This window comes from Pseudomonas sp. ENNP23, from assembly GCF_001728945.1.
Lineage (GTDB): Bacteria > Pseudomonadota > Gammaproteobacteria > Pseudomonadales > Pseudomonadaceae > Metapseudomonas > Metapseudomonas otitidis.
The window spans coordinates 1-52,375 of sequence record NZ_LYSP01000031.1 but is presented as its reverse complement, the minus strand read 5'-3'; the positions used below and the strand labels follow the sequence as shown (position 1 = coordinate 52,375).

Sequence of the window (52,375 nt, the reverse complement as noted above, 5' to 3'; positions counted from 1 at the left end):
GGCAGTGATCTTCGCGATCCTCGCCGGCGGCCAGCTGTTTGGTTTCACCGGCGTGCTGCTGGCGCTGCCCGTGGCGGCGGTGATCATGGTTTTGCTGCGCCATGCGCATGATTTCTATAAACTTTCGGATCTTTACGGAGAGACCGGCAGCGGTTCCGACGAACCCAGCGATACGGCATGAAACCCATCCAGCTTCCCCTTGGCGTGCGCCTGCGTGACGACGCGACCTTCGCCAACTATTACCCTGGCGCCAACGCCGCGGCCCTCGGCTATGTCGAGCGCCTTTGCGAGCCCGATGCCGGGTGGACCGAGAGCCTGATCTACCTGTGGGGTGCGGAGGGTGTCGGACGCAGTCATCTGCAGCAGGCGGCCTGCCTGCGCTTCGAGCAGCGTGGCGAGCAGGCGGTGTACCTGCCCCTGGCGGACCTGGTGCAGTACGGCACGGCGATCCTCGACAACCTGGAGCAGTGCGAGCTGGTCTGCCTGGATGACCTGGATGCCGTCGCCGGGCGCGCCGACTGGGAAGAGGCGCTGTTCCACCTGTTCAACCGCCTGCGCGATGCAGGCCGCAAGCTGCTGCTGGCCGCCAACACCGCGCCACGTGAGCTGCGCATCGCCCTGCCGGACCTGAAGTCGCGCCTGACCCTGGCGCTGATCTTTCAGCTCCACGCCCTCTCCGACGAAGACAAGCTGCGTGCCCTGCAGTTGCGGGCCTCGCGCCGTGGCCTGCACCTGACCGAGGAAGTCGGCCGTTTCATCATGACCCGCGGCTCGCGCAACATGAGCGTGCTGTTCGACATCCTCGAACGCCTGGACCAGGCCTCTCTCCAGGCGCAGCGCAAGCTGACCATCCCCTTCCTCAAGGAAACCCTGGGCTGGTAACGACGAAGCGCCCCGTAGGGCGCTTCGCTCGACTCACCGTTCCCGACCTCAGCTTTCCCCGGCCAGCTTGCGGTTGTGCTGGAACTTCCAGCGCGTGTACAGCAATGCCGCGCAGAACAGCACCACGCTGAGCACCACCATCAGCCAGCCAAACACCATGCGCTTGGGATCGGCTGCGGCCAGTACACCCTGGATGAAGTAGAGGTTGATCACGAAGCAGGCCCAGGCGTGGGCGCGGGCGTTGCCGAGGAGCATCCCGGGTGCCAGCAGCACCAGGGGCAGCAGCTCGATGCTGAGCACCACCCAATAGCGGGCACCGTTCAGGTCCGCGTACACCAGGGTCCACACGGTCAGCAGCAGGATCAGGCCGAGGAAGCTGGCCAGGCTCAGGGCGCGGCTGATGGCCAGGCGCGGGGCGAGCCAGTCCAGCTCCGGGAGTTTCTTGGGTGTTCTAGCCACGTCCGTTCTCCAGTCGCAGAGCCGTTTGTGCCAGGCGCTGGCCCAGGGCGCGGCAGAGGGCGCTCTCCTGCTCATCCAGACCGCGCTTGCCGTCGGCGCCGGCGTAGTGGCTGGCGCCGTAGGGGGTGCCGCCGCCGGTGGTGCTGAGCAGGGCGGGTTCGCTGTAGGGAATGCCGGTGATGAGCATGCCGTGGTGCAGCAGGGGCAGCAGCATGGACAGCAGGGTGCTCTCCTGGCCGCCGTGCAGGCTGGCGGTGGAGGTGAAGACGGCGGCCGGCTTGCCCACCAGTTCGCCACTGAGCCAGAGGCTGCTGGTGCCGTCGATGAAGTACTTCAGCGGTGCCGCCATGTTGCCGAAACGGGTCGGGCTACCCAGGGCCAGCCCGGCGCAGCCCTTGAGGTCGTCGAGGGTGGCGTACGGGGCGCCTTCGGCGGGGATGTCCGGCGCGCTGGCCTCGCAGTCGGCGGACACCGCTGGCACGGTGCGCAGGCGCGCTTCCAGCCCGGCGAGTTCGACGCCACGGGCGATCTGGCGGGCCATGCGCTCGGTGGCGCCGTGGCGGCTGTAGTAGAGGACGAGGACGTAGGGCGTGCTCAAGGCAGGATCTCCAGTACCTTCTCCGGCGGGCGACCCACCACGGCCTTGTCACCTACCACCAGGATGGGCCGCTCGATCAGGCGCGGGTGCTGGCTCATGGCGTCGATCAACTGGTCGTCGCTGAGCCCGGTGTCGGCCAGCCCCAGGCTCTGGTATTCCTCCTCGCCGGTGCGCAGCAACTGGCGGGCGCCTATGCCCAGGCGCGCCAGCAGGGTCTTCAGCTCGGCCGGACTGGGCGGGGTTTCGAGGTAGCGCACCACGGTCGGGGTGAGGCCGCGGGCCTCCAGCAGCTCCAGCGCACCACGGGATTTCGAGCAGCGTGGATTGTGATACAGGGTCATTTCGGTCATGGCGGGGGTCGCAAGGCCTTGAGTGAGGCGGCTATTCTAACCGCGTCCGCGTGCGGGCCTGAACCGTGCATATGGTTTCGGGCAGCGGACACGGCACCTCAGTCAACGAAGGAGAAGGAATGCGCCAGCGGATCAGAGACATCGAGGAGTTCTGGCGTTTCCTGCTGCAGCGCTTCATCAGCGACAACGGTTTCAACAGCGCGGCGGCCCTGACCTACACCAGCCTGTTCGCCGTGGTGCCGATCATGACGGTGACCTTCACCATGCTCTCGGTGATCCCTGCCTTCCAGGGCATGGGCGAGCAGATCCAGCGGTTCATCTTCCACAACTTCGTGCCCAGTACCGGCGAGGCCGTGCAGGAGTACCTGCAGGGCTTCACGCTGCAGGCGCGGCACCTGACCTGGGTGGGTGTGGGGCTGCTGGCAATCACCGCCTTCACCATGCTGGTGACCATCGAGAAGGCCTTCAACACCATCTGGCGCGTGCGCCAGCGGCGCCGGGGCATGGCCAGCTTCCTGCTCTACTGGGCGGTGCTGAGCCTGGGGCCGCTGCTGCTGGGCGCAGGCTTCGCGGTCAGCACCTACATCACTTCCCTGGCGCTGCTGTCCAGCCTCAACGAGATCGCCGGTACCCGCGCGCTGCTGGGGTTCACCCCGCTGCTGTTCAACGTGGCGGCCTTTACCCTGCTCTATGCGGCGGTGCCCAACGTCCGCGTGCCCCTGCGCCATGCCGTGGTGGGGGGAGCGTTCACGGCCTTGTTATTCGAGTTGGCGAAGGCCTTGTTCGGCCTGTATGTCAGCCTCTTTCCCGGCTATCAATTGATCTACGGTGCGTTTGCCACGGTTCCGCTGTTCCTGTTGTGGGTCTATGTCTCGTGGGTGATCGTGCTGTTCGGTGCGGAGCTGGTGTGCAACCTGGGCCATTCGCGCCACTGGCGTCGCCAGGCCTTGCCGCGCCTGCTGGTGGTGCTGGGCATCCTGCGGGTCATGCATGACCGCCAGCAGCGCGGCCTGCCGGCCCGCCGCCTGGATGCGCAGCGCGCCGGTTGGCTGCTGCCGGAGGATGAGTGGCTGGAGCTGATGGACTTCCTTGAGGCCCAGCATCTGGCGTGCCCTGTGGCGGCGGGGGCCTGGGTACTGTGCAGGGACCTTTCCAACTACAGCCTGCACCAGTTGCTCAACCACTGCCCCTGGCCGTTGCCGAAACCGGCGCAGTTGCCGGCTCACCTGGACGAACCCTGGTATCCGGCGTTGAAGGTCGCGCTTGAGCGACTGCAGGAGGATCAGCAGGCATTGTTCGACAAGAGCCTGGCCAGTTGGCTGCGGCCGGTCGAGGAGTGACAAAAAAGGTCAGTTACCTATGGGGTGTCCGTTTCGTGGCGCTTGGTATCTGGCGTGTAACCGTGGGGCATTCCTGCATTCCGGGGCGACTGGCACGTTTCTGGCAAACACCTGCTCAACATGCCATTACCCTGCCAGCAGGCGGGCCGCAAGGACTGAATTACTTCTATGAGCAAGGGCAGATCGAAGGTCGTCCACCTACATGAGCGTGATCCGGAAGAGGCCCTCGAGCGCCTTAACCGCATCACCGGGCTGCGTTTCACCCGCTGGCCGGAGTCGCTGGTGCCGCCCAGGGCATCGGACGACACGTTGCCAGCCCGGCGAGATGAGTCTTCGCCGCACACGAGTGATGCTGCGCGCGCCTGACTGGGGCGCTGGCCCAATGAAAAAACCCGCTTTGGCGGGTTTTTTCGTTTTCGAGGTGTTGTCAGGCCAGGGCTTGGTGACTGTCGCTGACGACCTGTTCGACGGCCTGCACGAACAGCTCTTCGACCAGCAGGCTCTGGCAGGGTACGGCCGATTTCAGGCGCACCTGCATGTCCTCAATGCGCTGCCGGGCGGGCAGGCGGGCGATGCCGGAAAGCAGGATCTTGCCGTGAGCGTTGACCTTGCCATGGTCGACCATGATTTCCCGGCGGGCTTCGCCATCGCGGTAGCTCACCAGCAGCGATACCGGCAGGCTGGCCAGTCCGGGCAGTTGCAGCCAGGCGGCGACGTTGAATTCGGCCACGCGACCCTCGTAGGGGGTCACTACGAAATGCGCGCCTTCGACGATTCGGGAGGGAACGGGGCCGATCAGTTTGTCGAGGTTCTGAGACATCGTTGGGATTCCTGTCTTCGGGCAGGGCGACGGACGATAGGCCGCTAATTATAGGAATCGATGAGCGGGGAAACTGTGCGCTTGAGCGGCGCGCGGCGTGACTCGGCTCGCAGTTTGGCCGATCAGGCAAGTTTCAGCGGGTGGCGGGCCACCAGGGGTGTCGCCAGGTTCGAGGCAGGCAGCGGCAGCATGGCCTGGCTGTTGACGTTGGCGAGCTGGAGCCAGAGCTGTTCGCCTTCGACGAACTGGTCCTGGGGCAGCCACAGGCCGTGGTGCCAGCCGTTACCGGGGGCCGGGGTGCTTTGCAGGACGCCCGGGTGGGTCTGGGCGTTGGGGGCGCGTCTCAGCCAGACGGGGCGGGGCAGTCCCTTGAGGTAGCGCAGCCCGATGTGCAGGCCCTCGCGGTTGCCATGGCGCCAGCGCACCAGGGCCAGGGTTGGGGTGCCACTGTTGAGCAGCAGTACCAGTTGGCCGACTGCCAGTTGCGGTGCCTGGTTTGGCAGGCAGAGCAGGCGTGCGCCGCCGGCGCTGGCGTCCTGCATGCGGGCTTCGATGGCCCCGGGGCGCTGGGCCAGCAGGTGGGCGTGGATGGCCGCCAGGCCGGCGATCAGGGTGCAGGCCGCTTCGTTCTCGGTACGCGCGTGGCGCCGTTGCTGGCGGCCCAGCCAGTTGGCACTGACGCGCTCCAGCAGATCGTGCTCGACCGGGCTCTGCAGGGGGGCGGGCTCATACAGGGCCACCAGCAGTGGGCCCAGTTCGAGCCTGCGCAATTGGGCGGATGGGGCGCGGGCGGGCTGGTCCAGTGGCAGGTAGGGTTGCGGGAGGCCGAGGTCGACGACCGGGCCCTCGGACTCGTCCTCACCGTCCCAGGGCAGCAGCCTGGCGAGACCGGCCAGGGGCGCGAGTGCGCCGAACAGCAATGGGCACTCGCCGTCGGTGAGGTGGAACGGGTTGCTCAGGGCCAACAGCAGGACCTGTTGGTAGAGGCCGCGCAGGGTGTCGGCCGGAGTCGGGCGGAAGGCGGCGGCGACCGGTTCGTCCAGGCAGCCCTGGTGTTCGCCTATCCAGTACAGCAGGTGGCTGTCACGCCAGAGGCCGCCGGGTGGCTCCTGGTACTGCTGGTAGTGGCGCATCAGCGTCTGCGCGGTGAAGTGTTGGGCCATGTAAAGGCACCAGGCCAGGTGCGGAAGCGAGGGCTGGCGGCCCTGGAGGATCTGCAGGAGGAGGCGCTTGAAGCCGGCGGCCAGTTCGGCGCAGTAGCGCAGGAACAGCGGCGGCGGAGGGCGCGACTCGATGAAATCGGTGGCGTAGTGGCGGTATTCCTCGCTGAAGCTTTGCAGCGCCCGCTGCCTTTCGAGTAAGGTCACCGCACTTCGATTGAGGCGGAACAGTTGTCCCAGGGCCTGTTGCAGGCCGGTCTCCAGGGGCAGCAGTCGGGCGTTGGCCAGCGCGGGGTTGAGCCCCATGAGGCAACTGCCGTCCTCGTCGACGATGTCCGGTACCTCGAGGCGCAGGGCATCCAACGTCATATCAACCCCGCAGGTACGAGGATCGACGAGATGGGATCACGACTCCAGGCTGTTTTCGGGGCGCTCATCGTTTCGGGGGCCGCTCTGTTGCTGGGAGGCTGTTCTGAGGATCTGGGCCTCGATCAGCATGGGCAGAAGGTAACGAGTGAGCGCTTCGAAAACCAGTGGCTGGTCATCAATTACTGGGCGGAGTGGTGCGCGTCGTGCCGGACGGAAATCCCCGAGCTGAACGCGCTGGCGGAACAGATGAAGGGGCAGGGCGTACAGGTCATGGGGGTGAACTTCGATGGCTTGCAGGGCGCCGAGCTGGAGAAGGCGAGCCGCCAGATGGGCATCGGCTTCACCGTGCTGGCCCAGGATCCTTCCGAGCGCTTCAAGTTGCCGCGCAGCGAGGCGTTGCCGGTGACCTACATCCTCGATGCCCGTGGCCAGGTGCGCGAGCGCCTGCTGGGCGAGCAGACCGCGAAGGGCTTGAGCGAGCGGCTGGCCGGCCTGCGGCAGGAGAAACCGTGATGGCGAGAATCTGCATGCATGGCTACGTCAGCGGCAAGGTGCAGGGTGTCTATTACCGCCAATCCACCCAGGAAGAGGCCGACCGGCTGGACCTGGATGGCTGGGTGCGCAACCTCGAGGATGGCCGCGTAGAGGTGCTGTTCGAGGGGGAAGAGGCCGCCGTTCGTGAGTTGGCGGCCTGGCTGGAGCAGGGCCCCGAGGAGGCGCGCGTCAGCGCCGTGGAGCTGGAGGTTCACTCTCTGCAGGGGATCGCGGGTTTCGTGGTCCGTCGCTGAATCGGCGTGGCCGTCGCGTTGTGACGGCCTATTCGCCTTCACCCGGGTCAGCCACCAGGCGACCGGCATCCTTCATCAGCGCCTTGAGGAATTCCTGCTGGAGTTCCGGATCATTGCGCGTCAGTTCGATCAGGCTCTGTTCCAGTTCGCTGGCTTCCTCTTCCAGACCCAGTTCGGAGAGGCGCTTGACGCGGTGGACCCATTGGGACACTTCGTCGTCTTCCAGGTCTTCGTAGACCAGCGCGTGGGCTTCCTTCAGCTTGCCGCGCAGGTCCCGGCTGACCATCAGGGTGGTTTCGGCGCGGGCGCCGTCCTGCGGGTCTTCGACGCTCAATAGCAGCTTGCCGACGCGGCTGATGTCCTGATCGGCGAAGGGACCATCCAGCAGGTTGAGGCGCAGCACGCCATGGCGGTCGGTGAGCAGCTCGCTGGTCTGCTTGCCGGCGGTGACCATCACCGGCCGTTCCGACCAGGGCAGGCTGGAATACTCGACGCGCTTGTCGCGCTGTTCTTCGTCGATGCTGGCCAGGTTCTGCTCCGAGCGCCCGTTGGACTCGACGTTCATGAACGGGTTGAGCCCGGCGAAACCGTAGCTGATCCAGTCCTTGGTGGCGGTGTCGGGCAGGCTGCCCAGCAGGGCGACGTTGAGGACGTTGGCGCCCACACCGGCCACCACCGCGACGGCCCCGAGCGGGATCTCGTAGATCTCGCGCCAGGGCTGGTAGGGCGTGTAGCGGTCATAGCGGCGGGTGACCTCGAACTCTGTGACTTCGAAGGTCTTCTGGTCATAGACCCGCACGCGGCGTTGCGGCAGTTCGAGGACACGGGGTTCGCCAGCGTCGACCTGCAGGGCGTGGTTGAGCAGCTTGCGTTCGACACGCTCCTCATGTTCGCTGCGTTGGGGCAGGTGGTTGGCGCAGCCGCCGAGGAACAGGGAGCTGCACAAGGCAGCTCCCAGGAGGCGGGTGGTACGACGCTTGGACATGTCTTCTCGATCAGCGGTTGAGGCGGGCCTTGATGAAGGCCAGCACGTCGTCGACGGCAACGGGCTGGCTCTCGGTCTCGCGGCGGTTCTTGTATTCCAGGTTGCCGTCGGCCAGGCCGCGCTCGCTGACGACGACGCGGTGAGGGATGCCGATCAGCTCCATGTCGGCGAACTTCACGCCGGGGCTGGTCTTCTTGTCGCGGTCGTCCAGCAGCACGTCGATGCCGGCAGCGGTGAGGTCCGCGTACAGCTTGTCGGTGGCTTCCTTGACGGCGGGGGTCTCGTACTTGAGCGGAACCAGAGCTACCTGGAAGGGCGCCAGGGCGTCCGGCCAGAGGATGCCGCGGTCATCGTTGTTCTGCTCGATGGCGGCGGCCACCACGCGGGAAACGCCGATGCCGTAGCAACCCATGATCAGGGTGACCGGCTTGCCGCTCTCGCCCAGTACGCTGAGGTTCATGGCCTCGCTGTACTTGGTGCCGAGCTGGAAGATGTGGCCGACTTCGATGCCGCGCTTGATCACCAGGGTGCCCTTGCCGTCGGGGCTCGGGTCGCCGGCGACGACGTTGCGCAGATCGGCGACTTCGGGCAGCGGCAGGTCGCGCTCCCAGTTGACGCCGAAGTAGTGCTTGTCATCGATGTTGGCGCCGATGACGAAGTCGCTCATCAGGGCCACGGAGCGGTCGACGATGCAGGGGATGGGCAGGTTCAGCGGGCCGAGGGAGCCAGCACCGGCGCCGATGGCGGCACGCAGTTCTTCTTCGCTGGCGAAGACCAGCGGGCTGGCGACCAGGGGCTGGTTGGCAGCCTTGATCTCGTTCAGCTCGTGGTCGCCACGGACGATCAGCGCCACCAGGGTGCCTTCCTCGGCGCCGTGGACCACCAGGGTCTTGATGGTCTTCTCGATCGGCAGGCCGAACTTCTCCACCAGAGCGGCGATGGTCTTGGTGTCGGGGGTGTCGACCAGGCGCAGCTCCTCGCGGGGGGCTTGGCGCTCCTTCTCGCGCGGTACGGCTTCGGCTTTCTCGATGTTGGCGGCGTAGTCGGAGCTGTCGCTGAAGACGATGTCGTCTTCACCGGAATCGGCCAGCACGTGGAATTCGTGGGAGCCGCTACCGCCGATGGAACCGTTGTCGGCCTGCACGGGGCGGAAGTCGAGGCCCAGGCGGGTGAAGACCTTGCAGTAGGCGCCGTACATGACGTCGTAGGTGTCCTGCAGGGAAGCCTGGGAGTCGTGGAAGGAGTAAGCGTCCTTCATGATGAATTCGCGGCCACGCATCAGGCCGAAGCGCGGACGGATCTCGTCACGGAACTTGGTCTGGATCTGATACATGTTGATGGGCAGCTGCTTGTAGCTGTTCAGCTCGTTGCGGGCGAGGTCGGTGATGACTTCTTCGTGGGTCGGGCCGACGCAGAACTCGCGACCATGGCGGTCCTTCAGGCGCAACAGCTCGGGGCCGTACTGCTCCCAGCGACCGGACTCCTGCCACAGCTCGCCGGGCTGGATGGCGGGCATCAGCACTTCCAGCGCGCCGGCGGCATTCATCTCTTCGCGGACGATGGTCTCCGCCTTGCGGAGTACCCGCAGGCCCATCGGCAACCAGGTGTAGAGGCCCGACGCCAGCTTGCGGATCATGCCGGCACGCAGCAGCAACTGGTGGCTGATCACCACGGCATCGGCGGGAGTTTCCTTGAGGGTGGAAAGCAGGTACTGACTGGTACGCATGTTTGGCCGTTTCGTCGGTTGCGATGGGTTTGAGTGGCTGGGCATTGTACGGCGCTCATCGGGGCGCGTACAGGTTGCGGGCCCAACCGCGAGAGGAGGGTGGTGATGTCTTCATTGAGTGCCCAGCAGGTGCAGGCGCTGATCCGGGAAGGGGTGCCGATGGCGGCGGATATCGACCTGCAGATCGACCACCTCGACACCCACCGTGCCTTGGCACGGGTGCCCTTCCAGCCTCGCCTGGTCCGCCCGGGCGGCACCCTGTCCGGCCCGACCATCATGGCGCTGGCCGATGCGGCGATGTATGCGGTGGTGCTGGGCAGCCTGGGGAGGGTGGAGATGGCGGTCACCAGCAACCTCAATATCAACTTCCTGGCGAAACCCAAGCCGGTTGACCTGCTGGCCGATGCTCGCATCCTGCGTTTGAGCAGGCGTCAGGCAGTGTGCGAGGTTGCGCTGTATTCGGTAGGGGCGGAGGAGGAGATGGTGGCCCATGTAACGGGCACCTATGCGCTGCCGATATGAATGACGGGACCGCGGAAAGGAAAAAGCCCGGCTAGGCCGGGCTTTTTCGTGTCGCGTACCGAAGAACCCTGTATTACAGGATGCTCAGCGGGTACTCGACGATCAGGCGAACATCTTCCAGATCATTTGACGCACCGAAGGAGCTGTCGCTGCGAACGGTTGCTTGACGAACGCGGAAGGACAGGTCCTTCGCTGCGCCATCTTGCACGACGTATTTGGCTTCGAAGTTGCGCTCCCAGCGGCCAGCGTCGCTATCGGTGATGCTGCGGTCATCGGCGCGAATAGTGGCATTGTCGCTGGTTACGTAGCGGGCCATGAAGGTGAGGCCGGGCACGCCAAAGGATGCCATGTCGATATCGTAACGAGCCTGCCAAGAGGTTTCGTCTTCAGCGTTGAAGTCTTTCACCTGGATGGAGTTAGCAAGGTAGATGGTGCCGCCGCCGTCTGCGCCATAGTCGTACCCGGTATCGCCATTACTACGCTGGTGTGCAATGGTGAACTTGTGGGCGCCCATTGTGTAAGAAGCCGCCAGGCTCCAGATGGTGTTATCGAGGCTGGAATCGTAGGTTTTCTTGTCGTAGTCAGTCTTGTAGATATTGAAGTCAAAGCCGAGAGACTGCTCGTCAGCCAGCGGAACAGTCAGGTTCACGTTGGCGTACTTCTTCTTGAATGTGTCTTCCAGGTCAGAAGCAAACAGCGAGGTGCTCAGTTGCTCAGTGATGGCATAAGTGCCGCCGTAGACATTGATCGATTTCATGCGGCCGCTGTCCCGATCGGTCTGCCACTGCTGATTCAGAGCAGTAAAGCGACCGGCGTTCAGGGTCAGGCCTTCAATTTCTTGGACGGTCAACAGAGTGCCGGTAGTGGCCTCGGGCAGCAGACGGCTGTCATCGGTTGCAAAGACCGGAAGGGCTACGAACTGGTTACCGTATTTCAGTACGGAGTTGGACACTCGTACTTTTACCGCAGCGCCTGCTTCAGAGAATTCGTCTTGGGAGCGGCCATCGCTATCCATGGGCATCTCAAGAATGCCGGCGCGACCTTTGCCGCTATCCAGCTTGATGCCCAGCAAGCCGTATGCATCAACGCCTACACCCACGGTGCCCTGGGTGAAGCCCGACTCAAAGGTGCCAATGAAACCTTGGCCCCACTCAGAGGTGTAACCTGCGGGGTTGCCGCCAACTGCGCGGTATTCAGTCGCATCACCACCGCGATGGTAATCACGGTTGATGTACAGGTTACGAGCCAGAACTTTCAGGCTGCTGTCTTCGACAAAGCCCTTGGACTCGTCCTGGGCGCTGGCGAACGCCAACTGGGTGGTACCGGCGGTCACGGCCAGGGCCAGTGCGCTCCACTTCATCACTTGCATTGTGATTGCTCCTTTGGTTTTGAAGATTCTCGCCGCTTTCTTATTTATTGAAGGCGGTTCTTTCTTTTTGTGTCGGCGCTAACTTATAGCACGACGTCTCAAGATGGCGATAGCTGGGCTCCGCTCCTTACGAAAACTTCACGGCCATGTCGCAATTCGGGTGGGCGCGTGTCGCATATTCGTAGTTCTTGCTTCAATCCCTTGGTTCTTGTTTTTCTGCGGTCGTTACAGGCACTTAGTGCAACTAGGCCTGGTGCGACGTTCGCGTCCGGAACAGGTGTACCGGAATGACCCAGTCGACCATGGCGTTGCATAAAGCAACATCCGTGCACAAACCATGCAGCCTACTCTTGTCGCTGTGAGTTTTCTGCCGGACGTGCAGGCGCTGGGTAGAAATGATAGCTGGGTATTGGTCATTCGTTCTCGATGCGACCGAAACGGCTGCTTGAGGTGTTACGAGGTAACGCCTCACTGTGGTGCGTGTGGTCGATTCTGGTGCGCAGTGGTAACTCTGCCGGTTTTGGCTGTCCCGGTCGGTGGTGGTTGGGTATTCTTCTCGCCGTTTCTTGCCCCGTTTGATGGGCTTTTGCATGACTGAGGTGAAGATCGCCATGTTCAATCTGGATCCAAGGCTTCAGCAGGATTGCCGGGTGATCGGGGACTACCCCCTTTCCCGCCTGTTGCTGATGAACGACTCGCAGTACCCCTGGTTCATCCTGGTTCCTAAGCGGGAGGAGGTCAGCGAGCTGTTCCAGTTGGACGCTGCCGATCAGCAGCAGCTCTGGAAGGAGGCTGTGTCGCTGGCTGAAGTGCTGAAGGACAGTTTCGGTGCGGACAAGATGAACGTCGCCACGCTGGGTAACGTCGTCAGTCAGCTCCACGTGCATGTGATCGCACGGCGCAGGAGCGACGCTGCCTGGCCGGCTCCTGTGTGGGGGCGTGCTCCTGCCATTCCCTACACCGAAGGGGAGGTCGCGGACCTGCTGGCACGTCTGCGCCTGGTCCTGACGGATGATTTCCGATTCGCGGAGGAGTAAGGCATGAGTCTGGAAATGCGCGTGATGGAGCTTGAGACTCGCCTGGCTTTCCAGGACGACACGATCCAGGCCCTCAATGATGAAATCGTGGCACAGCAGCGGATCGTCGAGCGGTTGCAGATGCAGGTCGCGGCGCTTGCCCGTCGGCAGGAAGAGCTGTTGAGCCAGTTCGGTGCATCCGATGGCGATGAGGCGCCGCCGCCCCATTACTGAGCTGTGTCTGTTTCGCCTCTATATAAAGAAGAAGCCCGCCGTGATGGCGGGCTTTTTCATTGGCCTGGTATTGCTCAGCGGCGGCCGGGCAGGGCGGCGATCACGTCTTCCGCCTGCAGGCCCTTGTCCCGTTGCATCACGGTGAACTCCACGCGCTGGCCTTCCACCAGGACGCGATGCCCTTCGCCACGGATGGCGCGGAAGTGGACGAAGATGTCATCGCCCGAGTCCCGGGAGATGAAGCCGAAGCCCTTGGAGGTGTTGAACCACTTCACCGTGCCGGTTTCACGGTTGCTCATGTCCTGCAGGATCGGGGTGGCCTGGGTGACTTTGCGCAGGTTCAGCAGCAGGTGCAGCGCAACGGCGAGGAAGCTCGCCAGCAGGCTCAGCAGGATGGCGGGCTTGCCGCCGATTTCCGGGATCGGTGCCAGTAGCACGGCGATCTGCACGATCACGGCGAGCACCAGCAGGGCGGAGACCGAGGCCTGGAGCTGGCTGCGGGTGCCACGTGCCCAGACGGGAAGGACCGGTGCCATCAGCAGGTTGAGCAGCCCGATCAGGGCAAGGTACAGCGCATCGGGTTGTTGCAGGTAGGGCAGGGCATCGCCGCGCAGGCTGGGAATGAAGGACAACAGGAGCGCAGCGGCGCCCGTCAGCAGATGGACGATCTTCAACATGTTCAATGGACTCACCTTGATAGGAAACGCACAACGGAAAGAGCGGGCGCGCCGGTAATCCGGTAAATGAGGTCGCGCCAGCCTATGTCTGTAACCCCACGTTATGGCGGGTTGCAGGCACCGGGCGCTATTTAACAGGAAAGACTAGGGCTACTCAAATCAAGCAGTTAGCGCGGCTTCCGGCGCACCGGGGTGGACCTGGTTGCGGCCGTTGCGCTTGGCCTGGTAGAGGGCGTCATCGGCTCGTGTGAGCAGGCTTTCCAGGTTGTCGCCCGGTTCGGCCAGGGCGATGCCGAAACTGGCAGTGATGGTGTCCAGCACCTGGTCGGTGCGACGGACTTTGACGCGCAGGGATTGGAACTTCAATCGCAGCATTTCCGCGAAGGCGCGAGCACTGGCCAACTCGTGGCAGTCGCGCAATACGACACAGAACTCCTCGCCGCCGTAGCGGGCTGCCAGGGCGCGCGGGGGCAGCAGGTCCTTGAGAAGTTGGCCGACGTGCTGGAGTACGCGGTCACCCAGGGGGTGGCCGAAGTGATCGTTGAACTGCTTGAAGTGGTCGATATCCAGCATGATCAGCGCCAGGCCCGAGGTGTTTTCGGCGAGGGCCTGTTCCAGCAGACGGGTGAACGCGTGCCGGTTGAAGACCTGGGTCAGGCTGTCCAGCGTGGCGGCCATCTGGGCTCTTTCCAGTTGCAGGCGCAGGGTGTGGATCTCGGCCTGGGCAGCGCGCAGGCGGTAGAGAAACTGCTCCTGCTGGTCGTGTATCAACTGGGTGCTCTGGTGCAGGTCGTTCAGCACGCTGGGCAGGTCGTCGATTATCGGGTCGTGCAGGGCTGCCAGGCCCGCTTCCAGGCTTTGCTGGTAAACGGTGCTGCCTGTCACGCTGCGAGTGACGTCGGTCTCTATGTCATCGACAAGTTCGATCACCTGCTGTTGGCCGGCTCGCGCTTCCTCCAGCTCGCCTCGGATGATGAAGTCGCGGAACAACTTCACTGCCGAATCAGGCGGAAAGGCATCGAAATCCTTGACGATCTTGTCCAGGCGGCGATTGAGGTCGGGCTGCTTGCCCTGGCTGTAGGTGTACCAGAGGGCGTAATGGATGGGGTTTGGCGGAATGTCATGGCGAACCATGAGCGGAACGGCCTGCTTGAGCAATTCCGCTGCCTCCCGGGTCTCCTCCGGATAGAGTTCGAGCAGCAGGGGGGATTTGGAGGGCTGGCTCATCAACAGGCACTGACAAGGAGGGGAATTGTTCGAAGCATAGTTCAGGCAGGGGGCTGTCGCCCAGCAAAAAGGCCCGGCAAGCCGGGCCTCTCGGAGGGCGGGGAGGGTCAGACAGCCAGCAGGCTGCGCAGCATCCATGCGGTCTTCTCATGAACCTGCATGCGCTGGGTCAGCAGGTCGGCGGTCGGCTCGTCGCTCACCTTGTCCAGCAGCGGGAAAATGCCGCGTGCAGTGCGAACCACGGCTTCCTGGCCCTGGACCAGTTGCTTGATCATGTCTTCCGCAGTCGGTACGCCTTCTTCTTCCTTGATGGAGGACAGGCGCGCATAGGCGGCGTAGGTGCCGGGAGCCGGGAAGCCCAGGGCGCGGATGCGCTCGGCAATGGCGTCGACGGCCAGGGCCAGTTCGTTGTACTGGCCCTCGAACATCAGGTGAAGGGTGTTGAACATCGGACCGGTAACGTTCCAGTGGAAGTTATGGGTCTTCAGGTAGAGGGTGTAAGTGTCCGCCAGCAGGCGGGAGAGGCCTTCGGCAATAGCGGCGCGGTCCTGTTCGGCGATTCCGATGTTGATTTCCATACTTCTCTCCTCAGTGGTCCAGGCCCGCTTGGGACCCGTGATCGGCAGAGACTAGCACAGGGAAATGGCGCTCCGATGCCGGCAAAAATCAATGGTTGTGATGCCTTATACCTATCGGTCTGCACCGGAAACCGGCTGCGCGGTGGGCGCTACAGTCGGGTCAGATGGGGCTCTTCGCTGAGGCAGGCATTGAATGTTTCGACCCAGTGGGCGCTGAACTGGCTGCCGGCCAGGCCGTTGATCTCCAGGATCGCACGCAGGACGGGGCGCTTGCTGAGGGTCTGGTGGGCGCGTTCGTGGGTGCGGGCGTCGAAGGTGTCGACGATGTCGAGGATCAGCGCGCCGGGTACGATCTCCGCTTCGCGCAGCCCCTTGGGGTAGCCGCTTCCGTCCGCGTGCTCCTGATGCTGAAGAATGATCTCGGCCGCTTCGTCCCACTGGGGCAGGCGTCGCAGCAGGTCGGCGCCCATCCGTGGATGCGCTTGCATCAGGCGTCGCTCCTCCCGAGTCAGGCGTTCGGCCTTGTGCAGGAGGGGGAGGGGCATCAGCGCCATGCCCAGGTCATGAAGGCATACGGCCGTGGCGAGTTGACGCGGGTCGACGGGGTGGCCGGCGCGGCGGTTCATCGCCAATGCCACCTCCAACTGGCGCTCACCCCGACCGAGCCAATAGTGCGAACGCCGCTCGGCGGCTTGCATGAGGTCGAGGAAGAACGCCAGGTCGGGGTCATCCGACAGCCCGTGGCGGGCCAGGGCGCCGGTATCGGTTACGGGCCCGGCTTGCGGAGTCGCCAGTCGGGTGTTTGGGTCCAGGCGGAACAGCAAGGCCTGGCGCATCTCCGTCTGTCGTTGCTCGGGAGCCTGGGCCAGCGCAGACAGCGCCTTGGCCAGCGGCAGGGTATCGGGCGGCAGTCCAGGCTCGCCGGCGAGTGCGCTTCTGACCAGGTCGCGCAGACGATCCAGTATCAGCAGCATGATGTCGCCAAGCAGACTGTCGAAGAGCAGTTGCCCCTCGCGCAGTTGGTCGAGGACATCTTCCAGGGCCTGGGGCAGGGCGTTGAGGCGTTCGAGGCCGACGTAGCCCAGGTTGCCCTTGAAGCTGTGGACCTGGCGGAAGAGCTGGCGCAGTCGCTCTGGATCGGCTGGCGTGCGCTCCAGGTCGATCAGCAGTTGTTCGCAGCGGTTGAAGCCCTCGTAGGCTTCCTGGCGGAAATCATCGAGGAGGTCCTGGTTGAAGTCGGCTGGGCGTTGGGTGGCCATGGCGAGGCTCCGCGTGCTCGGGGATTTGAGTATAGAAAGCCTGTGGGCGGGCGGCTGCGCGGTATCGATTAACCATATATAATCCGGCCCTTTGCCACGGTTGCGGGCCCGTGCTCGGCCTGCCGAAGCACCGGGGTGATGCGCCTCCGGTCGCCTTGTCGGCCGGTCAGGCGCTGATGGACGATATTTCCCCTCGTGCCCAGTGGCCCGACGAATTCACGACTCAGAGAAGCGAAACACGACCATGATGCGCAGCCATTATTGCGGCCAACTGAACGAGAGCCTGGACGGCCAGGAAATCACCCTTTGCGGCTGGGTTCACCGCCGTCGCGACCATGGCGGGGTCATCTTCCTTGATATCCGCGACCGTGAAGGTCTGGCCCAGGTGGTCTTCGACCCGGATCGTGCCGACACCTTCGCCAAGGCCGACCGCGTGCGCAGCGAGTACGTGGTCAAGATCACCGGCAAGGTTCGCCTGCGCCCCGAGGGTGCGCGCAACGCCAACATGGCGTCCGGTGCCATCGAGGTGCTGGGCTATGAGCTGGAAGTCCTGAACCAGGCCGAAACCCCACCCTTCCCGCTGGACGAGTACTCCGATGTGGGCGAGGAAACCCGTCTGCGCTACCGCTTCATTGATCTGCGTCGTCCGGAAATGGCCGCCAAGCTGAAGCTGCGTTCGCGCATCACCAGCAGCATCCGCCGCTACCTGGACGAGAACGGCTTCCTCGACGTCGAGACACCGATCCTCACCCGTGCCACACCGGAAGGTGCTCGCGATTACCTGGTACCCAGCCGCACCCATGCCGGCAGCTTCTTCGCCCTGCCGCAGTCGCCCCAGCTTTTCAAGCAGCTGCTGATGGTGGCGGGCTTCGACCGCTACTACCAGATCGCCAAGTGCTTCCGCGACGAGGACCTGCGTGCCGACCGTCAGCCGGAATTCACCCAGATCGACATCGAGACCAGCTTCCTCGATGAGAACGACATCATGGGCATCACCGAGACCATGATCCGCAACCTGTTCAAGGAAGTGCTGGATCTGGAGTTCGGCGAGTTCCCCCACATGACCCTGGCCGAAGCCATGCGCCGCTATGGCTCCGACAAGCCGGACCTGCGCATCCCGCTGGAGCTGGTGGACGTGGCTGATCAACTGAAGGACGTGGACTTCAAGGTCTTCTCCGGCCCGGCCAACGACCCGAAAGGCCGTGTCGCCGCCCTGCGCGTACCGGGCGGCGCGAGCATGCCCCGCAGCAAGATCGACGAGTACACCAAGTTCGTCGGCAACTACGGTGCCAAGGGCCTGGCCTACATCAAGGTCAACGAGCGCGCCAAGGGCGTCGAGGGCCTGCAGTCGCCCATCGTCAAGAACATCGCCGAGCCGAACCTGAACGTGATCCTCGATCGCGTAGGCGCGGTCGATGGTGACATCGTGTTCTTCGGTGCCGACAAGGCCAAGGTCGTCTGCGATGCCTTGGGTGCCCTGCGCATCCGCCTGGGCCACGACCTGAACCTGCTGACCTGCGAGTGGGCTCCGCTGTGGGTGGTCGACTTCCCGATGTTCGAAGAGAACGACGACGGCAGCCTCACCGCCATGCACCACCCCTTCACCTCGCCCAAGTGCAGCCCGGAAGAGCTGGAGGCCAACCCGGCCGCCGCACTGTCCCGTGCCTACGACATGGTGCTCAACGGCACCGAGCTGGGCGGTGGTTCGATCCGTATCCACGACAAGGCGATGCAGCAGGCGGTGTTCCGCGTGCTGGGCATCAGCGAAGACGAGCAGCAGGAGAAGTTCGGCTTCCTGCTGGACGCTCTCAAGTACGGTGCGCCGCCGCACGGTGGCCTGGCCTTCGGCCTGGACCGCCTGGTGATGCTGATGACCGGCGCCTCGTCGATCCGCGAAGTGATCGCCTTCCCGAAAACCCAGAGTGCCGCCTGCGTCATGACCCAGGCGCCGGGTGTCGTGGATGCCAAGGCCCTGCGCGAGCTGAACATCCGGCTGCGTGAGCAGCCCAAGGCTGAGTAACTAGAACCAACCGCGACGGCGCCCCAGGGCGCCGTCCGTCAAAGCAGAGTACGGAGTGCGTTATGGCTGGTCATTCCAAGTGGGCCAACATCAAGCACCGCAAGGGTCGGCAGGACGCCAAGCGGGGCAAGATCTTCACCAAACTGATCCGTGAGTTGACCGTGTCGGCCAAGCACGGCGGCCCGAATCCGGCGGACAACCCGCGTCTGCGCCTGGCCGTGGACAAGGCGCTGACCGCCAACATGCCGCGCGATACCATCGATCGCGCCATCGCCCGTGGTGCCGGCAACAACGATGCCGACAACATGGCCGAGCTGACCTACGAGGGTTACGCGCCCAGCGGCGTGGCCATCATCATCGAGGCCATGACCGACAACCGTAACCGCACTGCTGCGGAGGTGCGCCACGCCTTCACCAAGTGCGGGGGCAACCTGGGGACCGACGGTTCCGTCGCCTACATGTTCGACCGCAAGGGCCAGATCAGCTTCGCCCCCGGCGTCGACGAAGACACCCTGATGGAAGCGGCCCTGGAGGCCGGTGCCGAGGACGTGGAAATGGGCGAGGACGGCTCCGCCCTGGTGTCCACCAGCTTCCCCGACTTCCATGCCGTGAACGAGGCCCTGCAGGCCGCCGGGTTCAAGGGTGAGGAAGCCGAGATCGCCATGATCCCGTCCATCAGCGCTCCCATTGCCGACCTGGAGACCGCCCAGAAGGTGCTGAAGCTGATCGACATGCTCGAAGACCTTGACGACGTGCAGAACGTCTATCACAACGCCGAGATCCCCGACGAGATCATGGAGCAGTTGGACTGAGTTCCAGCCTGCGCCTGAAGCCGGAAGTCGCCTCGTGCGCTTCCGGCTTTTTTGTTGGAGGGCCGGTCCGTATACTCGCGGCTGGATAAATAGACAGTGTGCTGGTTCGCCGGCACGTGGAGAGACGGGCGGCATGACCCTGATTCTTGGTATCGACCCGGGTTCGCGCATCACCGGCTACGGTGTGGTGCGTGACACCGGGCGAGGGTGCGAGTACGTCGCTTCCGGCTGCATACGCACAGGGGCGGGCCCGCTGCAGGAGCGCCTGCAGATCGTCTTCCGTGGCGTGCGTGAAGTGATCCAGACCCACGGCCCCGTCACCATGGGCATCGAACAGGTGTTCATGGCACGTAATGCCGACTCCGCCCTCAAGCTCGGGCAGGCCCGGGGGGCTGCCATCGTGGCGGCGGTGGAGGAGGGGCTTGAGGTGGCCGAGTACACCGCCAGCCAGGTGAAGCAGGCCATTGCCGGCACCGGCGGCGCCGACAAGCAGCAGGTGCTGATGATGGTCATGCACCTGCTCAAACTGGTGCAGAAGCCACAGATCGACGCCTCCGACGCCCTGGCCATCGCCCTCTGCCATGCCCACCACCGGCAGAGCCTGATTCCCCATGGACTGGCCACCGCCAAGCGGCGCAGCGGCCGCCTGCGTTTGTAACCTCATTTAAGGACGCTCTTCGTGATCGGACGTTTGCGTGGCACCTTGGCGGAGAAACAGCCGCCGCACCTGATCCTCGACGTCAATGGCGTCGGCTACGAACTGGAAGTACCCATGACCACCCTCTACCGCTTGCCCGGCGTCGGTGAGCCCGTCACCCTGCACACCCACCTGGTGGTGCGGGAGGACGCGCACCTGCTCTACGGCTTCTACGAGCGCCGTGACCGGGAGCTGTTCCGTGAGTTGATCCGCCTCAACGGTGTTGGCCCCAAGCTGGCCTTGGCCCTCATGTCCGGGTTGGAGGTGGATGAACTGGTGCGCTGCGTGCAGGCCCAGGACACGTCCACCCTGGTGAAGATCCCTGGAGTCGGCAAGAAGACCGCCGAGCGCCTGCTGGTGGAGCTCAAGGACCGTTTCAAGGCCTGGGAGAACATGCCCACCATCGCCCCGCTCATCGTCGAGCCTGTGGCCGGGGCCGGTGTTTCCAGCGCCGAGAGCGATGCCCTCAGCGCCCTTGTCGCCCTCGGCTTCAAGCCGCAGGAAGCCAGCCGCGCCGTTGCTGCCATCAAGGAAGAGGGGTTGTCCAGCGAAGAAATGATCCGCCGCGCCCTGAAAGGAATGGTGTAAGCCCCGATGATCGAAGCCGACCGCCTGATCACTGCCAGCAGTCGCGACCGCGATGAACAGCTGGACCGTGCCATCCGCCCGCTGAGCCTGGCCGACTACATTGGCCAGCCGGTTGTGCGCGAGCAGATGGAGCTGTTCATCAAGGCCGCCAAGGGGCGGGGGGAGGCCCTGGACCATACCCTGATCTTTGGCCCGCCCGGCCTGGGCAAGACCACCCTGGCCAACATCATCGCCCACGAGATGGGCGTCTCCCTCAAGAGCACCTCCGGCCCGGTGCTGGAGCGACCCGGCGACCTGGCGGCGCTACTGACCAACCTCGAAGCGGGCGACGTGCTGTTCGTCGATGAGATCCACCGTCTCTCGCCCGTGGTCGAGGAAGTGCTCTACCCGGCGATGGAAGACTTCCAGCTCGACATCATGATCGGCGAAGGCCCGGCGGCCCGCTCCATCAAGCTCGACTTGCCGCCCTTCACTCTGGTCGGGGCCACCACCCGCGCCGGGATGCTGACCAACCCGCTGCGGGACCGCTTCGGCATCGTCCAGCGTCTGGAGTTCTACAACACCCAGGACCTCTCCACCATCGTGGCGCGCTCCGCCGGCATTCTTGGCCTGCACATCGAACCGGAGGGCGCCTTCGAGATCGCCCGCCGCGCCCGTGGCACGCCGCGTATCGCCAACCGGCTGCTGCGCCGTGTGCGGGACTTCGCCGAGGTCCGGGCTCAGGGTCAGATCACCCGCGTCATCGCCGACCAGGCGCTCAACCTGCTGGATGTGGACGAGCGTGGCTTCGACCACCAGGACCGGCGTCTACTGCTGGCGATGATCGACAAGTTCGACGGCGGCCCGGTCGGCGTGGACAGCCTCGCCGCTGCCATCAGCGAGGAGCGTCACACCATCGAGGATGTCCTGGAGCCCTACCTGATTCAGCAGGGCTACATCATGCGCACACCGCGTGGGCGGGTGGTCACCCGTCATGCCTACCTGCACTTCGGCCTGAAGTTGCCGGGCCGGCTGCTGGAGGAGCCCACGGGGGATTTGTTCACCCCGGGTGACGAATGAACATCCCAGCGGTCGAAGCGTGCGTCGGAATGGCGCAAAAACAGTTGTCGGGCCGGATTGGCAACCCTTGGAGTAAGCACTAGAGTATGCGCGCGCAAAATGAGGCCCCACTCTTCGTGCATCGGAGCCGTGTCTATTACGAGGACACCGATGCCGGAGGCATCGTCTATTACGTCAACTACCTCAAGTTCATGGAGCGGGCTCGAACCGAGTACCTGCGGAGCCTGGGCTTTGCCCAGTCCGAGCTGGTCGGGGAGAACCTGCTGTTCGTCGTGCACTCGGCCGAAGCGCGCTACCACAAGCCGGCCCGCCTGGACGATGAACTGGCCATCAGTGCCGAAGTGATCGAATTGAACCGCGCGAGCCTGAGGTTTCGTCAACAGGTGAGGCGGGTTACGGATGATGCGCTGCTCTGCGAAGGGCAGTTCCTGGTGGCCTGTGTGCGTGCCGACAGTTTGAAACCCCGGGCGATCCCCGAAGCGCTGTGTGAAGCCTTCGCCGCCGTACCGGGCCAATCCCCTGCAGGAGACTAAGCGTGGAAGCCAACGTCGTCGACCATACCTCCATGTGGAGCCTGATCAGCAACGCCAGCCTCGTGGTGCAACTGGTCATGCTCACCCTGGTGGCCGCCTCGGTCACCTCGTGGATCATGATTTTCCAGCGCAGCAACCTGCTGCGTGCGGCCAAGAAGTCCCTGGAGGCCTTCGAGGAGCGCTTCTGGTCGGGCATCGACCTGTCCAAACTGTACCGCCAGGCCGGCAGCAACCCGGACCCGGACTGCGGCGTGGAGCAGATCTTCCGTGCCGGTTTCAAGGAGTTCTCCCGCCTGCGCCAGCAGCCCGGCGTTGACCCGGACGCGGTGATGGAGGGCGTGGCCCGTGCCATGCGCGTCGCCATTTCCCGTGAAGAGGAAAAGCTCGAGCAGAGCCTGCCGTTCCTCGCCACCGTCGGCTCCACCAGCCCCTACATCGGCCTGTTCGGTACCGTCTGGGGGATCATGAACTCTTTCCGCGGCCTGGCCCAGGTTCAGCAGGCCACCCTGGCCACTGTTGCCCCCGGTATCGCTGAAGCCCTGATCGCCACCGCCATCGGCCTGTTCGCGGCGATCCCGGCGGTCATCGCCTACAACCGCTTCTCGGCCCGTGGTGAAACCCTGATCGGTCGCTACTACACCTTCGCCGACGAGTTCCAGGCCATCCTGCACCGCAAGGTGCACACCAGCGACGAGTGATAGACGCAGGCTCAACGAAAGGACAGGTTCCAAGCCATGGCCAGAAACCGCCATAAACGCAAGCCGGTCGCCGAGATGAACGTGGTGCCCTACATCGATGTGATGCTGGTACTGCTGGTCATCTTCATGGTGACGGCGCCCATGCTCAACCAGGGCGTCAAGGTCGACCTGCCCAAGGTCTCCAGCGAGGTGCTGCCGCAGGACAACAACTCCCGTGTGCTCACCATCTCCATCAAGGCTGACAAGACCTACTACTGGAACATGGGCGAGGAAGTCGACACGGATCAGGGCAAGGGCAGCGAGACCGCCACAGCACTGCCGGACCTGGTGCGCACCGTGACCGCGATCATGAGCCAGAACGCCAGTCTGGGTAAGAAGGTCCAGGTCTTCGTCCGGGGTGACAAGGCGGTCGACTATGGCTCCGTCATGGCGGTCATGGGTGGCCTGCAACAGGCCGGCGTCGGCAATGTCGGGCTGATCACCGAGGCGCCCTGATGCATCAGCAGAGCGAACGCTCCCCCTCTGAAAGCTACTTCTGGCCCACCGTTTGGGCTGTCGGGCTGCATGCGCTCATTTTCGGCATGCTCTTCGTCAGCTTCGCCTTCACCCCGGAGCTGCCGCCGGCGCGTCCCATCGTCCAGGCCACCCTGTACCAACTGAAGTCCCAGAGCCAGGCGACCACCCAGACCAACCAGAAGATCGCCGGCGAGGCCAAGAAGACTGCGGCTCCGATGTATGAAGCCGAGCAACTGGAAATGAAGAAGGCGGAAGAGCAGAAAGTGGCTGCCGCCAAGGCCGCGGAACAAAAGAAAGCCGAGGAAGCTCGAAAGGCGGCAGAAGCCAAGAAAGCAGAAGAGGCGAAGAAAGCCGAGGATGCCAAGAAGGCAGCCGAGGAAGCAGCCAAGAAGCAGCAGGCCGACATCGCCAAGAAGAAGGCCGAGGAAGAAGCCAAGAAAAAAGCCGAAGAGGAGGCCAAGAAGAAGGCCGCCGAAGAGGCGAAGAAGAAAGCGGCTGAGGACGCCAAGAAAAAGGCAGCCGAGGCAGCCAAGAAGAAAGCAGCCGAGGATGCCAAGAAAAAGGCAGCCGAAGATGCCAAGAAAAAAGCGGCGGAAGAGGCCAAACGCAAGGCGGCCCGTGACCAGAAGGCGGCTGCGTTGGCAGAGCTTCTTGGCGATAAAGCCGAGAACCAGCAGGCGCTAGCCGATGAGGTGGGTGACCAGGTGGCCGGCAGTCTGGATGACCTGATCATCAAGCTGATCAGCGAGAACTGGCAGAAGCCGCCCACCACCCGCGCCGGCATGAGTGTCGAGTTGCTGATCCAGATGCTTCCGGATGGCACCGTCACCAACGCCAGCGTGACCCGCTCCAGTGGTGATGCACCGTTCGACAGCTCCGCCGTGGCGGCGGTGCGCAACGTGGGTCGTATCCCCGAAATGCAACAATTGGATCGCGCTACCTTCGATAAGCTCTACAGGCAGCGTCGCGTCATCTTCAAACCGGAGGATTTAGGTCTGTGAACACACTGATCCGTATCGTCCTGCTCGGTCTGACCATGCTGGTCGGTACCGTTCAGGCCGCCGACCCGCTACTGATTACCGGTGGCGCCAACAGCGCCACGCCCATCGCCGTCGTTCCGTTCGGCTGGCAGGGTGGCACCGTGCTGCCGGAAGACATGTCCGAGATCATCGGCAATGACCTGCGCAACTCCGGCTACTTCGAGCCCATTCCGCGCCAGAACATGATCAGCCTGCCGACCCAGGCGGCCGAAGTGATCTACCGCGACTGGAAGGCGCTGGGTGCCCAGTACGTGCTGGTCGGTAGCATCGTGCCGGCTGCGGGTCGCCTGCAGGTGCAGTTCGCGCTGTTCAACGTCGCCACCGAACAACAGGTGTTCGCCGGAACCGTCAGCGGCTCCACCGACCAGCTGCGTGACATGGCCCACTACGTCTCCGACCAGGCTTTCGAGAAGCTCACCGGGGTGAAGGGCGCCTTCTCCACCCGCATGTTGTACGTCACCGCAGAGCGTTTCTCGGTGAACAACACCCGCTACACCCTGCAGCGCTCCGACTATGACGGCGCCCGCGCCGTGACCCTGCTGCAATCCCGCGAGCCGATCCTGTCGCCGCGTTATGCGCCGGATGGTCGTCGCATCGCCTATGTCTCGTTCGAGCAGAAGCGTCCGCGCATCTTCATCCAGCACATCGATACCGGTCGCCGCGAGCAGATCACCAACTTCGAGGGTCTCAACGGGGCGCCGGCCTGGTCGCCTGATGGCAATCGCCTGGCGTTCGTCCTGTCCAAGGACGGCAACCCGGAGATCTACGTGATGGACCTGGGCAGTCGCCAGTTGCGTCGTGTCACCAACCACATGGCCATCGACACCGAGCCCTTCTGGGGCGCCGATGGCCAGACCCTGTACTTCACCTCCGACCGTGCCGGCAAACCGCAGATCTACAAGGCCAACATCAATGGTGGGGAACCGCAGCGCGTCACCTTCGCGGGCAACTACAACGCCAACCCGAAACTCTCCGCTGACGAGAAGACCCTGGTGATGATCCACCGCCAGGATGGCTTCACCAACTTCAAGGTGGCCGCCCTCGATCTGACCCGTGCCGGGGCCGCTCCGCGCATCCTTTCCAACACCTCGCTGGACGATTCGCCCACTGTTGCCCCCAACGGCACCATGCTAATCTACGCCACCCGCCAGCAGGGCCAGGGAGTCCTGATGCTCGTGTCCACCAACGGACGCGTGCGGCTTCCAATTCCAACCGTTCAAGGCGATATCCGCGAACCGTCCTGGTCGCCGTACCTGAACTGACGCGGTGCTGATTTTTTGCTTTTTGCTAAACACACTGGGGCTCATTAGGAGTTACAAAGATGGAAATGATCAAGTTCGGTAAGTTCGCAGCGCTGGCTCTGGCCATGGCCGTAGCAGTAGGTTGCTCCTCCAAGGGCGGCGAAAACTCCGGCGAAGGCGCCGTAGATCCGAACGCTGGCTACAACGCCAACAATGGTGCTCTGGATTCCAGCCTGAGCGAAGAAGCCGCTCTGCGCGCCATCACCACCTTCTACTTCGAGTACGACAGCTCCGACCTGAAGCCGGAAGCCATGCGCGCTCTGGACGTACACGCCAAGGACCTGAAAGCCAACGGCAACCGCGTTGTCCTGGAAGGCCACACCGACGAGCGCGGCACCCGCGAGTACAACATGGCTCTGGGTGAGCGTCGTGCCAAGGCCGTTCAGCGCTACCTGGTTCTGCAGGGCGTTTCCCCGGCTCAGCTGGAGCTGGTTTCCTACGGTGAAGAGCGTCCGGTTGCCACCGGCAACGACGAGCAGTCCTGGGCTCAGAACCGTCGCGTAGAGCTGCGTAAGTAATAGCTATGCGCAAGTGCCGTCGTGCTTTGACTGTATTGGCCCTGGGTAGCCTGCCCTTCGCAGCGCTTGCCGAGGTTCCCGTGGTGGACGGAAACAACGCCGGTTACGGTGCCTATCCGCCCGCTGGTTATGGTACGAACGGCGCCTATGCCGGAACCGGGGCGCAAGCCCCGGTTTCCGCGCAAGGCGAGCTGTTCATGCAACTGCAGCAGATGCAGGAAGAGATCGGTCGCCTGCGCGGCATGGTCGAAGAACAGCAACATGAGATCCAGCAACTGAAGCAGCAGAGCCTGGAACGCTACCAGGATCTGGATAGTCGGTTGAGCACTGGCGCCGCAGGTGCCCCGGCTCCTACCCAACAGAATGCTCCCGCCGATGGCGCCATCAACGCCGTCGGCGCCCCGGCTGCTCCTGCCCAGCAACCCGCTGCGAGCAACGAGCCGGCCGACCCCGCCAAGGAAAAGCTCTACTACGAAGCCGCCTTCGACCTCATCAAAGCCAAGGACTTCGACAAGGCCAGCCAGGCCTTTACAGCGTTCCTGCGCAAATACCCCAACAGCCAGTACGCCGGTAACGCCCAGTATTGGCTCGGTGAGGTGAACCTGGCCCAGGGCGACCTGCAAGGCGCTGGCCAGGCTTTCGCCCGCGTCAGCCAGACTTACCCGCAACACGCCAAGGTGCCCGACTCGCTCTACAAGCTTGCCGATGTCGAGCAGCGCCTGGGCAACGCCGACAAGGCCAAAGGTATCCTCCGACAGGTGATCTCCCAGTACCCGGGTACCTCGGCTGCCCAACTGGCGCAGCGTGACTTGCAGCGCCTTCGCTGAGCCCGTTGCGTCCATCGAGAAACCCGCGCCCGTCGCGGGTTTTTTCGTTTAGAATCGCCGCCCCTCTTACCTGCAACGGAGGCGGATGGCCTGTTTCGCCGTCACGCCCGTGGCCCTTATGCAACAGACCCTGCGAATCACCGAGATCTTCTACTCGCTGCAGGGGGAGACGCGTACCGCCGGCTTGCCGACGGTATTCGTGCGCCTGACCGGCTGTCCCCTGCGTTGCCAGTACTGTGATACCGCCTATGCCTTCAATGGCGGGCAACTCCAGTCCCTCGACGACATCCTGGAACAAGTGGCCGCCTACCGGCCGCGCCATGTCTGCGTCACCGGGGGCGAGCCGCTGGCCCAGCCCAACTGCATCCCGCTGCTGGTGCGCCTGTGCGATGCCGGCTACGAGGTGTCCCTGGAGACCAGCGGCGCCCTCGACATCGCCGCCGTCGACACCCGCGTGAGCCGCGTGCTCGACCTCAAGACGCCCGGCTCTGCCGAAGTCGCTCGCAACCGCTACGAGAACATTGCCCAGCTCACCCCGAACGACCAGGTGAAGTTCGTCATCTGCTCCCGGGAGGACTACGACTGGGCGGTCTCCAAGCTCATCGAGTACCGCCTTGAACAGCGGGCCGGCGAGGTGCTGTTCTCTCCTAGCCACCGCCAGGTGGACGCGCGCGAGTTGGCCGACTGGATCGTGGCGGACAACCTGCCCGTCCGCCTGCAACTGCAGCTGCACAAGATTCTCTGGAACGACGAACCGGGACACTGACATGAGCGACAAGAAAGCGGTCATCCTTCTTTCCGGCGGCCTGGATTCCGCCACCGTCGTAGCCCTGGCCCGCGCCGACGGCTACGCCTGCTACACCATGAGCTTCGATTATGGCCAGCGGCACCGGGCTGAGCTGCACGCCGCCGAGCGCGTGGCTCGCCAGCTGGGCGTGGTGGAGCACAAGGTCATCGGCCTCAACCTCAACGGCATCGGCGGCTCGGCACTGACCGATGACAGCATCGCCGTTCCGGAGAGCCCCTCCGAGGGCATCCCCGTCACCTACGTACCCGCACGCAACACCGTGTTCCTCTCCCTGGCGCTGGGCTGGGCCGAGGTGCTGGGTGCGCGCAACATCTTCATCGGTGTGAATGCCGTGGATTACTCCGGCTACCCGGACTGCCGCCCGGAGTTCGTCGACGCCTTCGAACGCATGGCCAACCTCGCCACCAAGGCGGGTGTGGAAGGGCAGGGGTTCCGCATCCAGGCGCCGCTGCAGAACCTCTCCAAGGCCGAGATCATCCTGGCCGGTATAGCTCAGGGTGTGGACTACGGGCTGACCGTTTCCTGCTACCAGGCCGACGACCTGGGGCGGGCATGCGGCAGGTGCGACAGCTGCCGGCTGCGCGCCGCCGGCTTTGCGTCGGCCGGCGTGGAAGATCCGACACCCTACTTCTGAAAAAATTTCCCGAGGGGTGTTGAATTCCTGAATAAAATCAGTATTATACGCCTCGCGTTGGGTCGTTAGCTCAGTCGGTAGAGCAGTTGGCTTTTAACCAATTGGTCGTAGGTTCGAATCCTACACGACCCACCATACAAGGCCTCGATGGGGCCAACAGAAGCGGGAAGATCGAAAGGTCTTCCCGCTTTTTCGTTGTGGCGCCGCAGCCATCCACCCCGTCATTGATCTGCGCTATCATCCGCCGCCCGCGTGCCCTACCGTTGTCCGGCACGCGGTTTTACATGGCTTCCACGCTCAGGCGTCCCGCAGGTCCGCAGACATGTCCCAGCTCTCCGAACGTTTCCTCGTCCAGGCTCACTTGGCAGCCAAGCAACCCCGGCAACTGACGCCCGAAGAAGAGACCCAGCTGCGCCAGGCGATCGCCGCCGAGCTCAAGGCGCAGAATGCCGTCCTGGTGGCCCACTACTATTGCGACCCGGTGATCCAGGCGCTGGCGGAAGAGACCGGCGGCTGCGTCTCCGATTCCCTTGAGATGGCGCGCTTCGGCAACCAGCACGCTGCCCAGACCGTTGTGGTCGCTGGCGTGCGCTTCATGGGCGAGACCGCCAAGATCCTCAACCCCGAGAAGCGCGTGCTGATGCCGACTCTCGAGGCCACATGCTCCCTTGATCTGGGCTGCCCGGTGGATGAGTTCTCCGCCTTCTGCGACCAGCACCCCGAGCGCACGGTCGTCGTCTATGCCAACACCTCCGCAGCCGTGAAGGCGAGGGCGGACTGGGTCGTTACCTCCAGTTGCGCCCTGGAGATCGTCGAGAGCCTGATGGACAACGGCGAGAAGATCCTCTGGGCACCCGACCAGCACCTGGGTCGCTACATCCAGCGCGAGACCGGTGCCGACATGCTGCTGTGGGACGGTGCCTGCATCGTCCACGAGGAGTTCAAGGCCAAGCAACTCGAAGACATGAAGGCGCTCTACCCGGACGCTGCCATCCTGGTGCACCCGGAGTCGCCCGAGTCGGTCATCGAGCTGGCCGATGCCATCGGTTCCACCAGCCAGTTGATCAAGGCCGCCCAGACGCTGCCGAACAAGACCTTCATCGTCGCCACCGACCGCGGCATCTTCTACAAGATGCAGCAGCTCTGTCCGGACAAGCAGTTCATCGAAGCCCCCACCGCCGGCAATGGTGCTGCCTGCCGCAGTTGTGCCCATTGCCCGTGGATGGCCATGAACACCTTGGAACGCACCCTGCAGTGCCTGCGTGAGGGCAGCAACGAAATCTTCGTCGACGCCGCGCTCATTCCCCGCGCCGTCAAGCCGCTCAAGCGCATGCTCGATTTCACCCAGGCCGCCCGCATGAAGCTCAGCGGCAACGCTTGAGCGAACGCCCATGAAAAAGCCCGGATCAATGTCCGGGCTTTTTCGTTTCTGCGCAGGCTCAGCGCATCATCTGCTTCACCGCCTTCTGCTGCTCGATCAGCTCCTGCTGGCGCGCGTCGATGCGGGCCGCCAGGGGGAAGTTGCTGCTGGCCCGGCGCTTGGCGAAGTCCAGTTGCTCGATCGCCTGGTCGAAATCCCCCACCAGGGCGAAGTACTCGGCACGGGCCTGGTGCAGGCCGATGGTGTTGCCGGCCAGACCGCGCACCTCCGCTACCTGGTACCAGATGTCCGGGTCGTTGGCGCGGGTGCGGGCCAGATCCTCCAGCACCTTCTCGGCGTCCTGAGGCTTGTTCTGCTTCAACAGCAGGTCCGTCCGGGCCTGCTTCAGTGGGTAGCTGGCTGGGTAGAGGCCGAGCATCCGGTCCACCCGCTTCTGCGCGTCAGGCAGGCGGTTGGCGGTGATGTCCAGGTCCACCTGGGCCAGGTTGTAGGCCACCTCGTTGGGCGCCTTGGCCAGTAGCTGCGTCAGCGCCTCGCGGGCCTCGTTCAACTGGCCGGCCTTGATCTGGGCGATGGCCAGGCCGTAGCGCGCCGCGTCCAGCTTCGGATCGCTGTCCAGCATCGCGCGGAAGCGCTTGGCGGAGATGCCCGGAGTTTCCTCGAACATCAGTTGCACCCGCGCACGCATCAGCTGGTAGCGCAGGCTGTTCTCCACGCCGCCAGCGGGTAACTGCTCGGCGCGGTTGCGGGTGTCGGCGATACGGGATTCGGTCACCGGGTGGGTCAGCAGAAATTCCGGTGGCTTGGAATCGTAGCGGTACTGGCGCATCAGCCGCTCGAACATGTTTGGCATGGCGCGCGGGTCATAGCCGGCCTTTTTCAGGTTGAGCAGGCCGATGCGGTCAGCCTCCTGCTCGTTCTGGCGGGAGAAGCGCCGCTGTTCCTGGATGGCCGCTGCCTGGGTCGACATGATCGCTGCCATGCCCGCGTCACCGGCGCCGGCCGCCGCTGCGACGATGCCGGCGAGCATCGCTGCCATCACCGGGATCTGCATGCGCTGCTGGGCTTCCACGCCGCGCGCGAAATGGCGCTGGGACAAGTGCGCGAGCTCGTGAGCCATGACCGAGGCGTACTCGGCCTCGTTGGGTGCATAGAGGAACAGGCCGCCGTTGACGCCGATGATCCCGCCAGGGGCGGCGAAGGCGTTCAGTTGCGGACTTTTCAGCAGCACGAATTCCAGGCGGCGGTCCTGCAACTGGCTGGACTCGGCCAGGCGGTAGACGCTGGTTTCCACGTACTCCTTGAGCTGCGGATCGGGCAGTTGCTCCACCTGGGCGCGCAGCAGCCCCAGCCAGGCCCGGCCCAGCTTGTGTTCCTGATCGGGCGAGACGACGGAGGAGCTGGCATCCCCCAGAGAGGGCAGGTCATCGGCAATGGCCGGCGTGGCAAGGAGGCAGGCAAGCGCTAGCAGGGTAGGGCGCAACGGGTTCATGCACGGTGGCTCGTAGCGGGCAAAGGCGTAAATGTAGCTTTCATTCCGCTCGGCTGGCCAGCGCGGAGAGCGCTTCTGTATCCTAGGCGCCCTTCTGGAGATGCCCCATGACCGACGCCGTTCCCTTCGACGCCGAGCTGGATGCCAGCGGGCTCAACTGCCCCCTGCCGTTGCTCAAGGCCAAGCTCGAACTCAACCGCCTCGCCAGCGGCCAAGTCCTCAAGGTCACCGCCACCGACGCCGGTTCGCAACGCGATTTCCGCGCCTTCGCCCGCCTGGCCGGGCATGAGCTGCTGCACGAGGACGCCGCCGACGGCGTGTTCCGCTACTGGTTGCGCAAGGCCTGAGCGCCGCGTTCGAGGGATTCCGATGTTCAAGGTGCTTCGTGACTGGGTACAGCGCTACTTCTCCGATGAAGAAGCGGTGGTGCTGGCCGTCTTCCTCGTGCTGGGCTTCACCCTGGTGCTTACGCTCGGCAACATGCTCGCCCCGGTGCTGGCCGGCCTGGTGCTCGCCTTCCTGATGCAGGGGCTGGTCAACCAGTTGGAGCGCCTGCGGATGCCGGGCCCGGCGGCCGTCTGGGTGGTGTTCGCCCTGTTCATCGGCCTGCTGGCGCTGTTCCTCGTGGTGCTGCTGCCGCTGCTCTGGCAGCAGTTGAGCACGCTGTTCAACGAGCTGCCGCGCATGCTCGGCGAGTGGCAGTCGCTGCTGTTGCTGCTGCCGGAGCGCTATCCGCACCTGGTGACCGACGAGCAGGTGCTCAACGCCATCGAGGTCACCCGCAGCGAAGTCGGCAAGTTCGGTCAGTGGGCACTGACCTTCTCCCTTTCCAGCCTGCCCCTGCTGGTCAACTTGATGATCTATCTGGTGCTGGTGCCGATCCTGGTGTTCTTCTTTCTCAAGGACCGCGAGCTGATCCTGCGCTGGCTGAGTGGCTACCTGCCCCGCGAGCGGCAGTTGATGACCCGCGTGTGGAAAGAACTGCACCAGCAGATTGCCAACTACATCCGCGGCAAGGTCATCGAGATCGTCATCTGCGGTGGTGTCACCTACGTCGCCTTCGTCTCCCTCGGGCTCAACTACGCCGCACTGCTGGCGCTGCTGGTGGGGCTGTCGGTGGTGGTGCCCTATATCGGCGCCGTGGTGGTCACCGTGCCGGTGGCGTTGATCGGCCTGTTCCAGTGGGGCTGGGGCGACCAGTTCATCTACCTGATGGTCCTCCACGGCATCATCCAGGCCCTGGATGGCAACGTGCTGGTGCCGCTGCTGTTCTCCGAGGCAGTCAACCTGCACCCGGTGGCGATCATCTGCGCGGTGCTGCTGTTCGGCGGGCTGTGGGGATTCTGGGGCATCTTCTTCGCCATCCCCCTGGCCACCCTGTTCAAGGCGGTGCTGGATGCCTGGCCACGCACGTCTGCGGAGCCGGCCGGGCCTGCTCCCATCATGTGACAGGCAAAACAATGCCGCGAAGATTCGCGGCATTTTTCATGGCGGCGGGGCTCAGGCCTTGTTCAGCGCCTGCGCGGCTGCCAGCACCTCGTCGGCATGGCCCGGCACCTTCACACCGCGCCACTCCTGGCGCAGCACACCGTCCTTGTCGATCAGGAAAGTGCTGCGGTCGACGCCCAGGTACTCCTTGCCGTAGAGCTTCTTCTGGCGGATCACGTCGAACAGTTGGCACAGCGCCTCGTCCTTGTCCGAGATCAGCTCGAAGGGGAATGCCTGCTTGCACTTGAAGTTCTCATGGGACTTCAGGCCATCGCGGGAGACGCCGAAGATCACCGTGTTGGCGGCTTCGAACGCGCCGTGGCGATCACGGAAGTCCTGGCCCTCGGTGGTGCACCCCGGGGTGCTGTCCTTCGGGTAGAAGTAGATCACCACCTGCTTGCCACGCAGGTCAGACAGCTTCACTTCCACGCCACTGGTGGCGGCAGCGGTGAAATCGGCGACGGGCTGGTCGAGGCTCACGGCCATGGGAAAGCTCCTCTGTTCAGGGGTGTTGCGGACGCCACGGTTCGATCAGCGCATCCAGGTTCAACGCATCGGCGAAGTCCAGGAACTGATCGCGCAGCCAGCTGATCTGGGTGCCGGCCGGCAGCGTCACGGTGATGGTCGCGTTGAGCATCGTGCCCATGGTCTGCGGCGCCTGGTAGGTGTCGCAGGTCAGGTTCTCGATCTCCACACGGTGGTCGAGGAAGAACTGGCACAGCTCGCTGAGGATGTCCGGACGGTACACCGCGCTCACATAGGCGACGTACGGCATCGAGTTCGGACGCGGTTCCAGCAGGCCGCTGCGCACCATGTGGGTGGTGAAGTCGTGGCGCTTGGCCAGGGCCGGTACACCGGACTCCAGGCGCGCCAGCGCATCCCAGCTGCCGGAAACCTGCAGCACCAGGGCGCAGTACTCGCCGTGGCGGGTCATGCGGCTGCTGACCACGGCACAGCGGTTTTCCTGGCTGGCGCGGCAGAGCACGGTGGTCAGGTCCATCGGGTTCCGGCCAAGGGCACTGATCACGAGGAATTGTTCGCGGGGCGGGGTGGTGGACATGCAGCGTTCCTAAAGCGAGGGGAGGGCGGCGAGGCCGCGTCTATCAAAGCGGGAAGGGTAGCGAAAAGCGCCGCCAAGGGGAATGCTGGCAGGCCCCGTGTCACCTTGTGCTGGACCCAGGCCGCCAGTACCATTACCGCTCTCTTTTTCCGGCAGGAGCGGTTGCATGATTGCGGGCAGTATGGTGGCGCTTGTCACGCCCATGGACGCGCAGGGTCAACTGGACTGGGCGAGCCTGGCCAAGCTGGTGGATTTCCACCTCCAGGAAGGCACCAACGCCATAGTCGCGGTCGGCACCACGGGCGAATCGGCCACCCTGGATGTCACCGAGCACGTCGAAGTCATCCGCCGCGTGGTGGATCAGGTCAACGGCCGTATCCCGGTCATCGCCGGCACCGGCGGCAACTCCACCCGTGAGTCGGTCGAACTGACCGCCGCCGCCAAGGACGTAGGCGCCGATGCCTGCCTGCTGGTGACCCCCTACTACAACAAGCCGACCCAGGAAGGCCTGTACCAGCACTTCCGCCACATCGCCGAATCCGTCGCGATCCCCCAGATCCTCTACAACGTTCCCGGCCGCACCGTCTGCGACATGCTGCCCGAGACCGTCGAGCGCCTGGCCAAGATCGGCAACATCATCGGCATCAAGGAAGCCACCGGCGACCTCAAGCGCGGCCAGGAAGTACTGGATCGCGTCAGCAAGGACTTCCTCGTCTACTCCGGTGACGACGCCACCGCCGTCGAGCTGATGCTCATGGGCGGCAAGGGCAACATCTCCGTCACCGCCAACGTCGCCCCCCGCGAGATGGCCCAGCTCTGCGCTGCCGCCATGACTGGTGATGCCGCCACCGCGCGCGGCCTGAACGACAAGCTGATGCCGCTGCACAAGGCCCTGTTCATCGAGTCCAACCCGATCCCGGTCAAGTGGGCGCTTCACGAAATGGGCCTGATACCGGACGGCATCCGCCTGCCGCTCACCTGGCTCAGCCCCCGCTGCCACGAAACCCTGCGCCAGGCCCTGCGCCAGTCCGGCGTGCTTGCCTAACCCTTGGAGCAACAACGCATGAAGCGACTGGCCGGACTCTCCGCGCTTGCCCTGATGATCTCCAGTACCAGCGGTTGCGGCTGGCTCTGGGGCGAAAAAGGCTACTTCCGCGACCGCGGCAACGACTACCAGGAAGCGCGCCAGGCAGCGCCCATGCAGCTGCCGCCGGATGCTGACAGCAAGCGGCTCGACCCGCTGCTGCCGATCCCGGCCAACGTCGCCGACAACCGCACCGACCCCGACTACGAAGTCCCGCGCCCGCAGCCCCTGCAGGTGCGTGGCGAAGTCAGCGAGTACAGCCTGCAGAAGAGCGGCGACTCCCGCTGGGTCGTCGCCCAGCGCGTACCGGCCGAAGTCTGGCCGGTGGCCCGCCAGTTCTTTGAGGACGGCGGTTTCCGCATCGCCGACGAGCGCCCGCAGACCGGTGAGTTCAGCACCGCCTGGCAGCGCCTCGACCAGCTCTCCGCCCCCCTGGCCCGCCGCCTCGGCAGCCGCGTGAGCGGCCTGGAGCCCGACAGCGAAGTGCGTGCCCGCGTGCGCATCGAGCCCGGTGTGCAGCGCAACACCTCCGAGATCTTCATCCTCACCACCAGCCGCCCGGCTGGCAGCAGCGCCGACACCGGCTGGCCGAGCCGTTCCGACAGCCCGGGCCTGGAAGCCGCGCTGATGGACGAAATGCTCGCCACCCTGGCCCGCAGCGCCGAACAGGGCGGCTCCGTCTCCCTGCTCGCCGCCCGCGACTTCGACGCCCCCAGCCGCGTCACCCTCACCCAGGACGGCAGCGGCAACCCCGTGCTCAACCTCGGCGCCGACTTCGACCGCGGCTGGTCCAGCGTCGGCCGTGCCCTGGAGATGGGCGACGTCCGCGTCGACGACATCAACCGCAGCCTCGGCGTCTACTACATCAACCTCGCCGAGGGTGCCGAGAAGGACAAGGAGCCCGGCTTCTTCAGCCGCCTGTTCGGCAGCGCGCCGAGCAAGGAAGAGATCGAAGCCCGTGCCGAGCGCTACCAGGTCCGCCTGACCCGCGTCGGCGAGAGCGTCCAGGTCACCGTCGAGAAGGACCTCAACACCGTCGCCCCCGCTGACGTGGCGCGCCGCGTGCTGACCCTGATCCAAGAAAACCTCGGCTGACAGCCGAAACCGGGCGGCCCTCACGCCGCCCGGCATCCAATGGCCGGCCCCGTGCAGGCTGCGGAACCCGATAGGCGAAACCCCGGTTTCGCCTGTTTCGTTTGATAGAGGCGGAAAACGACATGACCACTCCCAGCACCCTGAGCCTGAAGAAGATCTATTCGGGCAAGGTCCGCGACCTGTACGAGATCGACGACAAGCGCATGCTCATGGTTGCCACCGACCGGCTCTCCGCGTTCGATGTCATTCTCGACCAGCCCATCCCCGAGAAAGGCAAGATCCTCACCGCCATCTCCAACTTCTGGTTCGACAAGCTCAGCGGCATCGTCCCCAACCACTTCACCGGTGACCGTGTCGAAGACGTCGTCCCCGCCGCCGAACTGCCCCTCGTCGAAGGCCGCGCCGTCGTCGCCAAGCGCCTCAAGCCCGTCGCCGTCGAAGCCATCGTTCGTGGCTACATCGTCGGTTCCGGCTGGAAGGAGTACCAGAAGAGCGGCACCGTCTGCGGCATCCAGTTGCCGGCCGGCCTCAAGGAAGCCTCCAAGCTGCCCCAGCCGATCTTCACCCCCTCCACCAAGGCCGCCGTCGGCGACCACGACGAGAACATCTCCTTCGAACAGTGCGAAGCCATCATCGGCAAGGAACTGGCCGCCAAGGTCCGTGACACCGCCATCGCCCTGTACAGCACCGCCGTCGAATACGCCGCCACCCGCGGCATCATCATCGCCGACACCAAGTTCGAATTCGGCATCGACGAAGACGGCACCCTGACCCTCATGGACGAAGTGCTCACCCCCGACTCCAGCCGCTTCTGGCCCGTCGAGAGCTACGTCGAAGGCAAGAACCCGCCCAGCTTCGACAAGCAGTTCGTCCGCGACTGGCTCGAGTCCACCGGCTGGAACAAGGAGCCGCCGGCCCCCGCCGTACCGGCCGACGTCGCCCAGAAGACCGCGGACAAGTACCGCGAAGCCCTCACCAAGCTCACCGCCTGAGCCGAGGGTACGCCCACCGCCTGCCGCCCCGATAACGGAGCGGCGGGCGGCTGGAAGCCCGACCTGCTGCAAGCATCTGAAACCACGCGAAAAATCGCCTCATGGGCTTCGCCATCGGCGGATGAGCTGGTATGATGCGCGCCGTTCGGGAAGATGCCGGAGTGGCCGAACGGGACGGATTCGAAATCCGTTGTGTCAGCAATGGCACCTAGGGTTCAAATCCCTATCTTCCCGCCATACACAGCAAAGCCCCTGGTTCGAGAGAGCCAGGGGCTTTGTGCTTTCCGCGCTGGTGCTTTCAGTCACCCGACTGCATCCAGGCTGGTAGATCCCGCTGGTTGTGCAGGACGCGCCACACATCGATGTGGTCCTCGCGCTCCAGATAGAACACCAGATAGGGATAGCGCCCCAGCGCCCATGAGCGCAGCCCCGGCAGGTCGAGTTCATGGGCGTACCGCGATGAGCCCGCCTCGGGATGGCGACCGATGCGCTTGTACGTTCTCTCCAGCGCGTCGATGAAGCCGAGTGCTGCCTGCTCGGTGCCTTCGCTGAGGTAGTAACTGATGGCGTCGTCGATATCCTGGTTGGCCCGTGCCCGGGGGATGATGGGCTTGGCTTTCATGCCTTGGTATTCCGGACCCGGTTGCGCAGTGCTTCGAAGTAGGTGTCGTCAGCCGGAGTGGCAGGGGATGACGAGGCGCCCTCCAGGAGCAGGTTGCGCAGGCGCTGACGATCCTGGTCCCTGCGGATCAGCTCGCGCACGTACTCACTGCTGGTGCCGTAGCCGCGCTGGCTGACCTGTTCGTCGACGAAGCTCTTGAGGCTGTCGGGCAGGGAAATGTTCATGGTGCTCATCGCGTTCACCCTTTGGCAAAAATTGCCAAAGGATCTTAGCACCGGATACCGCAGGCCAGTGTCGCAGAGCCCCGGGTCAGCCGTCGGCACCCCGGCCCCATGCCCAGCAAGGCCCCCTGGCCCGCGAGAGCCAGGGGCTTCGTGCATTCAGACATACCCGCGCGATCCTGGCGCGGGCAGGGGGCGCTGCACCAGCACCTTCATCCGGCGGATGTCCGACCAGAACAGCTCATCCGGAAACGGCCCCGGCGCCAGCGCGTCCTTCACCAGGAAGTAGCCCTCCTCGCAAACCCCCTCCACCGGCACCACCACACCCACGATGTGGTAGCAGCAGAACAGCGGATGCGGCACTTCTTCCCAGTGCAACTCCATCACCACCGTCTGTCCCAGGTTTGCCAGTGCCGTTCTGGTGTCCACGGGTTGCCCGCTCATGCTTTCCACTCCCGATGGCGCGCTGGTACGCGCAGTGTGTCGGAGGGAATGCCTCTGCGATCCGTTCGGTTATGGATGGTGCTGCAAGCATCATCAGTGCGGGCTGCAGCTTCAAGATTCTGCTGAGGGGTGGCCAAGGTGGCCTGGGCAAGGTCTTCCAGTTCCATGCTCATTCCATCACTATTCGCGGTTACGAAATTATCCATCACGCATAAATCCAAATTGGATAAATGTCATTTGGATAATGTCACATTAAATCCGAAATGGATAGATCATTTTTAGATCTAAAAATCATGATCAAATCGCGTGTCATTGAAATATTGAAAAGCTCAGAGATGCGCCTCCCGGAGTTGGAGGAGCGTACGGGCATCAATCGCTACACCTGGAACAACCTCAAGAACCCCTCCCGAAACAGGGAAATCAAAGAGAGCGAGATCCTCGCTATCGCCGAGTTGTTCCCGCAGTACCGGTGGTGGTTGCTGACTGGTGAGGTCATGCCCGAGATCGGGCAAACGAGCCCGGCCTATGACGAAGCCCATTCAGAGATGCCGTCGTCCAGCGCTGAGTAGTAACGACGGCGCCCCCAGTTCCTGAATGGCTCCGCGCTTTCCATGGGCGGCCGGAAGAATGACTCCGGCTGGCTGAAGGGCATTGTGGTGGCGCCGTTGCTGTCAATGTCACGGTGGTCCATCCTCCCGCGAATGAGCAGAGAAGACCCCCAATTCAAACTGAGAATGCCTGTCCAACTGCGCGCCCAGGTGGAGCAGGCAGCCAAGACTTCAGGTCGGTCACTGAATGCCGAGCTGGTTGCTCGCATCGAAGCCAGTTTTCTTGGCGAGTCCGCTACCGAGAAGTTGATGCCTGCCGCCAGAGCAAGGGAATTGGCACTGATGGCGAGAGCGGGATTGCCGGATGAGATTCGTAGAAGAGCGATTGAGGCCATCGCGCGTGCCGTCAGGCTGGGTCATGACGGGGTGACGGTCGATGTTGGAGACCTGGGATTGAGCTTCGGGCTCCCAGAGGCTGACCTGTCTCGCCTCATGGGTGATGTGCTGCAAGAGCTGTCTGAGGCGGGCTACAAGGCGAGCTGGGAAGAGACAGCTTCTATTGGCATCAAATTTTGAGACGGCAACGTTGAAGACGTTTTATGCAGACCGCAGGCGATAGAGCACGAGCGTTGATCAAACGGCTGGGACCGAAAAAGGCCAGCGAGCTGGGGGGAGGCAACCACGACCGCTGGCGAAGCGTCAGCAAAGGCGCGGTAAGAGTCAGCACGGAAGAGATCGACGTGCTTGTGAAGGCTTATCCCCACTACGCGCTCTGGCTGGCATGCGGGCAGATTGCACCCGAGATCGGGCAGACAAGCCCGGCCTATGACGACACCCATCCCGATTTATCGCCCTCCAGCGCTGATTGACCATGGACTGTTTCCCGCAGCTTTCCGCCCAGCGCTGCATGGCTATTGCCTCAGCGCCTGGCTTAGCCAGTCGTGTTCCCCAGCAGTTGAGACCGGACGAACGCCAGCGCATCCCTGAATAGCGGATGCCATGTTTCGCCAGGTTCATCGACAAGGGGATGCCAGAAGAACCGGAATACATGGCCGCCGTCGTCCTCCGTGCGGTGTGTCCATGCATCGGGCAGCGCCAAGCAGGGTTCGCATTGGTGGAACGCCCAGACCTGCTGCGCCGAAGGGTTGAAGAAAAGCCCGAAATCTCGAACAGCTTTGGCTCGAATCCCAGCCTCTTCAAACAGTTCTCGGATAGCTGCCGCCTGGGAGGACTCCCCTGGCTCCAGGCGGCCTTTGACCAGCTGCAAGCCAGCCAGCGGATGCTCGAAGGCAAGAACCTCCAGCCCTCCGCTCTTGCGCAGAACCACAGGGCAGGCCCTGTCCACCTCTACGCGGCTCATCGCCCCACCTCGTACTCCATCGGATAGTCGAACGGCTCCCGCTCCACCTGCTCCGGCCACAACCACTGCGCATCCACGCAACCCTGACGCTGGTAGAACAGCACCGTCTCCCGTGCCGAGTGGGAAGAGACGTACAGGCGCTGGAAGCCTTTGCGACGGGCCTCTTCAAGGCAGCGGGCAAACAGCAGGCGCCCGATGCCCCGACCACGCTCGCTGGCCTCGACGTGAAACTCCCTCAGGGGGTGGTAGCGCCCGCCGGGATCGACAGATACGCCGTCCACACAGGCGAAACCGACGACCCGCCCCTTACTGGTCGCCAGGCAGACCATGCCGCCGTTGGCCAGGGCGGCCCGCAGCGTGTCCTTCACCTCCTGGCGTTCGGCCAGGGACCAGTCGTCGATGAAGGGATCGGCGCTCTCCACCGGCTGGCCCGCCTGCAAGCGAATGACCCGATCCACCACCTGACGCCGCTCGAAGGTGAAAACGAAGTCCAGGTCTGAATCGGCTACCGGGGAGGTGTGAAGGATGATGTCCGGGGTGCTGCTCATGAGCTTCCTGCTGGTAGTCGAGGGGCGGTCGGGAATGGTAGCGCGGTGCGCCGAGTTTTACCGGGAAAGGCCAAAACCTACCCAGCCTCTCTAGAGTGCTTGTTTCGACGCAACCAGACAGCGGCGAAGGGGTGGAGGCTGGGCGCACGTAAACAGCCCGTCCGAGACATAACGGCCGATCACTCCGCCCCCAACCCCCGCAGGTACGCACAGAGCATGTCCGCCAGCGCTTCGGAGAAGGCATGGATGGCTTCGGCCGTGCGGGGCTGTTCGGAGAAGTTCTTGCCCACGGCGCCGAGGGTAGTGGTGAGCAACTGGCAGGCGAGGGCGCGTTGCTCATCGGTGGCGGCCGGCAGGGCTTCTTCGACGAAGGCGAGAAACAACCGTCTGGCGTAGGCCTTGGCCTCCCTGGCTTCCGGTGCGTCGCGGTAGAGCGGGGCGGCGTCGTTGAGGGCGGTGCGCATGTCCGCCTCTTCGCATTCCGACTGGACGAAGGCCTGCACCAGATAGCGCAGGCGGGCCAGCGGAGGCTGCTCGCGGTCTTCGAGGATCTGCCGCAGCAGGCCGGTGGTGCGCTGCCACTCGTCACTCTGCAGGCGGAACAGGATGGCCGCCTTGTTGGGGAAGTACTGGTACAGCGAGCCGATGCTCACCCCGGCGCGTTCGGCGACCCGGGCAGTGGTGAAGCGCGCCGCGCCCTCCTTCTGCAAAACCTGAATAGCAGCGTCGAGGATGCTCGCCACCAGTTCGGTGGAACGGGCCTGCTGGGGCTCCTTGCGCGTGGCGATGCGCGGGTTTCGGCGTTCGGGCATGAGGGCTCGGCGGAATGCGAATGGGTGAATGTGACTAAATCGTCGCATTATATTCAGGCGCAACACAGCGCTCAACCTGACCCACGGAGTCGCCATGACCACCCTCACCACCGCCCCCCTTGCTTCCCTGCTGGACAGCCTGTTCCAGCAGGCCGACGCCCTGTCCGTCGACGACCATCCCGCCCTGGCCGGGCTGGACGGCGCGGCCCTGGCCCGGCTCATGCACAGCAAGACCGACTACCTGGAGCTGTATGCCCAGTTGCGCGACCTGCCGCTGCCGGTCTCGCGGGAGACCGGGCGCCTGCTGTACATGCTGGCCCGCAGCAGCGGCGCCCGGCAGATCGTCGAGTTCGGCACCTCGTTCGGTATCTCCACCCTGCACCTGGCGGCCGCCCTGCGGGACAACGGTGGCGGCCGGTTGATCACCTGCGAGTTCGAGCCCGGCAAGGTGGCGCGGGCGCGGGGCAACCTGGAGGTCGGCGGCCTGCTGGACCTGGTGGAGATCCGCCGGGGTGATGCCCTGCAGACCCTGCGCACGGGCCTGCCCGAGTCGGTCGACCTGCTCCTGCTGGACGGTGCCAAGGCGCTGTACCCCGAGGTGCTGGCGCTGGTGGAGCCACACCTGCGGGTGGGGGCGCTGGTGATTGCCGACAACGCCGACCACAGCCCTGAGTACCTGGCTCGCGTCCGCGCGCCCGGTAATGGCTACCTGTCGGTGCCTTTTGGCGGCGACGTGGAGTTGTCCGTGTGGCTGGGTTGAGGCGGAGTGTGGGCGCCGGGCCTTGATGCGGAATGCAGGTGTCAAATTGCTGGCAGATTGCTGGCAAATAATCGGCGTTTCGTTGTCGTTTAAGGCCCTTTGCGCCTTTTTGTATCAAAAAAGCGACAGATTTCACTAAACCGGCCACTCTCCCGGAGAACCCCGGCTACACCGTCCAGTCTAGGTTCGAGGCCGTCCGAAGGATGCCGTACGGACAATGGCATTGCGCCATTCCCAGGCCTGCCTAAAGCCACTTCAAATGGATTGGAGTCAACATGAAGAACAACGTCAAACGTGTTGCCGGTTCACTCGCATTCGCCCTCTCCACCGCCGCCCTGGCGAGCCCTGGCTCGGAAGCCGAGCAGTTCAAGGAATACTGGAGCCCCGGCAAGCCCAATGCCGCCATCTGCAACTCGCCGCTCCTGGTGGGCACGCCCCTGGGGCTGCCGCGCTGCATGCAGGCACGCAACGTGTTCGCACGGCTGCAGGCCCTGGAAGACATCGCCAGCCTCAACGAGGGCAATCGCGCGGCCGGCCGACCGGGCTACCAGGCTTCCATCGACTACGTGAAGCGCACCCTGCAGAAGGCCGGCTACAAGGTCACGGTGCAGCCGTTCCCCTTCACCGCCTTCTACCCCAAGGGGCCGGGCACCCTGAGCGCCGTGGCGCCCGCCCCGGGCAGCTACGTGTGGGAGACCGACTTCAACTACCTCTCCCAGACCGAGGCCGGTGACATCAGCGCCCCGGTGGTGCCGGTGGACCTGGCCCTGGGCGCCGGCAACACCAGCAGCAGCGGCTGCGAGTCGGAAGACTTCGCCAACTTCCCCAGCGGTGCCATCGCCCTGGTCCAGCGCGGCACCTGCAGCTTCGAAGTCAAGGCAGAGAACGCTGCCGCCGCCGGGGCAGCGGGCGTGATCATCTTCAACCAAGGCAACACCGACGAGCGCAAGGGCCTGGAGAACGTCACCCTCGGCGACGGCTACGAAGGCGGCGTGCCGGTAATGTTCGCCACCTACGACAACGGCGTGGCCTGGTCGCAGACCCCGGGCCTGCAACTGCGCATGGTGGTGGACGTGGTGCGCGAGAAGACCCAGACCTACAACGTGGTCGCCGAGACCCGCTACGGCAACCCGAACAATGTGGTGATGGCCGGCGCCCACCTGGACTCAGTGTTCGAAGGCCCGGGCATCAACGACAACGGCTCCGGCAGCGCCGCCTTGCTGGAAATGGCCGTGCTGCTGCGCAAAGCCTACCCGCTGAACAAGGTGCGTTTCGCCTGGTGGGGCGCGGAGGAGGCCGGGCTGGTGGGCTCGACCTACTACGTGAACAACCTCACCGCCGAGGAGAAGAAGAAGATCAAGGCCTATCTCAACTTCGACATGATCGGTTCGCCCAACTACGCCAACCAGATCTACGACGGTGACGGCTCGTCCTTCGGCCTGCAGGGCCCGCCCGGCTCCGGCGCCATCGAGCGCCTGTTCGAGGCCTACTTCAAGCTGCGCAACCAGGCCAGTGAAGGCACCGAGATCGACTTCCGCTCCGACTATGCGAAGTTCTTCGAGGACGGCATTCCCTTCGGCGGCCTGTTCACCGGCGCCGAGGACATCAAGACCCCCGAGCAGGCGCAGAAGTACGGTGGTGCTGCCGGCAAGCCGTTCGATCCGTGCTACCACAACGCCTGCGACAGCACCGCCAACATCAGCCTTGAGGCCCTGGAATTGCACGCCGACGCCATGGCCTTCGTCACCAGCTGGCTGTCCATCTCCACCAAGGTGATCGACGACGAGATCGCCGCTGCGAAGGCCGCTGGCGGCGGCAAGGCCCTGCTGCGCTCCCAGAGCGTTCGCCAGAGCGACCGCTGGGGTTCGGACTACGTGCGCTGATCCCCGCTGTTCCCTTGCGCCGGTGGCCTCGGCGCAAGGGCTTCTCCCGGTTGACGACGTTTCCTTTCTCGAAATACTGTATGCATGAACAGTATTCGGAGAATCCGCCATGGGGACTGTCCGCATCATCGGCCGCCTCGGCCCCTCGTACGCCACCCTGCCGCTCTACACCCTCGCCCTTGACCAGGGCGCCCAGCAGCCGGTCCGCCTGCACCTGGCGCGCAGCGCGCCGCTGGACGACCTGCTTGGTGTCGATATCCCACAGACTTTCAGCCTGCGCCTGGAGGACGACAGCATGAGCGCCATCGGCCTGTACGCCGGGGACATCCTCATGGCCGACCGCTCCTTGCAGCCGGGTGACGGCAGCCTGGTGGTGGTGGTGATCGAAGGGGACTTCTGCATCCGCCGGCTGTGCCTGGAAAGCGGCCAGCAGGTGCTGCGCGCCGCCAGCGAGGGTTACTCGCCGGTGACGCTCGCACCAGGCGAGGCGTGGCGGGTTCGCGGCGTGGTGACCCACAGCTTCCGCCGGCCCTGAGCCAGGGATGCCCAGGGCCGCACGGGGTCAGTGCAGAAGCTGGCGCCGCTTGCCAGGCTTGCCGGGCTTGCGTGGTTGGGCCGCCTGGCGTGGCGCTCGGGTGGTGGGATGGTGGTGGTGATGGGTGAGGCGCAACATGCCCCACAACATGGCCACTGCGACCAGCAGCCAGCCCAGGACCAACAGCACGATAAAGACTTCAGGACTCATAACAACCGCCTTGGCACCCGCGTGTGGGCGCCTGCTGGAAAGTCTAGTCCGCGCCGCTTCGCCGGGTGTGTCGGGGCATGGCCTCCGGTCGGCAGGTGACAGGGCATTCGTCGGATGGCGCCAGGCCACCTCATGCAGATTGGGCAGCCCGATGGGCGGAAAGTGCAGGTCGCTTGGTCGGGCGCGCTACTGGCAGAAGCGTTCGACGTTCTGCCGGGCCTTCTCCGTCGGCGCGTTGCGCTGCTGCTCGCGCCAGAACTGGCATTGCGGGCTCTGCGCGCGGTCACGGGCCTCCGCCCGTTCGTTGTCGCGCTGCTGGGCGGCGTCCAGCCGCTCCTGGTAGTGCTGGAACATCTCGCTGCCCTTGTCCGCCTGGGGCGCCGGTGCATCGGCTGGCGGAATGGAGGGGAGGGCGGCACGCCCCGGCGCCTGGCTCCAGGCCTGGGCCACCACTGCCTGGTAGCCGAGCCAGGCGGTGGCCACCAGGGCGACCGCGCCGAGCCAGATGCCCAGTGCGATGCACAGCACCAGTTGCAGCGGGGAATAGGCGATACGCAGGGGCGGGCGGGTGCGGCGGGTCATGTCGATCTCCTTCTGGATGGGCGCAAGGCTAGCCGGTCAGGCCACCTGCAGCACCTCGTACACCTGGCGCGCGCCCGCGGGGGCGACCACCACCTCGTCACCCTCGCGCTTGCCCAGCAGGGCCTGGCCCAGGGGCGCGCGCGGGGTGATCACGGTCACCTCGGCACCCTCGGCCTGGACCTGCAGGCCGGCCGCCTCCGGGCCGAGGAACAGCCAGCGCTCGCCGCCCTGTTCGTCCCCCAGGCACACCAGCGCACCCAGGGCGATGCCGCGCTCCGGGTCGTAGGGCCGCAGCACCAGCGCCTCGTACAGGCCTATCGCCTGGCGGATCTCCGCCGCGCGGCGGGCCTGCCCGGTGGCCAGGTAGGACGCCTCCAGGCCGAGGGTGTCGTACTTGTTCTCGGCGATGTTCTCCTCGTGGGTCGCCGTCTCGTAGGCGGTCTGGGCCGCCCGTTGCAGCAGCTGCAGGTCGTCGGCCAGGCGGTCGAGGATGAGGCGGAGCAGGTGGGCTTTGTCCATGGTCGGTCCGGTTCGCGTGGGTGGGCCATTCTACGTCCTGGCGCCTGGCTGTCGATCCGCCCGCAGGCAGTCGCAGTGTGTGATAAAGCAGCATTGGTGATGTATATTGATGCTATCGCACGGAGGAATGCCATGAGCGCGCTGACCCGCCCCCACCTCGATCCCGACGCCGTCCTGGCCAAGGCCCTGCTCAACACCCGCGAGCAACTGGGGCTGACCCGCCAGCAACTGGCCGACATCGTCGGCGTCCACCGCACCGTCGTCACCCGCTGGGCCGACGCCGGCAGCATCCGCCCGCAGAGCAAGACCGGTGAACTGGCGCTGCTGGTGATCCGCATCTACCGCGCCCTGTTCGCGCTGTTCGGCGGCAACCTCGAGGACATGCGCCACTTCCTGCGCACCGAGAACCGTCACCTCGGTGGCGTGCCCCTGGAGCTGATGGGGCAGGTGCAGGGGCTGGTGCGGGTGGTGGAGTACCTCGACGCCATTCGCGGCAAGGTCTGAGGATTCAAGCGCATGGAAATGGACATCTGGAGCGCATGCGACGGCGAACGCCACATCGCCCCCCTGCGCGGGCGCGTGGTGCGCCTGGTGGAGAGCCAGGAGCAGGTGGCGACCCTGCAACTGGTGGACAACCTTGCCGAACAGGCCCTGCTGGAAGAACTGATCGAGACCAGCAAACCGCCCCTGCCGCGCAGCGCCGAGCCGCTGCACTACCTGCTCAAGACCCCGTTCCGCTACCCGCCGCTGCGCTGGGGCTCGCGCTTCGGCACGGTGCACGAGCCCAGCCTGTTCTACGCCGCCGCGCGCCTGGAGACGGCCATGGCCGAAGGCGCCTTCTACCGCTTCGTGCTGTGGAGCGGCATGGCCACCCCACCGCCCAGCGGGCGCATCCTCTCGGAGCACGCTTCCTTCGAGGCGCGCTTCCAGGTGGAGCGCGGCGTGAGCCTGCAGAACCCGCCGTTCGATGCCTACCCGGCGCTGGTCGAACGCCGCGACTACCGCGCCACCCAGGCCCTGGGAGCTGCCATGCGCGCCGCCGGGGTCGAAGCCTTCGAATACCGTTCCGCCCGCTGCCCGCAGCAGGGGCTGAACATCGCCCTGTTCACCCCCGACGCCTTCACCGAACGGCGCCCGCGCAACCTCACCCCCTGGTTCTGCGAAACCACCGCCGACTACGTCGCCTACAAGCACGCCCAGGCGCCGGACCAGCCCCGCCTGTTCCGCCGCGAAGCCTTCCTGGTGGACGGCGTCATCCCCCAGCCGGCGTGACCCGAAATGGGCCCTCCAGACTCCCGCCAAACGCCCTGAAACAGGGCGTTCGCGCGGGGGCGTGAACGCAGTTGTGCACACTCGCGAAGCACCCTGTCATTTGGCAGTCAAAAACGCGCGCAACCATTTGATTTTTCGTCTTGTCAATCTAAAACAATGAAAAATAAGGACTTTTTCAACTGGTGAAAAAATCGCCAATTTGTCTGGAGCGCCCATTCCATCAGGCTCCGGAAGAAGTGTGAGCACGTTTTTCACAAAGTTATCCACAGCTTCTGTGGATTGTCCCAAGGCGGCCCTCTAGAACGCCGACTGTGGATATTGGCAAGTCTTTACCTGTGGGAAAAAAGGAGTAGAGTGGCGCGCCTTCTCGGCTTCCCCTGCCTTTCAATGAAGTTTCGCACTCCCGCCGTCGACCCTTCCCGCACTGATGACCAGCGCCTGCCGCTGCGCGTCGCCCTGTGGCTGCTGGACAGCCCGCGCCTGAGCCAGGCTGACAGCGTCAAGCGCATCGCCGGCCGCCTGCTCAAGCAGCCCGCCCGTCAGGGCGTGGTCGCCGCCCAGAGCCGCCTCGGGCAGATGCTCTGCCGGGACTGTGGCAACACCCGCGACCGCCGCATCGGCCTCGACCTGCTGCGTCAGGCCGCCCGTGCCGGCGACCGCCGCGCCCAGCTCGAACTGGGGCGCCTCTACACCCAGCCGCGTACCCAGGAACTGCAGCAGGCCCGCCACTGGCTGGAACAGGCCGCCGCCCAGGGTTCCCATGAGGCCAGCCGCCTGCTGACCCGCCTGCCCCAGGCCTGACCGCCCCAAAGGCGCTGGGTATACTGCCCGGCACCCTGCCGCGGAGCCCTCCATGCCACTCGATCTGCCCAACCTGCTGCTTGGCCTGCTGCTGGCCGCCGCGCCGCTGCTCGGCCTGGCCTGGCGCCAGCAACGCCGGGTCACTGCCCTGGAGGCCGAGCGCCTGGTGCTGGACGAGCGCCTGGCCACTGCCCAACTGGCCCAGGACGGCCTCGCCGCCCAGTTGGAGGACTGCCGGGCGGAAGTGCGGGAACTGAACCAGTTCAACGCCGACCAGCAGGCCGAACTGGCTGCCCTGCGCCGCGAGTCCGAACTGCTGGCCGTGGAGCGCCGCGCCGCCCGTGAAGCCGTCGCCGGCTGGAACGACGAGCGCGCCAGCAAGGACGCCGAGCTGCGCCGCCTCGACAGCGAACGCGCCGCCCTGGCTGCCGAATTGCGTGAGCAGCAGGAGGCCCACGCCCAGCGCCTGGCCGACCTGCAGGCCGCCCGCGACGACCTGCGAGCCCAGTTCGCCGAACTGGCTGGGCGCATCTTCGACGAGCGCGAGCAGCGCTTCGCCGAAACCAGCCAACAGCGCCTCGGCCAGTTGCTCGACCCGCTCAAGGAGCGCATCCAGGCCTTCGAGAAGCGCGTCGAGGAGAGTTATCAACAGGAGGCGCGCGAGCGCTTTTCCCTCGGCCGCGAACTGGAGCGCCTGCAACAGCTCAACCAGCGCCTCGGCGACGAAGCCACCAACCTCACCCGCGCCCTCAAGGGTCAGAAGACCCAGGGCAACTGGGGCGAGCTGGTGCTGGAGCGGGTGCTGGAGCACGCCGGCCTGGAGAAGGGCCGCGAGTACCGAACCCAGGTCAGCCTCAACAGCCCCGACGGCCAGCGCTTCCAGCCGGACGTGCTGATCCAGCTTCCCGGCGACAAGCAGGTGGTGGTGGACGCCAAGGTCAGCCTCACCGCCTACCAGAGCTACCTCACCGCCGAGGACGAGAACGCCCGCCTCCAGGCCCTCAAGGCCCACGTCGGCTCCCTGCGTGGCCACCTCAAGGGCCTCTCGGTAAAGGACTACCAGCGCCTGGAAGGGCTCCACAGCCTGGACTTCGTGCTGCTCTTCGTCCCCATCGAAGCCGCCTTCGCCGCCGCCTTGCAGGCCGACCCCGGCCTGTTCCAGGAAGCCTTCGACCAGCATATCGTCATCGTCAGCCCCACCACACTGCTGGCCACCCTGCGGGTGATCGACAGCCTCTGGCGCCAGGAACGGCAGACCCAGAACGCCCGCGAGATCGCCGAGCGCGCCGGGGCGCTGTACGACAAGTTCGTCGCTTTCATCCAGGACCTGGACGAGATGGGCAGCCGCCTGCAGCAACTGGACAAGGCCTACGCCGCTGCCCGCAACAAGCTGGTGGACGGGCGCGGCAACCTCATTTCCCGCGCCGAGAACCTCAAGCTGCTGGGCGCCCGCGCCAGCAAGAGCCTCGCCCCCGACCTGCTGGAGCAGGCAGCGGGGTGGGGGGATGAGGACGAGGGGCGGGAATAGGTGGTAGGCGGTTTAGGAAACCCAAAAAACCACCTGAATTGTCATCGCGACGTTAAGAACAGGCTCGTGCGCAAAATGTTCATTTACCGTGTCTTTCGCCTTTTTGCCTTGTGCTGACCGTCTCGCCCACGTTTTTAGAGGTGCCCCTTGGGGACTGAGTTTGCAGGCATCTGTTTTCATGGAGGAGATTATCCATCTGTGCCTGATGTGTTTGCCATGTTAATAGATAGAGCTTAGATCAAAGATCTCTATGCGTTTGCATATTAATTACGCCTATGATTTTTCCTAGTTTTTCAGAGAAATGAGATTTCTCTCCGTGAGTCATGACTAGGTGTTTAGTGGCTCGGGTCATTCCGACATAAAGTAGTCTGGCTTCTTCTGTACGTGAGTCTTCGTATTTGGCAGGCATTCCTACTGCTGGGATACAGACAAGTGGGAATTCCAATCCTTTGCTGGCATGCATGGTAAGTAAGCTAACTCCATCTTGATCTTTGTTGCTCTTGATTGGGATGGCTTTTTTTTGGCAGATATTTTTAATCTGTTCGGCCATATAGTTCCAGCGATAGATGATGCTCATGTCTCGCCAAGGCATGCCAGCCTGCTGATGCTCTATCAAAATGTCGGCTATCTTTTCATACTCTTTATAAAGGGTGGGCAGCCTGATCAATAGAGGTAATGGTCCGCGAAGCCCGGCTCCGACAGGCTCTATGACAGGTGGTTGGTCTTCATCTTGATTATCTGGATGTAGCAATTCTTCTGCAAAGGCTTTGGCTACTGTAAGGATCTCTATGGTGTTCCGGTAGTTCAGCTTGAGGATGGTGGTGCGCCCTCTGGCTTGAATGCCCAATTGCGAGAATACGATTTTTTTCTTTTTCTGGTAAATAGACTGAGCGTCGTCGTAGAGAACAAGTAGCGCGTTACTCTCTGGGTTGATCATTTGAAGAACTAATTTGAGCCATGAGTCTTCAAAGTCATGCCCCTCATCAATGAGGATCGCATCATATTGGCCGCCGGGTATAAGCCCACGATCCACATTCCGGATAACCAGCTCTACACAATCAGAATAAAACTGTTTTTTCCCCTCGGGGGTCTTGTCGTTTTTGCTTTTTGGCAGGTCGATACCGTAAGCATTAAGCTGGCGATAACACCATTGGTGGAAATTCATGGCGTGAATTTTCTCGCCTAAGCCTCTGCTGCTCATGCTTTGCTCTAATGTTTCAGCCAGCTTACGGTTGAAGCAAAGAATAAGAATCGGCTTTTTGACCAGGGGAGCCAAATATTGGGCTCTATAGCCCAATATCATGGTTTTTCCTGAGCCGGCTACGCCATGAATAATGCGGTGGCCCTCCCCTAAACTGCGGGCAAGTTGCTCTTGCTGAATATCCATGATTTTCAGGATGTCCGGAAGCTCTGCTATTGGATCGTCATGCTCATTAGCAAATAGATCCCGCTGCTCGGGGACACGAATCTCTGGGAAAATGTGCCAGCGGATACGGTCAATCTGCGGCAAACTGATCGTTCCACGCATTTTATACTGGAACATCTCCCACAAGCGCTGTTGAAAAAGTTCGGCATCAACCCGTTCTGTCATTTCATCTTTACAGATGACACAGTGCTCAGGAATCGCTCCGGATAATTCAGCATCATCGAACTGCTTCCGTGTGATATTTGTTAAGACAACGCCGAAAGCATAAGGAAACATCAATTTCCCTTGCCTGTGCCCACCTGAAAAAACGAGCAGAGGGTCTCTCTCTAATAGGTTTGTGATCGAGAAAATATGGTTTCTGGCTTGCCTAAGGGGGTTTTTTTCTTTGACGAGGCCGCGCTCAGTTATCAGCGTTGCGTACTCTTTATCAAGGCCGGTAATGGTTTCTGTTTTCCAGTCTTTAACCTCCAATATTAATAGCCCACGACCAGGATGAAGAATAATGAAGTCAGGGTGGAGGCTTTTATTTCCGACAGGCACGTCATACCAACACCAGTAGTCGTCATCTAGCTTGGCCTCTAAGATACGGGCAAGCCGTTTCTCTCCAAGCGTCATTCGAGATAAGCAGCTATTTAATGTAGGGATTAAAGTGGCCATGGCTTTTCCTTAAGCAACCTTTAGATGTGCGAGTGGCGGGGATTACTGCTGCTCTTTCTTGATGAGTTTTTCTATGGATTTCGGTGATTTCCCCAATATCTTTGCAACGGTGTCAATGGGCGTGCCCCTGTTGATTAGCTCAACGATTAATGTATCTTTTTGTTCGCGCTCAATTTTTATGGCATCTCTAGCGTTTTTAATGGCTTCTTTGGCAGTCGCTTTCTCTTCCTTTCTGACACGCTCGATCACCTGATAGGTGGGTACATACTTAAGGCTTGCCTCAAGCTTATTCATGAGCCCGATGGCCTTGAAACTCAAGTAAGTGGTGGGTGTAATAATAAGATGGTCTTCCAGGGTGATATCCAGAATGCGTCCGACTTGAATCAGGCGGTCCGTGACATCTTCATCGTTATTCGAAGGGGTGACGACACCGCTGGGGTGGTTATGAATGGCAATCACCCGTGTTGCATTTTTCATCACTGCAATACGGAATACATTCATCGGCTCAATAACCGTTGCCCTTACACTCCCAAGACTTACCAGTTCAATATAAAGAATGTACCCGGCAGTGTTTAGGCCGATGATCCAGAAGTGTTCTTTTTCCTGATCGATTTTGTTTTCACGTAATAAAATACGCTGCATGAT

General features: G+C 63.7%; 66 protein-coding genes and 2 tRNA genes (1 of these 68 cut by a window edge). 41 read left to right on the top strand and 27 right to left on the bottom strand.

Going from position 1 to position 52,375, the window contains the following annotated elements; translation table 11 throughout:
* A protein-coding gene (locus A9G05_RS17695) for an AI-2E family transporter (RefSeq protein ID WP_069562216.1) crosses the window boundary here: on the top strand, window positions 1-181 show its 3' end. It extends 914 nt beyond the left edge of the window; only the last 181 of its 1,095 coding nucleotides appear in the window; its start codon lies beyond the left edge, outside the window; it ends in the stop codon at window positions 179-181.
* Window positions 178-882, top strand: a complete 705-nt coding sequence (gene hda / locus A9G05_RS17690) for a DnaA regulatory inactivator Hda (RefSeq protein ID WP_069562215.1) — start codon at window positions 178-180, stop codon at window positions 880-882. The genes A9G05_RS17695 and hda overlap by 4 nt, the downstream gene beginning before the upstream one ends.
* 48 nt (window positions 883-930) lie before the next feature.
* On the opposite strand, the gene A9G05_RS17685 is transcribed toward hda, so the two are convergent.
* Genes A9G05_RS17685 through arsC form a run of 3 tightly spaced genes read right to left on the bottom strand, consistent with a single transcriptional unit; the run spans window position 931 to window position 2,289 of the window.
* Window positions 931-1,341 carry a DUF2069 domain-containing protein gene (locus A9G05_RS17685; RefSeq protein WP_069562214.1) on the bottom strand — a complete coding sequence of 137 codons (411 nt, stop codon included), beginning with the start codon at window positions 1,339-1,341 and terminating at the stop codon, window positions 931-933.
* Entirely contained in the window at window positions 1,334-1,939 is a 606-nt protein-coding gene (wrbA, locus tag A9G05_RS17680; RefSeq protein ID WP_044414163.1) for an NAD(P)H:quinone oxidoreductase, read from the bottom strand. The genes A9G05_RS17685 and wrbA overlap by 8 nt, the downstream gene beginning before the upstream one ends.
* Complete coding sequence (gene arsC / locus A9G05_RS17675) at window positions 1,936-2,289, bottom strand: arsenate reductase (glutaredoxin) (protein WP_069562213.1); 354 nt, start codon at window positions 2,287-2,289, stop codon at window positions 1,936-1,938. The genes wrbA and arsC overlap by 4 nt, the downstream gene beginning before the upstream one ends.
* A gap of 119 nt (window positions 2,290-2,408) precedes the next feature.
* On the opposite strand from arsC, the gene A9G05_RS17670 reads away from it, so the two are divergent.
* Window positions 2,409-3,629: a YihY family inner membrane protein gene (locus tag A9G05_RS17670; RefSeq protein WP_069562212.1), complete on the top strand. Its 1,221-nt coding sequence runs from the start codon at window positions 2,409-2,411 to the stop codon at window positions 3,627-3,629.
* A 168-nt stretch (window positions 3,630-3,797) separates the two neighbouring features.
* Window positions 3,798-3,995 carry a hypothetical protein gene (locus A9G05_RS28190; protein WP_083272607.1) on the top strand — a complete coding sequence of 66 codons (198 nt, stop codon included), beginning with the start codon at window positions 3,798-3,800 and terminating at the stop codon, window positions 3,993-3,995.
* Window positions 3,996-4,056: 61 nt separating this feature from the next.
* On the opposite strand, the gene A9G05_RS17665 is transcribed toward A9G05_RS28190, so the two are convergent.
* On the bottom strand, window positions 4,057-4,449 hold the full coding sequence (locus A9G05_RS17665) for a hypothetical protein (RefSeq protein ID WP_069562211.1): 393 nt from the start codon (window positions 4,447-4,449) through the stop codon (window positions 4,057-4,059).
* A gap of 122 nt (window positions 4,450-4,571) precedes the next feature.
* The gene (locus A9G05_RS17660) at window positions 4,572-5,978 is read right to left on the bottom strand and encodes a PilZ domain-containing protein (RefSeq protein ID WP_069562210.1); all 1,407 of its coding nucleotides are present in this window, start codon (window positions 5,976-5,978) and stop codon (window positions 4,572-4,574) included.
* Between the two features lie 30 nt (window positions 5,979-6,008).
* Here A9G05_RS17660 and A9G05_RS17655 point away from each other — a divergent pair, with 30 nt between their 5' ends.
* Complete coding sequence (locus tag A9G05_RS17655) at window positions 6,009-6,491, top strand: TlpA disulfide reductase family protein (protein WP_069562209.1); 483 nt, start codon at window positions 6,009-6,011, stop codon at window positions 6,489-6,491.
* Window positions 6,491-6,766 (top strand): acylphosphatase, encoded by a 276-nt coding sequence (locus A9G05_RS17650; RefSeq protein WP_069562208.1) that lies wholly within the window; start codon window positions 6,491-6,493, stop codon window positions 6,764-6,766. Before A9G05_RS17655 ends, A9G05_RS17650 begins: the two co-directional genes overlap by 1 nt.
* A 28-nt stretch (window positions 6,767-6,794) precedes the next feature.
* Here A9G05_RS17650 and A9G05_RS17645 read toward each other — a convergent pair whose 3' ends face one another.
* Together A9G05_RS17645 and A9G05_RS17640 are read right to left on the bottom strand one after the other, a co-directional pair.
* The gene (locus tag A9G05_RS17645; protein WP_069562207.1) at window positions 6,795-7,751 is read right to left on the bottom strand and encodes a hypothetical protein; all 957 of its coding nucleotides are present in this window, start codon (window positions 7,749-7,751) and stop codon (window positions 6,795-6,797) included.
* Window positions 7,752-7,761: 10 nt separating this feature from the next.
* Window positions 7,762-9,477, bottom strand: coding sequence for a proline--tRNA ligase (locus tag A9G05_RS17640; RefSeq protein ID WP_069562206.1), 1,716 nt, complete (start codon window positions 9,475-9,477; stop codon window positions 7,762-7,764).
* Window positions 9,478-9,591: 114 nt separating this feature from the next.
* Here A9G05_RS17640 and A9G05_RS17635 point away from each other — a divergent pair, with 114 nt between their 5' ends.
* Window positions 9,592-9,999 carry a PaaI family thioesterase gene (locus A9G05_RS17635; RefSeq protein WP_240919443.1) on the top strand — a complete coding sequence of 136 codons (408 nt, stop codon included), beginning with the start codon at window positions 9,592-9,594 and terminating at the stop codon, window positions 9,997-9,999.
* Between the two features lie 73 nt (window positions 10,000-10,072).
* Here the strand turns inward: A9G05_RS17635 and A9G05_RS17630 are convergent, their stop codons facing one another.
* On the bottom strand, window positions 10,073-11,368 hold the full coding sequence (locus A9G05_RS17630) for an OprD family porin (RefSeq protein ID WP_069562204.1): 1,296 nt from the start codon (window positions 11,366-11,368) through the stop codon (window positions 10,073-10,075).
* 611 nt (window positions 11,369-11,979) lie between these two features.
* On the opposite strand from A9G05_RS17630, the gene A9G05_RS17625 reads away from it, so the two are divergent.
* Window positions 11,980-12,405 carry an HIT domain-containing protein gene (locus tag A9G05_RS17625; protein ID WP_069562241.1) on the top strand — a complete coding sequence of 142 codons (426 nt, stop codon included), beginning with the start codon at window positions 11,980-11,982 and terminating at the stop codon, window positions 12,403-12,405.
* A gap of 3 nt (window positions 12,406-12,408) precedes the next feature.
* Window positions 12,409-12,618 (top strand): SlyX family protein, encoded by a 210-nt coding sequence (locus A9G05_RS17620; RefSeq protein ID WP_044414128.1) that lies wholly within the window; start codon window positions 12,409-12,411, stop codon window positions 12,616-12,618.
* 74 nt (window positions 12,619-12,692) lie between these two features.
* Here the strand turns inward: A9G05_RS17620 and A9G05_RS28515 are convergent, their stop codons facing one another.
* From A9G05_RS28515 to A9G05_RS17600, 4 genes are all read right to left on the bottom strand, one after another.
* Window positions 12,693-13,295, bottom strand: coding sequence for a cold-shock protein (locus tag A9G05_RS28515; protein ID WP_069562240.1), 603 nt, complete (start codon window positions 13,293-13,295; stop codon window positions 12,693-12,695).
* Between the two features lie 159 nt (window positions 13,296-13,454).
* A complete protein-coding gene (locus tag A9G05_RS17610; RefSeq protein ID WP_069562203.1) occupies window positions 13,455-14,522 on the bottom strand; it encodes a GGDEF domain-containing protein in 1,068 nt (355 codons plus the stop codon).
* A gap of 107 nt (window positions 14,523-14,629) precedes the next feature.
* Window positions 14,630-15,100 (bottom strand): Dps family protein, encoded by a 471-nt coding sequence (locus tag A9G05_RS17605; protein WP_069562202.1) that lies wholly within the window; start codon window positions 15,098-15,100, stop codon window positions 14,630-14,632.
* Window positions 15,101-15,249: 149 nt separating this feature from the next.
* The gene (locus A9G05_RS17600) at window positions 15,250-16,359 is read right to left on the bottom strand and encodes an HD domain-containing phosphohydrolase (protein ID WP_069562201.1); all 1,110 of its coding nucleotides are present in this window, start codon (window positions 16,357-16,359) and stop codon (window positions 15,250-15,252) included.
* Window positions 16,360-16,603: 244 nt separating this feature from the next.
* On the opposite strand from A9G05_RS17600, the gene aspS reads away from it, so the two are divergent.
* From aspS to nadA, 16 genes are all read left to right on the top strand, one after another.
* A complete protein-coding gene (gene aspS / locus A9G05_RS17595; protein ID WP_069562200.1) occupies window positions 16,604-18,379 on the top strand; it encodes an aspartate--tRNA ligase in 1,776 nt (591 codons plus the stop codon).
* A 62-nt stretch (window positions 18,380-18,441) separates the two neighbouring features.
* A complete protein-coding gene (locus A9G05_RS17590) occupies window positions 18,442-19,191 on the top strand; it encodes a YebC/PmpR family DNA-binding transcriptional regulator (RefSeq protein WP_069562199.1) in 750 nt (249 codons plus the stop codon).
* A gap of 133 nt (window positions 19,192-19,324) precedes the next feature.
* A complete protein-coding gene (gene ruvC / locus A9G05_RS17585; protein WP_069562198.1) occupies window positions 19,325-19,849 on the top strand; it encodes a crossover junction endodeoxyribonuclease RuvC in 525 nt (174 codons plus the stop codon).
* Window positions 19,850-19,870: 21 nt separating this feature from the next.
* Window positions 19,871-20,476 carry a Holliday junction branch migration protein RuvA gene (ruvA, locus tag A9G05_RS17580; RefSeq protein WP_069562197.1) on the top strand — a complete coding sequence of 202 codons (606 nt, stop codon included), beginning with the start codon at window positions 19,871-19,873 and terminating at the stop codon, window positions 20,474-20,476.
* 6 nt (window positions 20,477-20,482) lie between these two features.
* A complete protein-coding gene (gene ruvB, locus A9G05_RS17575; RefSeq protein ID WP_069562196.1) occupies window positions 20,483-21,535 on the top strand; it encodes a Holliday junction branch migration DNA helicase RuvB in 1,053 nt (350 codons plus the stop codon).
* An 86-nt stretch (window positions 21,536-21,621) separates the two neighbouring features.
* On the top strand, window positions 21,622-22,068 hold the full coding sequence (ybgC, locus tag A9G05_RS17570) for a tol-pal system-associated acyl-CoA thioesterase (RefSeq protein WP_069562195.1): 447 nt from the start codon (window positions 21,622-21,624) through the stop codon (window positions 22,066-22,068).
* A 2-nt stretch (window positions 22,069-22,070) separates the two neighbouring features.
* Window positions 22,071-22,766 (top strand): protein TolQ, encoded by a 696-nt coding sequence (gene tolQ / locus A9G05_RS17565; RefSeq protein WP_044414101.1) that lies wholly within the window; start codon window positions 22,071-22,073, stop codon window positions 22,764-22,766.
* 36 nt (window positions 22,767-22,802) lie between these two features.
* Window positions 22,803-23,261 carry a protein TolR gene (gene tolR, locus A9G05_RS17560; protein ID WP_069562194.1) on the top strand — a complete coding sequence of 153 codons (459 nt, stop codon included), beginning with the start codon at window positions 22,803-22,805 and terminating at the stop codon, window positions 23,259-23,261.
* Window positions 23,261-24,283 carry a cell envelope integrity protein TolA gene (gene tolA, locus A9G05_RS17555; RefSeq protein WP_069562193.1) on the top strand — a complete coding sequence of 341 codons (1,023 nt, stop codon included), beginning with the start codon at window positions 23,261-23,263 and terminating at the stop codon, window positions 24,281-24,283. Before tolR ends, tolA begins: the two co-directional genes overlap by 1 nt.
* Complete coding sequence (gene tolB, locus A9G05_RS17550) at window positions 24,280-25,584, top strand: Tol-Pal system beta propeller repeat protein TolB (protein WP_069562192.1); 1,305 nt, start codon at window positions 24,280-24,282, stop codon at window positions 25,582-25,584. The genes tolA and tolB overlap by 4 nt, the downstream gene beginning before the upstream one ends.
* Before the next feature lie 59 nt (window positions 25,585-25,643).
* Entirely contained in the window at window positions 25,644-26,141 is a 498-nt protein-coding gene (gene pal / locus A9G05_RS17545) for a peptidoglycan-associated lipoprotein Pal (RefSeq protein WP_069562191.1), read from the top strand.
* A 5-nt stretch (window positions 26,142-26,146) separates the two neighbouring features.
* Complete coding sequence (ybgF, locus tag A9G05_RS17540) at window positions 26,147-26,968, top strand: tol-pal system protein YbgF (RefSeq protein WP_069562190.1); 822 nt, start codon at window positions 26,147-26,149, stop codon at window positions 26,966-26,968.
* Window positions 26,969-27,086: 118 nt separating this feature from the next.
* On the top strand, window positions 27,087-27,734 hold the full coding sequence (gene queE / locus A9G05_RS17535; protein ID WP_069562239.1) for a 7-carboxy-7-deazaguanine synthase QueE: 648 nt from the start codon (window positions 27,087-27,089) through the stop codon (window positions 27,732-27,734).
* A gap of 1 nt (window position 27,735) precedes the next feature.
* Complete coding sequence (queC, locus tag A9G05_RS17530) at window positions 27,736-28,410, top strand: 7-cyano-7-deazaguanine synthase QueC (RefSeq protein ID WP_069562189.1); 675 nt, start codon at window positions 27,736-27,738, stop codon at window positions 28,408-28,410.
* Window positions 28,411-28,469: 59 nt separating this feature from the next.
* Window positions 28,470-28,545: transfer RNA gene (locus A9G05_RS17525), tRNA-Lys, on the top strand.
* A 187-nt stretch (window positions 28,546-28,732) separates the two neighbouring features.
* The gene (gene nadA / locus A9G05_RS17520; protein ID WP_044414080.1) at window positions 28,733-29,791 is read left to right on the top strand and encodes a quinolinate synthase NadA; all 1,059 of its coding nucleotides are present in this window, start codon (window positions 28,733-28,735) and stop codon (window positions 29,789-29,791) included.
* Between the two features lie 58 nt (window positions 29,792-29,849).
* Here nadA and A9G05_RS17515 read toward each other — a convergent pair whose 3' ends face one another.
* Complete coding sequence (locus A9G05_RS17515; protein ID WP_069562188.1) at window positions 29,850-31,283, bottom strand: M48 family metalloprotease; 1,434 nt, start codon at window positions 31,281-31,283, stop codon at window positions 29,850-29,852.
* A gap of 107 nt (window positions 31,284-31,390) precedes the next feature.
* On the opposite strand from A9G05_RS17515, the gene A9G05_RS17510 reads away from it, so the two are divergent.
* Together A9G05_RS17510 and A9G05_RS17505 are read left to right on the top strand one after the other, a co-directional pair.
* A complete protein-coding gene (locus tag A9G05_RS17510; protein WP_044414073.1) occupies window positions 31,391-31,630 on the top strand; it encodes a sulfurtransferase TusA family protein in 240 nt (79 codons plus the stop codon).
* Between the two features lie 22 nt (window positions 31,631-31,652).
* Window positions 31,653-32,732, top strand: a complete 1,080-nt coding sequence (locus A9G05_RS17505; protein ID WP_069562187.1) for an AI-2E family transporter — start codon at window positions 31,653-31,655, stop codon at window positions 32,730-32,732.
* Between the two features lie 51 nt (window positions 32,733-32,783).
* Here A9G05_RS17505 and A9G05_RS17500 read toward each other — a convergent pair whose 3' ends face one another.
* Window positions 32,784-33,257, bottom strand: a complete 474-nt coding sequence (locus A9G05_RS17500) for a peroxiredoxin (RefSeq protein WP_069562186.1) — start codon at window positions 33,255-33,257, stop codon at window positions 32,784-32,786.
* 16 nt (window positions 33,258-33,273) lie between these two features.
* Window positions 33,274-33,831 (bottom strand): glycine cleavage system protein R, encoded by a 558-nt coding sequence (locus A9G05_RS17495; protein WP_044414064.1) that lies wholly within the window; start codon window positions 33,829-33,831, stop codon window positions 33,274-33,276.
* Window positions 33,832-33,997: 166 nt separating this feature from the next.
* On the opposite strand from A9G05_RS17495, the gene dapA reads away from it, so the two are divergent.
* From dapA to A9G05_RS17475, 4 genes are all read left to right on the top strand, one after another.
* On the top strand, window positions 33,998-34,876 hold the full coding sequence (gene dapA, locus A9G05_RS17490; RefSeq protein WP_069562185.1) for a 4-hydroxy-tetrahydrodipicolinate synthase: 879 nt from the start codon (window positions 33,998-34,000) through the stop codon (window positions 34,874-34,876).
* Window positions 34,877-34,894: 18 nt separating this feature from the next.
* The gene (gene bamC, locus A9G05_RS17485; protein ID WP_069562184.1) at window positions 34,895-36,010 is read left to right on the top strand and encodes an outer membrane protein assembly factor BamC; all 1,116 of its coding nucleotides are present in this window, start codon (window positions 34,895-34,897) and stop codon (window positions 36,008-36,010) included.
* Window positions 36,011-36,132: 122 nt separating this feature from the next.
* A complete protein-coding gene (locus A9G05_RS17480) occupies window positions 36,133-37,002 on the top strand; it encodes a phosphoribosylaminoimidazolesuccinocarboxamide synthase (RefSeq protein ID WP_044414056.1) in 870 nt (289 codons plus the stop codon).
* A gap of 147 nt (window positions 37,003-37,149) precedes the next feature.
* Window positions 37,150-37,239 (top strand) — tRNA-Ser (locus A9G05_RS17475).
* Between the two features lie 61 nt (window positions 37,240-37,300).
* Here A9G05_RS17475 and A9G05_RS17470 read toward each other — a convergent pair.
* The 4 genes from A9G05_RS17470 to A9G05_RS27680 all read right to left on the bottom strand — a co-directional run bounded on the left by A9G05_RS17470 (window position 37,301) and on the right by A9G05_RS27680 (window position 38,456).
* Entirely contained in the window at window positions 37,301-37,624 is a 324-nt protein-coding gene (locus A9G05_RS17470; protein WP_069562183.1) for a type II toxin-antitoxin system RelE/ParE family toxin, read from the bottom strand.
* A complete protein-coding gene (locus A9G05_RS17465) occupies window positions 37,621-37,857 on the bottom strand; it encodes a type II toxin-antitoxin system ParD family antitoxin (RefSeq protein ID WP_069562182.1) in 237 nt (78 codons plus the stop codon). Before A9G05_RS17465 ends, A9G05_RS17470 begins: the two co-directional genes overlap by 4 nt.
* Before the next feature lie 147 nt (window positions 37,858-38,004).
* Window positions 38,005-38,289, bottom strand: coding sequence for a hypothetical protein (locus A9G05_RS17460; protein WP_069562181.1), 285 nt, complete (start codon window positions 38,287-38,289; stop codon window positions 38,005-38,007).
* Entirely contained in the window at window positions 38,286-38,456 is a 171-nt protein-coding gene (locus A9G05_RS27680) for a hypothetical protein (protein ID WP_165667606.1), read from the bottom strand. The genes A9G05_RS17460 and A9G05_RS27680 overlap by 4 nt, the downstream gene beginning before the upstream one ends.
* Before the next feature lie 126 nt (window positions 38,457-38,582).
* Here A9G05_RS27680 and A9G05_RS17455 point away from each other — a divergent pair, with 126 nt between their 5' ends.
* The 3 genes from A9G05_RS17455 (at window position 38,583) to A9G05_RS26715 (ending at window position 39,706) form a co-directional block, all read left to right on the top strand.
* Entirely contained in the window at window positions 38,583-38,858 is a 276-nt protein-coding gene (locus A9G05_RS17455) for a helix-turn-helix transcriptional regulator (RefSeq protein ID WP_069562180.1), read from the top strand.
* A 105-nt stretch (window positions 38,859-38,963) separates the two neighbouring features.
* On the top strand, window positions 38,964-39,413 hold the full coding sequence (locus A9G05_RS17450; RefSeq protein WP_371850576.1) for an Arc family DNA-binding protein: 450 nt from the start codon (window positions 38,964-38,966) through the stop codon (window positions 39,411-39,413).
* A gap of 53 nt (window positions 39,414-39,466) precedes the next feature.
* A complete protein-coding gene (locus A9G05_RS26715; RefSeq protein ID WP_083272606.1) occupies window positions 39,467-39,706 on the top strand; it encodes a DNA-binding protein in 240 nt (79 codons plus the stop codon).
* Between the two features lie 62 nt (window positions 39,707-39,768).
* Here A9G05_RS26715 and A9G05_RS17445 read toward each other — a convergent pair whose 3' ends face one another.
* The 3 genes from A9G05_RS17445 to A9G05_RS17435 form a co-directional block, all read right to left on the bottom strand.
* Window positions 39,769-40,197 (bottom strand): NUDIX domain-containing protein, encoded by a 429-nt coding sequence (locus tag A9G05_RS17445; RefSeq protein WP_069562178.1) that lies wholly within the window; start codon window positions 40,195-40,197, stop codon window positions 39,769-39,771.
* The gene (locus tag A9G05_RS17440) at window positions 40,194-40,745 is read right to left on the bottom strand and encodes a GNAT family N-acetyltransferase (protein WP_083272605.1); all 552 of its coding nucleotides are present in this window, start codon (window positions 40,743-40,745) and stop codon (window positions 40,194-40,196) included. The genes A9G05_RS17445 and A9G05_RS17440 overlap by 4 nt, the downstream gene beginning before the upstream one ends.
* A gap of 179 nt (window positions 40,746-40,924) precedes the next feature.
* Window positions 40,925-41,557 carry a TetR family transcriptional regulator gene (locus A9G05_RS17435; protein WP_069562177.1) on the bottom strand — a complete coding sequence of 211 codons (633 nt, stop codon included), beginning with the start codon at window positions 41,555-41,557 and terminating at the stop codon, window positions 40,925-40,927.
* A 94-nt stretch (window positions 41,558-41,651) separates the two neighbouring features.
* On the opposite strand from A9G05_RS17435, the gene A9G05_RS17430 reads away from it, so the two are divergent.
* The 3 genes from A9G05_RS17430 to A9G05_RS17420 all read left to right on the top strand — a co-directional run bounded on the left by A9G05_RS17430 (window position 41,652) and on the right by A9G05_RS17420 (window position 44,735).
* On the top strand, window positions 41,652-42,317 hold the full coding sequence (locus A9G05_RS17430; protein WP_069562176.1) for an O-methyltransferase: 666 nt from the start codon (window positions 41,652-41,654) through the stop codon (window positions 42,315-42,317).
* 275 nt (window positions 42,318-42,592) lie between these two features.
* On the top strand, window positions 42,593-44,200 hold the full coding sequence (locus tag A9G05_RS17425; RefSeq protein WP_069562175.1) for a M28 family metallopeptidase: 1,608 nt from the start codon (window positions 42,593-42,595) through the stop codon (window positions 44,198-44,200).
* 109 nt (window positions 44,201-44,309) lie between these two features.
* The gene (locus A9G05_RS17420; protein WP_069562174.1) at window positions 44,310-44,735 is read left to right on the top strand and encodes a LexA family transcriptional regulator; all 426 of its coding nucleotides are present in this window, start codon (window positions 44,310-44,312) and stop codon (window positions 44,733-44,735) included.
* Between the two features lie 27 nt (window positions 44,736-44,762).
* On the opposite strand, the gene A9G05_RS17415 is transcribed toward A9G05_RS17420, so the two are convergent.
* The 3 genes from A9G05_RS17415 to A9G05_RS17405 all read right to left on the bottom strand — a co-directional run bounded on the left by A9G05_RS17415 (window position 44,763) and on the right by A9G05_RS17405 (window position 46,046).
* Entirely contained in the window at window positions 44,763-44,945 is a 183-nt protein-coding gene (locus A9G05_RS17415; RefSeq protein ID WP_069562173.1) for a hypothetical protein, read from the bottom strand.
* A 186-nt stretch (window positions 44,946-45,131) separates the two neighbouring features.
* Window positions 45,132-45,527 (bottom strand): hypothetical protein, encoded by a 396-nt coding sequence (locus tag A9G05_RS17410; RefSeq protein ID WP_069562172.1) that lies wholly within the window; start codon window positions 45,525-45,527, stop codon window positions 45,132-45,134.
* Window positions 45,528-45,563: 36 nt separating this feature from the next.
* Entirely contained in the window at window positions 45,564-46,046 is a 483-nt protein-coding gene (locus tag A9G05_RS17405; RefSeq protein ID WP_069562171.1) for a GreA/GreB family elongation factor, read from the bottom strand.
* A 132-nt stretch (window positions 46,047-46,178) separates the two neighbouring features.
* Between A9G05_RS17405 and A9G05_RS17400 the strand changes: the two genes are divergently transcribed.
* The 4 genes from A9G05_RS17400 to rmuC all read left to right on the top strand — a co-directional run bounded on the left by A9G05_RS17400 (window position 46,179) and on the right by rmuC (window position 49,647).
* Window positions 46,179-46,550 (top strand): XRE family transcriptional regulator, encoded by a 372-nt coding sequence (locus A9G05_RS17400; RefSeq protein WP_044405544.1) that lies wholly within the window; start codon window positions 46,179-46,181, stop codon window positions 46,548-46,550.
* Window positions 46,551-46,568: 18 nt separating this feature from the next.
* Window positions 46,569-47,318 carry an RES family NAD+ phosphorylase gene (locus A9G05_RS17395; protein ID WP_069562237.1) on the top strand — a complete coding sequence of 250 codons (750 nt, stop codon included), beginning with the start codon at window positions 46,569-46,571 and terminating at the stop codon, window positions 47,316-47,318.
* A 387-nt stretch (window positions 47,319-47,705) separates the two neighbouring features.
* Window positions 47,706-48,119: a tetratricopeptide repeat protein gene (locus A9G05_RS17390; protein ID WP_069562170.1), complete on the top strand. Its 414-nt coding sequence runs from the start codon at window positions 47,706-47,708 to the stop codon at window positions 48,117-48,119.
* A 166-nt stretch (window positions 48,120-48,285) separates the two neighbouring features.
* Window positions 48,286-49,647: a DNA recombination protein RmuC gene (gene rmuC, locus A9G05_RS17385; protein ID WP_171902731.1), complete on the top strand. Its 1,362-nt coding sequence runs from the start codon at window positions 48,286-48,288 to the stop codon at window positions 49,645-49,647.
* 238 nt (window positions 49,648-49,885) lie between these two features.
* On the opposite strand, the gene A9G05_RS17380 is transcribed toward rmuC, so the two are convergent.
* Window positions 49,886-51,730: a DEAD/DEAH box helicase gene (locus tag A9G05_RS17380; RefSeq protein WP_069562168.1), complete on the bottom strand. Its 1,845-nt coding sequence runs from the start codon at window positions 51,728-51,730 to the stop codon at window positions 49,886-49,888.
* A 42-nt stretch (window positions 51,731-51,772) separates the two neighbouring features.
* Window positions 51,773-52,375 (bottom strand): JAB domain-containing protein (locus A9G05_RS17375; RefSeq protein WP_083272604.1); only part of this gene is annotated, 603 nt, incomplete at its 5' end.

Coding starts and splice junctions, on each gene's coding strand:
- hda (WP_069562215.1), top strand. CDS start 178: ATGAAACCCATCCAGCTTCCCCTTGGCGTGCGCCTGCGTGACGACGCG.
- arsC (WP_069562213.1), bottom strand. CDS start 2,289: ATGACCGAAATGACCCTGTATCACAATCCACGCTGCTCGAAATCCCGT.
- A9G05_RS17670 (WP_069562212.1), top strand. CDS start 2,409: ATGCGCCAGCGGATCAGAGACATCGAGGAGTTCTGGCGTTTCCTGCTG.
- A9G05_RS28190 (WP_083272607.1), top strand. CDS start 3,798: ATGAGCAAGGGCAGATCGAAGGTCGTCCACCTACATGAGCGTGATCCG.
- A9G05_RS17665 (WP_069562211.1), bottom strand. CDS start 4,449: ATGTCTCAGAACCTCGACAAACTGATCGGCCCCGTTCCCTCCCGAATC.
- A9G05_RS17660 (WP_069562210.1), bottom strand. CDS start 5,978: ATGACGTTGGATGCCCTGCGCCTCGAGGTACCGGACATCGTCGACGAG.
- A9G05_RS17655 (WP_069562209.1), top strand. CDS start 6,009: ATGGGATCACGACTCCAGGCTGTTTTCGGGGCGCTCATCGTTTCGGGG.
- A9G05_RS17650 (WP_069562208.1), top strand. CDS start 6,491: ATGGCGAGAATCTGCATGCATGGCTACGTCAGCGGCAAGGTGCAGGGT.
- A9G05_RS17645 (WP_069562207.1), bottom strand. CDS start 7,751: ATGTCCAAGCGTCGTACCACCCGCCTCCTGGGAGCTGCCTTGTGCAGC.
- A9G05_RS17640 (WP_069562206.1), bottom strand. CDS start 9,477: ATGCGTACCAGTCAGTACCTGCTTTCCACCCTCAAGGAAACTCCCGCC.
- A9G05_RS17630 (WP_069562204.1), bottom strand. CDS start 11,368: ATGCAAGTGATGAAGTGGAGCGCACTGGCCCTGGCCGTGACCGCCGGT.
- A9G05_RS17625 (WP_069562241.1), top strand. CDS start 11,980: ATGTTCAATCTGGATCCAAGGCTTCAGCAGGATTGCCGGGTGATCGGG.
- A9G05_RS17620 (WP_044414128.1), top strand. CDS start 12,409: ATGAGTCTGGAAATGCGCGTGATGGAGCTTGAGACTCGCCTGGCTTTC.
- A9G05_RS28515 (WP_069562240.1), bottom strand. CDS start 13,295: ATGTTGAAGATCGTCCATCTGCTGACGGGCGCCGCTGCGCTCCTGTTG.
- A9G05_RS17610 (WP_069562203.1), bottom strand. CDS start 14,522: ATGAGCCAGCCCTCCAAATCCCCCCTGCTGCTCGAACTCTATCCGGAG.
- A9G05_RS17605 (WP_069562202.1), bottom strand. CDS start 15,100: ATGGAAATCAACATCGGAATCGCCGAACAGGACCGCGCCGCTATTGCC.
- A9G05_RS17600 (WP_069562201.1), bottom strand. CDS start 16,359: ATGGCCACCCAACGCCCAGCCGACTTCAACCAGGACCTCCTCGATGAT.
- aspS (WP_069562200.1), top strand. CDS start 16,604: ATGATGCGCAGCCATTATTGCGGCCAACTGAACGAGAGCCTGGACGGC.
- A9G05_RS17590 (WP_069562199.1), top strand. CDS start 18,442: ATGGCTGGTCATTCCAAGTGGGCCAACATCAAGCACCGCAAGGGTCGG.
- ruvC (WP_069562198.1), top strand. CDS start 19,325: ATGACCCTGATTCTTGGTATCGACCCGGGTTCGCGCATCACCGGCTAC.
- ruvB (WP_069562196.1), top strand. CDS start 20,483: ATGATCGAAGCCGACCGCCTGATCACTGCCAGCAGTCGCGACCGCGAT.
- ybgC (WP_069562195.1), top strand. CDS start 21,622: ATGCGCGCGCAAAATGAGGCCCCACTCTTCGTGCATCGGAGCCGTGTC.
- tolR (WP_069562194.1), top strand. CDS start 22,803: ATGGCCAGAAACCGCCATAAACGCAAGCCGGTCGCCGAGATGAACGTG.
- tolA (WP_069562193.1), top strand. CDS start 23,261: ATGCATCAGCAGAGCGAACGCTCCCCCTCTGAAAGCTACTTCTGGCCC.
- pal (WP_069562191.1), top strand. CDS start 25,644: ATGGAAATGATCAAGTTCGGTAAGTTCGCAGCGCTGGCTCTGGCCATG.
- ybgF (WP_069562190.1), top strand. CDS start 26,147: ATGCGCAAGTGCCGTCGTGCTTTGACTGTATTGGCCCTGGGTAGCCTG.
- queE (WP_069562239.1), top strand. CDS start 27,087: ATGCAACAGACCCTGCGAATCACCGAGATCTTCTACTCGCTGCAGGGG.
- queC (WP_069562189.1), top strand. CDS start 27,736: ATGAGCGACAAGAAAGCGGTCATCCTTCTTTCCGGCGGCCTGGATTCC.
- nadA (WP_044414080.1), top strand. CDS start 28,733: ATGTCCCAGCTCTCCGAACGTTTCCTCGTCCAGGCTCACTTGGCAGCC.
- A9G05_RS17515 (WP_069562188.1), bottom strand. CDS start 31,283: ATGAACCCGTTGCGCCCTACCCTGCTAGCGCTTGCCTGCCTCCTTGCC.
- A9G05_RS17510 (WP_044414073.1), top strand. CDS start 31,391: ATGACCGACGCCGTTCCCTTCGACGCCGAGCTGGATGCCAGCGGGCTC.
- A9G05_RS17505 (WP_069562187.1), top strand. CDS start 31,653: ATGTTCAAGGTGCTTCGTGACTGGGTACAGCGCTACTTCTCCGATGAA.
- A9G05_RS17500 (WP_069562186.1), bottom strand. CDS start 33,257: ATGGCCGTGAGCCTCGACCAGCCCGTCGCCGATTTCACCGCTGCCGCC.
- A9G05_RS17495 (WP_044414064.1), bottom strand. CDS start 33,831: ATGTCCACCACCCCGCCCCGCGAACAATTCCTCGTGATCAGTGCCCTT.
- dapA (WP_069562185.1), top strand. CDS start 33,998: ATGATTGCGGGCAGTATGGTGGCGCTTGTCACGCCCATGGACGCGCAG.
- bamC (WP_069562184.1), top strand. CDS start 34,895: ATGAAGCGACTGGCCGGACTCTCCGCGCTTGCCCTGATGATCTCCAGT.
- A9G05_RS17480 (WP_044414056.1), top strand. CDS start 36,133: ATGACCACTCCCAGCACCCTGAGCCTGAAGAAGATCTATTCGGGCAAG.
- A9G05_RS17470 (WP_069562183.1), bottom strand. CDS start 37,624: ATGAAAGCCAAGCCCATCATCCCCCGGGCACGGGCCAACCAGGATATC.
- A9G05_RS17465 (WP_069562182.1), bottom strand. CDS start 37,857: ATGAGCACCATGAACATTTCCCTGCCCGACAGCCTCAAGAGCTTCGTC.
- A9G05_RS17460 (WP_069562181.1), bottom strand. CDS start 38,289: ATGAGCGGGCAACCCGTGGACACCAGAACGGCACTGGCAAACCTGGGA.
- A9G05_RS27680 (WP_165667606.1), bottom strand. CDS start 38,456: ATGGAACTGGAAGACCTTGCCCAGGCCACCTTGGCCACCCCTCAGCAG.
- A9G05_RS17455 (WP_069562180.1), top strand. CDS start 38,583: ATGATCAAATCGCGTGTCATTGAAATATTGAAAAGCTCAGAGATGCGC.
- A9G05_RS17450 (WP_371850576.1), top strand. CDS start 38,964: ATGTCACGGTGGTCCATCCTCCCGCGAATGAGCAGAGAAGACCCCCAA.
- A9G05_RS17445 (WP_069562178.1), bottom strand. CDS start 40,197: ATGAGCCGCGTAGAGGTGGACAGGGCCTGCCCTGTGGTTCTGCGCAAG.
- A9G05_RS17440 (WP_083272605.1), bottom strand. CDS start 40,745: ATGAGCAGCACCCCGGACATCATCCTTCACACCTCCCCGGTAGCCGAT.
- A9G05_RS17435 (WP_069562177.1), bottom strand. CDS start 41,557: ATGCCCGAACGCCGAAACCCGCGCATCGCCACGCGCAAGGAGCCCCAG.
- A9G05_RS17430 (WP_069562176.1), top strand. CDS start 41,652: ATGACCACCCTCACCACCGCCCCCCTTGCTTCCCTGCTGGACAGCCTG.
- A9G05_RS17425 (WP_069562175.1), top strand. CDS start 42,593: ATGAAGAACAACGTCAAACGTGTTGCCGGTTCACTCGCATTCGCCCTC.
- A9G05_RS17420 (WP_069562174.1), top strand. CDS start 44,310: ATGGGGACTGTCCGCATCATCGGCCGCCTCGGCCCCTCGTACGCCACC.
- A9G05_RS17415 (WP_069562173.1), bottom strand. CDS start 44,945: ATGAGTCCTGAAGTCTTTATCGTGCTGTTGGTCCTGGGCTGGCTGCTG.
- A9G05_RS17410 (WP_069562172.1), bottom strand. CDS start 45,527: ATGACCCGCCGCACCCGCCCGCCCCTGCGTATCGCCTATTCCCCGCTG.
- A9G05_RS17405 (WP_069562171.1), bottom strand. CDS start 46,046: ATGGACAAAGCCCACCTGCTCCGCCTCATCCTCGACCGCCTGGCCGAC.
- A9G05_RS17400 (WP_044405544.1), top strand. CDS start 46,179: ATGAGCGCGCTGACCCGCCCCCACCTCGATCCCGACGCCGTCCTGGCC.
- A9G05_RS17395 (WP_069562237.1), top strand. CDS start 46,569: ATGGACATCTGGAGCGCATGCGACGGCGAACGCCACATCGCCCCCCTG.
- A9G05_RS17390 (WP_069562170.1), top strand. CDS start 47,706: ATGAAGTTTCGCACTCCCGCCGTCGACCCTTCCCGCACTGATGACCAG.
- A9G05_RS17380 (WP_069562168.1), bottom strand. CDS start 51,730: ATGGCCACTTTAATCCCTACATTAAATAGCTGCTTATCTCGAATGACG.